This window comes from Mesorhizobium sp. LSJC280B00 (genome assembly GCF_000502835.1).
In the GTDB taxonomy this organism is placed as follows: Bacteria; Pseudomonadota; Alphaproteobacteria; order Rhizobiales; family Rhizobiaceae; genus Mesorhizobium.
The window spans coordinates 57,672-114,405 of record NZ_AYVL01000001.1 but is presented as its reverse complement, the minus strand read 5'-3'; the positions used below and the strand labels follow the sequence as shown (position 1 = coordinate 114,405).

Here is a 56,734-nt window from a genome sequence, read left to right as displayed (position 1 = left end):
CGCGATCAATTCGTCCCGCTTCAACTGGCCGATGCCGTGCTCGGCCGAGATCGAGCCATGAAACGCGCGCACGACGTCGTGCACGGCCTTGTTCATGACGTGGTAAAGGCCGAGAAACGCCTCGTCATCGCCGTCGACCGGCCGGGAGATGTTATAGTGCAGATTGCCGTCGCCCATGTGGCCGAAGCAGACGACGCGCGCGCCGGGACTGACCGATTGCACGGCGCCGGCAGCCTTTTCAATGAAGGGCGGGATTGACGCCACCGGCACCGAGATGTCGTGCTTGATCGAGGCACCTTCCGGCTTCTGCGCCTCGGGCAGCACCTCGCGGAAATTCCAGAACGCATCGCCCTGGGCCATGCTTGCCGCGATCACCGCATCGCCGACGATCCCTTGCTCGAGGCCTGCCTCCAGCACCTCCTCGATCAGGGCCCTGGCATCCTCGGCCGAACGGCCCGACGAGATCTGCATCAGCACATACCACGGCCAATCGCCGGCCAGCGGCCGCACCACGCCTTGCGCGTGGGCAAGCGTGAAGTCGTAGGGCCTCTGGCCAATCAGCTCGAAGGCGGTGAGCGCTGCCCCTGCACGGTCCATCGCGAGGCTGAACAGCGACAGTGCCGCCTCCGGCGATGACAGGCCGGCAAACGCCACCTCGCGCCCCTTGGGCTTGGGGAACAGCTTGAGCACGGCGGCGGTGATGATGCCGAGCGTACCCTCGGCGCCGACGAACAGGTTCTTCAAATCGTAGCCGGTATTGTCCTTTTTCAGCTTGCGCAGATCGTCGAACACTTCACCGGTCGGCAGCACCACTTCGACGCCGAGGCAGAGCTCGCGCGCATTGCCGTAGGCAAGCACGCCGGTGCCGCCGGCGTTGGACGAGAGATTGCCGCCGATCTGGCAGGAGCCTTGCGCGGCAAGCGACAGCGGAAACAGCCGGTCGGCGGCATCGGCCGCTTCCTGCAGCGTCTGCAGGATGACGCCGGTTTCGACCGTGACCGTGTTGGACAGCGTATCGATTTCGCGGATGCGGTTCAGCCGCGACAGCGACAGCACGATCTCGCGGCCGGATGCGTCCGGCACCTGGGCGCCGACCAGCCCGGTGTTGCCGCTTTGCGGCACGATGGGCGTGCCGGTTTCGGTCGCCAGCCGCATGATGCTGCTGACCTCCTCGACGTTTCCCGGCCTCAGCACCAAAGCCGTCCTGCCGTGCCAAAGTCCGCGCCGCTCGGTGAGGTAAGGCGCGATGTCCTGCTGGTCGCGCAGCGCATATTTGTCGCCGACGATTGCCGCAAAGCGCGCGAGGACGGCGGGGTCGAGATCGGGGGAAATGTCGTTCATGGGTCGAAACTATGGTGCTCAATCCATCTTGTCACGCGGGGCGATCTTGTCACGCGGGGCGGCGGCGCGCGAAAGCCGGTCGTTGATCGCCTCGCCCAGCCCTTCGAACGGGATCGGCTCGACGGCGATGGTTTTGGCGCCGCTGCCATCGAGATCCTGCAGATGGGCGAAGAGATTGCTTGCCGCCTCGCGCAGGTCGCCGGTCTCCGACAAGTTGCGCAGGGCGGCTGCATCGCGCCAGCCTTCGGCACGGCGGCGGCCGAAGGCCAGCAAGGCTTCGCCCGGTGCGACCTCCGCAGCATTGAGCCGCACCGCCGCACCCGGCGCATAGTGCGAGGCGAGCATGCCGGGCGCCTCGATGCCCGAAGCGCCGCGCAGCAACTTTGTCCCGGCCACTGCTTCGATCTCTTCGGCGGCAATGCCGCCCGGCCGCAGCAGCCGCAGCTTTCCAGCTTCGACTTTGACAATGGTCGATTCCAGCCCGACCGGCGTCGCGCCGCCGTCGACCACAAGCTTGATCCGGGGACCGAGATCGGCGGCCACGGCCTCGGCCGTCGTGGCGCTGATCCTGCCCGAGGAATTGGCGCTGGGCGCCGCCAGCGCACGGCCGAACCTGGCGATCAGCTCGCCGCCAAAGCCTTTCGGCATGCGCAGCGCGATCGTTTCCAGGCCGGCGGTGACCAGCGGATGAATGCCGTTGCCGGGCCGTTGCGGCAGCACCAACGTCAGCGGCCCCGGCCAGAATGCCTGCGCCAATCTTTCCGACAGCGGGTCGAACAGCGCGATGCGCTCGGCCATCGCCGGATCGGCTATATGGGCGATCAGCGGGTTGAAGCGAGGGCGGCCCTTGGCTTCGAAGATACGAGCCACGGCAACGCCATTGGTCGCGTCGCCGGCCAGCCCATAAACGGTCTCGGTCGGGATGGCGACGACATCGCCGCTCTCGAGCAGCGCCAACGCCCTTTCCATCGCCTCGCCGACGGCACGAATTTCAGCCACTGTCGTCACCTCACGGATGCGGGTGCCTAATACGCTGACGCCGGGCGAGCAAGCCCAGGCATTGGCGAATCGCAAATCGCTAAAATGCTATGTTTCCCCGCAAGCCGGCATCAACTGCCCTCGGCTAGGGTGCCGTCTTGTTGGGCAAGGGGAATTATCATGCTTTCGATGCGTATCCTTGGAGCGCTTGGTTTGGCGTTTATGGCCGGCACGGCACAGGCCTCGTCGCTGGTTTTTCTCGGGCAAACGACGGCGACGCCTTCGGTGGTCGGTACGGTGGCCAGTCCAGGCTCGCTCGAGCGGACGAAAACACCGTCGATCGTCGCGCTCGGCGAGAAGTTGCCCAACGTCAATGAAAACGTCACCGAGGAAAAGGTCGCGGCAATCCCGAGCCAGCCGAGTCATGGCTTCGCCGGAAGCCCGATGATCATTCGCGGCGGTATCGTCGGCGATGCCTTTGCTACGCCCGCGCCCAAAGCCGCGCCGGCCACCGCTGCCGCGCCCGCCGCCGACGGCAAAGCCGACCCAAAGGTCGCCAGCAACCCCCCTGAGCCGGCAGCGCCGCAGCCTGCGCCGCTAGCAGCTCCCGACCAGCCCAAATAGCGCCTGAAGCATAAGCGAAGATTTCTTCGCGAATGTCAGCCGGCTATCTTGGAGAAATCCGCGACCCGGTCGGTCGCCGCGCGGATGCGGGCGAGCAATGCCAGGCGATTGGCGCGCACCGCCTGGTCCTCATCGTTTACGAGGACTTTGTCAAAGAATGAATCAACCGGCTCGCGCAACACGCTAAGCGCCAGCATGGCGGCGGAAAAGTCTTCGTTTTGAATTGCTTCGCCGGCTTGCCTCTCGGCCTGATTGACCGCCGCAAACAAGGTTTTTTCGGCGTCCTCCCGGAACAGAGCCGGCTCAACGCTGCTTGCGATCGCCGTCGCCTTCTTCTCCTCGGCAGCCACGATGTTGGCCGCGCGCTTGGTGCCGGCAAGCAGGTTCTTGCCGTCCTCGGTGTCAAGGAAGGAGCCGAGTGCTTCGACGCGGCGGACGATCTGCAGGAGATCGTCGTTCTGGCCAATCTCCCCCCTTGAGGGGGAGATGCCCGGCAGGGCAGAGGGGGGCGCGACAGAATGAGAGGCCGGCGGGACAGCGCCCCCCTCTGTCGGCTGCGCCGACATCTCCCCCACAAGGGGGGAGATTGGGCGCGAACCGGCCGCCAGCACCGCGTCAATCAGGTCGTGCCGCGCACCCTGATCGCGGAGATAGACTTTGAGGCGATCGTGGAAAAAGGACAGGAGGTCGGCTTCTGCAGCATTAAATCTGTTCGCCCATTCTATCAGGAATGCCTTGTCTTCAGCTAAGATGGCTGCGACCTGATCAAACTTCCAATCTCCTGCGGAGGACATCGGAAGCATGCGACCGAGTTCCATAAATTTCTCAAATATTGGCCGGTACTTCTGATCAACGATCTGCCAGAAAACTCGAAGCCATGCTTTGTGCCAATCCTGCTCAAGGCGCAATCGAACCCCGTTCTCGACCAACATCCTGACCACCCCCAGCGCCGCTCTTCTGAGCGCATAGGGATCCTTCGATCCGGTCGGCTTTTCATCAATAGCCCAGAACCCGACCAGCGTGTCGAGCTTGTCGGCAAGCGCCACGGCCACCGAAACCGGATCGGTCGGCACGCGATCGGACGGGCCCTGCGGCTTGTAGTGCTCCTCGATCGCGGCGGCGACGGAGGGGTGCTCGCCCTGCAGCAGCGCGTATTTGCGGCCCATGGCGCCTTGCAGTTCCGGGAACTCGCCGACCACCTCGGTGGTGAGGTCGGCCTTGGCGAGGACGGCGGCGCGGCGCGCGAGCGCGATAATCTCCCCCCTCGAGGGGGAGATGTCGCCGAAGGCGACAGAGGGNGGAACTGCTGATCTCCCCCCTCGAGGGGGAGATGTCGCCGAAGGCGACAGAGGGGGTCGGCACGTCCTGACGCGGCTTCCTATCGCGGACAGAGGATGCCGGCGATTCACGCTCGGCGACCCCCTCTGGCCTGCCGGCCATCTCCCCCTCAAGGGGGGAGATTGCGCGCGCCACGATTGGTGCTAGTTCTTCGGCCAACCTGGCAATCCGCTCCACCCGCTCGCCTTGCGTGCCGAGCTTGGCATGAAACGTTACATTGAGGTGGTCGAGGCGGGCCATGCGCTGGTCGAGCGGCTTGTTCAGATCGAGCCCGAATTTTTCCGCCGATGCCTGCAACTGGTCGAGATCCGGCAGGTCGCCGTGGTCGGTCTTCCAGAAATAGAGCGCGTCGGACAGGCGGGCACGCACCACCTTGCCGTTGCCGTGGGCGATCTCCTTGCCGCCATCCTTGGCCTCGATGTTGGCGGTCAGGATAAAGCGGTTGGAGAGCGGCGATTGGCTGATCTCCCCCCTTGAGGGGGAGATGGCCGGTAGGCCAGAGGGGGTCGGCACGACCTGACGCGACTCCCTATCGCGGACAGGGGATGCCGCCGATCCACGCGAGGCGACCCCCTCTGTCGCCTTCGGCGACATCTCCCCCTCGAGGGGGGAGATTTGGCGCGTCGTCACGAAACACTTCTGGTTGGCGCGGATGGTGAGCCTGATCACCTCGGCCGGAATGGCCAGAAAATCCTGCTCGAATTCGCCCATCAGCACGACCGGCCATTCGACGAGGCCCGACACTTCTTCCAGCAGCCCCTCGTCCTCGACAAGGTCGAGCCCGCTGGCGAAGGCGAGGTTCCTGGCATCGGCAAGAATGATCTCCTTGCGTCTGTCGGCATCGAGCACGACCTTGGCCGCCTCAAGCTTGGCGACATAATCGTCGAAGCGGCGCACCGTGATGGTGCCCGGCGCATGAAAACGGTGACCGTAAGTGACGTTGCCGGAGCGGATGCCGTCGATCTCGAAATCGACGACCACCGGCTCCTCGGTTTCGGGGCCGAAGGTGCACAGGATCGATTGCAGCGGCCGCACCCAGCGCAGCGAGCCGGGCTTGGCCGAAGCCGGCCCCCAGCGCATCGATTTCGGCCAGGGGAAGTTGCGGATGATGCCCGGCACCAGCTCGGCGATGATCTGCTCCGCCGGCCTGCCCGGCCTGGAAATATGGGCGACGTAGAAGTCGCCCTTCTTCGGATCGGAATGAACATGCGCCTCGGCAATCGAGGCAAGGCCGGCCTTGCGCAGAAAACCTTGCACCGCCGGCTCGGGCGCCTTGGTCGAGGGCCCCTTGATCTCCTCGCTGATGTCCTTCGAGCGCGCGGTCAGGCCGCGAATGTCGAGCGTCAACCGGCGCGGCGTCCAATATTCGCGCCCCGCCTCATAGATCAGCCCGGCGTCGACCAGACCGTCGGTCAAAAGCTTTTTCAGGTCGCCGGCCGCCTTGCGCTGCATGCGAGCGGGGATTTCCTCGGAACGAAGTTCTAGAAGCAGGTCAGGCATTGAAAGAGCTCACGCGACAAGAAACAGCCGCCGCTTCGCGGCGTCCTCCCCCATCGAGGCGAAGGTAAGCGGGGCATAGCAACTCGGTCGGCTGCTGTCACCCTTCCCAGCAAGATCGGGCCAGCACGATCAAGGCGTCCAACAGCGAATTCCGAAAAAATTCAGCCGCCTGTCGGACACGCGCCGGTCCGCCCGTCCTTGGATCAAAGATTTCCCTGAACCGAACGCAGCGCTGAAGCGACCAACGCTCAGGCAGAGAGCTATTGGCTGAACGAGCATGAAAACGGCATCGACATTCCTGCAGATCCTCGCGCTCAGCGCCTGTTTTACAGCGCAGGTGCATGGCACGTTCTCGATGCCCGGCGTCAGACAAGCGTTGCGGACAATAGCCGGTGCAAGCGGCCAAGGCACGTTGCCAATCAGCGCCCCTGTCGAAATCGCCTGGAGCTAAGCCGCCATTCCACCCGCCTGCGTCAGCAGAAACGCCTCGCCGCAGGCCTTGGCCAGATTGCGCACCCGCAAGATGTAACTCTGGCGCTCGGTGACCGAAATCACGCCGCGTGCGTCGAGCAGATTGAAGACGTGGCTGGCCTTGATGCACTGGTCGTAGGCTGGGAAGACCATGCGGTGATATCCCTCCCCCTTGAGGGGACCAGACAAGGTCTGGCCGGGAGGGGTCGCTCGTGCAGTGCTCGACGCCTGACCTGCAGTGCCTTCTGAGGCGACCCCCTCTGCCCGCTTCGCGGGCGTCTCCCCCTCAAGGGGGAAGATGGGCGCGCCGGCTTGTAGCAACGCCTTGCACTCGGCTTCGGCGTCTTCGAAATGGCGCAGCAACATCGCGGTGTTGGCAAATTCGAAATTATGGCGCGAATATTCCTGCTCGGCCTGCAGGAAGACGTCGCCATAGGTCACCTTGTCGGCGCCTTCACGACCGTTGAAGTTGAGGTCGTAGACATTGTCGACGCCCTGCACATACATGGCCAGCCGTTCCAGCCCGTAAGTGAGCTCGCCCGCCACCGGTGCGCATTCGATGCCGCAGACCTGCTGGAAATAGGTGAACTGCGACACCTCCATGCCGTCGCACCAGCACTCCCAGCCCAGCCCCCAGGCGCCCAGCGTCGGGCTTTCCCAGTCGTCCTCGACGAAGCGGATGTCGTGCAGCAGCGGATCGATGCCGATCGCGGCCAGCGAGCCGAGGTAAAGCTCCTGCAGATTGGGCGGATTGGGCTTCAGGATCACCTGGTATTGGTAATAGTGCTGCAGCCGGTTCGGGTTCTCGCCATAGCGGCCGTCCTTGGGGCGGCGCGAGGGCTGGACATAAGCCGCGTTCCAGCGTTTTGGGCCGAGCGCGCGCAATGTCGTTGCCGGATGGAAGGTGCCGGCGCCGACTTCCATGTCGTAAGGCTGGAGGACGACGCAGCCATAGTCCGCCCAATAATTATGCAACGTCAGGATCAGCCCCTGGAACGAGCGGCTGGGGTGCATGTGGGCAGGGATATCAACGGTCACGGCGGCCTCCGGCGGGAAAGGCGGGATGCCGGCACGTCCTAGATGCCTGGCCAGCAAGCGTCAAGGCAGAGGGGGTCAGGCCTTTGAAGGTGTTCCCTTCTCCCCTTGTGGGAGAAGGTGGCCGAGCGAAGCTCGGTCGGATGAGGGGTGTTCTAGATTGGCACCGACGGCACTCCGTCCAACACCCCTCAACCGTCTCGGCGCTGCGCGCCGATCCACCTTCTCCCACAAGGGGAGAAGGAAAGAAGGGTCACCCCTTGGGCGCGGGCGCCGGCACGGGCTTTACGTTCGGGGTTTCCTGCGCTGTGTTGGATTCGATCGGCGGCAGGCCTTTCATCAGCTTTTGCTGCAAGGCGGCAAGCACGTCCGGGTCCGGCTTCAGGTCGCGGGCCTGGTTCCACTGGAAGGTGGCTTCCAGCTTGCGGCCGACGCGCCAGTAAACGTCGCCGAGGTGATCGTTGAGCACCGGATCCTCCGGCTTCAACGAAACGGCGCGTTCCATTTCGCGCACCGCATCGTCGAACTGGCCAAGGCGGTAATAGGCCCAGCCCAGCGAATCGACGATGTAGCCGTCGCTCGGCCTCAGGTCGACGGCCTTCTGGATCATCGCGAGGCCTTCCTTGAGGTTCATGTTCTTGTCGACCCAGGAATAGCCCAGATAGTTCAGAACCTGCGGCTGGTCGGGGTAGAGCTCCAGCGCCTTGCGGAAATTCGGCTCAGCCTTCGGCCATTCCTTCAGCCGCTCATAGGCGATGCCGCGCTGGTAGAAAATGTTCCAGTTGGCGGCGGTCGGCGTCTTCAGCACCTCGACTGCCTTGTCGTAAAGATTGGCGGCGGAGCGGAAATCCTCCTTCGAGGAATAGACGCCGCCGAGCGCCAGATAGGCGCGCATGTCGTCGGGATGCGCATCGACGATGGCCTTGAGGTGAGCGATCGCCTCATCGTTGCGGTCGAGATCGGCAAGGTTGAGGCCAAGCTGCAGGTCCGAAAGCTCCTTCAGCGGCGAGCCGGCGGGAATGCGGCGATAGAGCGCGATGGCGCCCTCGCCATCTTTCAACTGCTCGGCAACGGCGGCAAGCTGAACGAGCGCCGCGTCGTTGTCGGGCCGCAGCGCCAGGGCATATTGCAGATAAAGCCGCACGAATGGCTCGCCGCCGCCGCGGTTGAGCGCGGTGGCGAGATCGAGCAGGATTTCCGAGGCGCCGTCCGACGGACCGGCAACGAAGGGCTCGATCTTTTCGCCCTTGTTGATCTTGTCGCGAAGGGCCGCAATCTCGACCTTGCCGGGGGCGAACGCCTCGGCCTTGTCGAGCACCGACAGCGCCTTGGCCTTGTCGCCTTTGCGGGCGAGGAAAGAGGCGTAGGCCTGCGCGTTGCGCATCCATGTTTCGGGGGCCGCACCGCCTGCCGCCGTGTCCTGCACGGTGGCGGTGTAGAGCGCATCCGCCCTGTCGGGCAGGCCGGAGGCGTCGGCAATCAAGGCGCGGTGGAAGGACTTGAACAGGCTGAACCAGTCGGGGCCCTGCAGCTTGTCGATGGAAGCCATGGCCTCGCCGGCGTCACCCGCACCCTGCTTGGCCCAGCCGGTCATGACGCCGGAGATCAGCCGGTCGAGATCGGATTCGAGCGACAGCTTGAGCCAGTATTCGGCCTTGGAGAAATCCTTCTTGTGGAAGGAATCGATGGCCAGCGCCAGGCGCGAGAAGCGCTCGACGTCGGGAACCGCCTTGAGCTTGTCAGCATAGACCAGGGATTCGTCGAAGCGCCCCTGCGCGATCAGCGACAGCATCAGACTCTGCTGCAGTCCCGTATCGTTCGGATCGAACGCAAGCGCCTGCTTGTAATAGGAGATGGCACTGTCGAGGTCGTTGTCGCCGTCGGCGATCCTGGCGGCAAGATAGGCCCCCGAGAAGGATGTGATCCTGACCGGCTCGGCGGTCTGTTTGGCATGCGCCGGCAAAGCCGAGATCGCCATGCCCGTCGCGATTGCCAGCCCCGTCAGCCAGCGCGCATATCCTTGCCGCATCATATCCCTTTCAGCCAAACGCCATCTCCGCGTCAGCGGGATCGCCGTAGACTCGATCTTTACAGGTAAAGCATGGCCTTTTTGGGGTCGGGCTTCAACCCGGCCCGAATTCACAATCGGGTCAAGCAATTAATAAACCATGCCGAAAGAGGTCGCACGACCGCATTGCGGCAATCCGGCAATGGGAAACCGGCGTCACGGCCCGGAACTCAGGACGTTTGCGAAAGGCTTGCGTCGAGCGCCTGCATGGCGACGGTGACAAGATCGTGCAGCCGCTTTTTCGGCACGCCGTCGCGTGCCTGGACCGAAAGGCCGTGCATCAGCGTGGCGTAATAGTCACCCAGCGTCTCGGCATCGGTATCCGGCTTCAATTCGCCATCGCGCACGGCCTTTTTCAATCGCTCGACGATCGACGCGGTACGCGCCAGCCGATGCTCCGCCAGCCATTGCAGCACGGCGTCGTTTTCGACGGCGCAATTGGTCGCGGCCGTCACCACCATGCAGCCCTGCGGCCGCCCGGGCCGCGTATAGATTTCGACGGCGTCGCGAAGCATGCGCTCGATGACGCGCCGGACATTTGGTTCTTCCTGCAGCGCGCGCGTGGCGAAGCCGCCCTCATTGGCCTCGTAAAGCGCCACTGCTTCGCGAAACAGATCCTCCTTCGAGCCGAAGGCGGCATAGATGCGCGCCGATGCGAGGCCAAGCGCCGATACGAGATCGGCCATCGAAGTGCCCTCGTAGCCGCGCCTCCAGAAAGCGTCGCGGGCTTTCTCCAGCGCCTGGTCGCGGTCGAATTGCCTTGGCCTGCCTGCCATGTCGGTCTCCAATTTTTGTCGATCAACAAATAATCCGCTTGACTTCGGATTGCAAATCTCAATTCTTTGTCGATCATTAAATAATTGTCGACAAGGAGTCCGACATGAGTTCACTCGATCAAGGCGCGCCGCTCGGGGCGATAACGCAAGGAGCAAGCACGGCGAAACATGGCGCAACGCTGGCGCTCCTCGCCTTCGCGCAGCTCATCATCTCGCTCGACCTCAACATCGTCTTCGTGGCGTTGCCGGAGATCGGCGCCGGCCTCGGATTTTCAGGCCAGACCCTGCAGTGGGTGGTCAGCGCCTACACCGTGTTCACCGGTGGCTTCCTGCTGTTCGGCGGCCGGGCGGCCGACCTGATCGGCCAGCGCCGCGTCTTCATCTTCGCGCTCTGGCTCTACGCGCTCTCATCTCTGATCGGCGGCCTCGCCTGGTCGCCGGAAATCATCATCGCGGACCGCGCCGTACAAGGCATCGGCGCCGCGTTCCTGTTTCCGGCGACGCTGTCGCTGATCAACCGCCTGTTCGCCGAGGGACCGGAACGCAACCGGGCGCTCGCCGTCTGGGGCGGCGCAGGCGCCAGCGGTCTGACGCTCGGTTCGCTTGCCGGCGGGTTTCTGACCAGCGCCTTCGGCTGGCCGTCGGTCTTCTATGTCAACGTGCTGCTGGCCGGGATCGCCATCATCGCGGCTTTCGCCATCATCCCGCGCGATCGCAAGTGGCACGAGCAGCGCAGCTTCGATCTGCCGGGCGCCCTGACCGTCACCGCCGGCGCGACGCTGCTTGTCTTCACCCTGGTTCAAGGGCCCGGATATGGCTGGGGCTCTGGCGCAATCATCGCCAGCGCGCTGCTGGCGGCATTGTTTCTGATTGCCTTCACCGTGATCGAGGCCAACAGCGCCGACCCGCTGATGCCGCTGCGCCTGTTCCACAACCGCAGCCTTGTCGCCGGCATGACGATAACCTTCCTCTACATGGCCACTTTCGGAGCGCTGCCCTACTTCCTCACCGTGCTGCTGCAGAACGTGCACGGCTTCACTGCCTTGCAGACGGGCCTCGCCTTTCTCGTGCCGTCGGTCGCCATCGCCACCGGTACGCAAGCCGGCGAGCGTCTGGCAACGCGCTTTTCGACGCGCAGCACCCTGGTCGGCGGCATGATGGTCGGCGCGGTCGGGACAGCATTGATGGTATCAGGCGCGACCGCGGAGAGCAGCTATCTGGCCCTCGTACCTGGCCTGATCGTCTCCGGCGTCGGACAAGGCATCGTCTGGACCGCAATGTGGATTGCCGCCGCTTCCGGCGTTGCCCATGACCAGCAAGGCGTCGCCTCGGGGATGGCTTCGACGACGCTCAATGTCGGCAACGCCATCGGCATGGCCGTGCTGATTGCGATTGCGAACAGCCAAATCGGCGAATTGTCCGGCAATGCGTTGAAAATTGCCGTCGCCGACGGCATCCAGGTCGCCTTCTGGCTCGCGGCGGCGGGCATCGTCGTTAGCCTGCTGGCAGCAATGGTTCTTCCGGCAAAGGCTCGATGAGAACAAGCGCGGGGCGCCGATGCCTTTCAATTCACCCGGCTGATGCAGAAATCGATGACGTCGATCAGCGCCGATTTCTGCGGCGTCGCCTCGAGCGGCGCCAGCGCGTCGCGGGCGATCTCGCCGAAATGGCGGGCGCGCCCGATGGTGTCGGCAATTGCGCCGTGGCGGAGCATCAGGCCGATTGCCTTTTCCAGCCCGGCATCGTCGGCGGCATTGTCCTCGATGGCGCGTTTCCAGAAGCTGCGCTCGGCCTTGGTGCCGCGCCGATAGGCGAGGATCACCGGCAGCGTGACCTTGCCCTCGCGGAAATCGTCGCCGACATTCTTGCCGAGGTCCTTGCTGGTGCCGCCGTAATCCAGCGCGTCATCGATCAGCTGGAAGGCAAGGCCGAGATTGATGCCGTAGGAGCGGAGTGCTGCGCGATCATTGCGCGTCGCCTGAGCGATGACCGGGCCGACCTCGGCGGCGGCCGAAAACAGCGCCGCGGTCTTGGCCTTGATCACCGCGAAATGCTCGTCCTCGGTGGTCTCGAGGTTCTTGGCGGCGGCAAGCTGCATCACCTCGCCTTCGGCAATCACCGAGGCCGCACTCGACAGGATGTCGAGCGCTTCAAGCGAGGCGACATCGACCATCATGCGAAAGGCCTGGCCGAGCAGGAAATCGCCGACCAGAACACTGGCCTGATTGCCCCAGATCATACGCGCCGTCTTTTTGCCGCGCCGCATGCCGCTTTCGTCGACGACGTCGTCGTGGAGAAGTGTCGCGGTATGCATGAATTCGACCGATGTGGCGAGCTTGACATGGCCGTCGCCGGAATAGCCGAACATCTGGGCGGCGGCGAGCGTCAGCATCGGCCGCAGCCGTTTGCCGCCCGACGAGATCAGATGGTTGGCTATCTCCGGAATCATCTCGACATCGGAGCCGGCCTTCGACAGGATCAATTTGTTGACGCGCCCCATGTCGGCCGCGGTCAGGTCGATGAGGTCCTTTATCGAGGCGGCTTCGCGCTTCCCGTTTTCAATGTTGAGAACGACACCCACGGCAAAACTCCCAACCTCGATATGCACGACGGCAACATGGTCCCTGGACAGACTCTAGGGTGTCACCCACCGGCGCGGCAAGAGGCGAATTGGCGCGCCGGCTCTGGTACATGATCACGCCTACGTTTACATCAACGCCGCAAACTGCGAGTTTAGGGCCATGATCTATCGATATGATCGAAATGGTGTGAGGCCATCTGTCCGGATACGCGGAGCGAAGGCGCAGGAAGCCATTCGGCTTTCAAGTCCTTCGCGACAAAGTAGCCGGGCAGATGGACCACATCCTCCGGACGCCGAAACGGCTGCAAGCTGCGTCGTCGAACCGCTCGGCCGGGGGAAAGACCCCGACCTTCGCGCTTCTCCTCGCATCTTCTTGCCGTTTCAGGCGCCATTTCGACCATATCGATAGATCATGGCCCTAATCCGATGATAGAGCTCATCCGCACCAACGACGCCGTCATCATTTCGTTTGTCGAATCGCTGATGCGCGATGCCGGCATCGGCTGTTTCGTCGCCGACCAGAATATGAGCGTTCTCGACGGCTCGATCGGCATCCTGCCCCGCCGTGTCATGGTGGACGCCGACAAGGCCGATGCGGCGCGGCGCATCCTGACGGATGCTGGCATCGCCAACGAGATCCGCCAAAAATAATGTCCGCGTCGCCCGCTGCCCTTGTCCCGGACATGCCGGCTCATACGGTCGACGCCTTCCATCGCGGTCGCTTCTGGCTGGTGCAGCCGAGAAAGGCGGGCCACCGCGCCGGCATGGATGCGATGATGCTGGCGGCTGCCGTGCCGTCCTCCTTCGCCGGGCGGCTTGCCGACTTTGGCGCGGGTGCCGGTGCCGCCGGCCTGGCGGTCCTGTCGCGCTGCCCCGGTGCCGCGGCAGTGCTCGTCGAGCGTTCTCCGGAAATGGCGGCCTTCGCCACCACCACCCTTGCCCATCCCGGCAATGCACATCTCAGTGATCGCGCCTCGGTGCTCGTCGCCGATGTCGCGCTGTCGGGCCGGGCGCGAGCGGCCGCCGGCCTCGAGAACAACAGCTTCGNGCGCGAGGGGCCGCCGGCCTCGAGAACAACAGCTTCGATTTCGTCATCATGAACCCGCCGTTCAATGCCGCCGTGGATCGCGCGACGCCCGATCCGCTGAGAAAGGCCGCGCATGTCTCGGAGGACGGGCTGTTCGACAGCTGGATCCGCAGCGCGGCCGCGGTGGTCAGACCGGGCGGCGGGCTGGCCGTCATCGCCCGGCCGCAGCAGCTCGGCGCCATCCTCGATGCCATTGCCGGCCGCTTCGGCGACGCCGAGATGCTGGCCGTCCACCCTCGCCCCGAAGCGGCGGCGATCCGCATCGTCGTCCGGGCAGCACTCGGCGCACGCGGCAAACTGTCGATCCGGCCGCCGCTGATGCTGCATGCCTATTCAGGCAATGGCCCCTCGGAACGGGCAGAGCTGATCAATAACGGGCTGGCGTCGCTGTTCGGAGACTGATCCATTTTGATTGCCGGCGTGACGGCATTGCCGTTGGCCGGCGAATTCCTACATGCCTCAAGCAAATCGACCGGAGACCGCCCCCTCGTGAAACGCCTTTTCAACCGCCTGCTGCCGAAATCCTGGCGCTCCGCCGTCGTCACCATTCCGGTCATCCGCCTGCACGGCACCATCATGCCCGGCGGCGGCCAGTTCCGGCCGAGCCTGTCGCTCGCTTCCACCGCCGGCCTTCTCGAAAAGCTGTTTTCCTTCGACGCGCCGGCGGTCGCCATCTCGATCAATTCGCCAGGTGGCTCACCGGTGCAGTCGCGGCTGATCTTCAGGCGCATCCGCGACCTGGCGAGCGAGAAGAACAAGAAAGTCCTGGTTTTCGTCGAGGACGTGGCGGCCTCGGGCGGCTACATGATCGCGGTCGCCGGCGACGAGATCTTTGCCGACCCGTCCTCCATCGTCGGCTCGATCGGCGTGGTGTCGGCCTCGTTCGGCTTTCCAGAGCTGTTGAAGAAGATCGGCGTCGAGCGCCGCGTCCACACCGCCGGCCAGAACAAGGCGGTGCTCGACCCGTTCAAGCCGGAAAAGAAGGAAGACGTCGAGCGCCTGAAGGCGCTGCAGCTCGAGGTCCACGAGACCTTCATCGATCTCGTCAAGGACAGGCGCGGCAGCAAGCTCAAGGATGATCCCGACCTGTTCACCGGCCTGTTCTGGACGGCCAAAAAGGGGCTGGAGCTCGGGCTGGTCGATGCGCTCGGCGACATGCGCAGCGTGCTGAAGAGCCGTTTCGGGCCGAAAACCCAGCTCAAGCTGATCACCGCACCGCGCGGCCTGTTCGGCCGCTTCGGCCTGTTCGGCTCGAGCTTTTCGGCGCCCGATATCGCCGCCGCCGCGGCAAGCGGCGTCATCGATGCGGCGGAAGAGCGCGCGCTGTGGGCGCGCTTCGGGCTTTGAAAAGCTGGTGAAAGCGTCTAGCATAAATCATCAACCGACCCGACCGGCCGCCTTGCCGGCCTTGCGAGGGAGGAGTTTGACATGCCGCAGATCATTTTCTTCGCCGTCGTCGGCATTGCCGCCTATTTCGGCTACCGCTCCTTCGTCAGGGAAGCCGAGCGTGTGACCGCCAAGGTGCGGCGTACCGAAAAGCAAGCCGCCAACGGTACAATGGGAACATTGGTCAAGGACCCGAAGACCGGCGAATACCGTCTGGCCAAGGATTGACCGTCGTCCCCCTCGCGGCCGAGCCAGTGAACTCCGAGGCCAGCATCCGGGCGTCACATGCGCACGCCAAGATAAATCTCGCGCTGCACGTCACCGGCCGGCGCGCCGACGGCTATCACACGATCGAAAGCCTGGCTGTGTTCACGCGCTTCGGCGATCGCATCGAGACGGAACTTGCCGACAGCGATGGGTTTTCCGTGTCCGGCAAATACGCCTCCGCGGTTCCGGTCGACGACAATAATCTGGTGGTGAGAGCGCGCGATGCACTGCGGCGCGAGGCCGGTCCCCAGCACGCACCGGCTGTCGCCATCAGGCTCGAAAAGAACCTGCCGGTTGCGTCCGGCGTCGGCGGCGGGTCGAGCGATGCGGCGGCTGTGCTGCGCGCCCTGGTCCAGACCTGGGGACTTGATGTCGGCGATGCCGAACTGGCGCGGATCGGCCTGTCGCTCGGCGCCGACGTGCCGATGTGCCTCGCAGCCAGACCGCTGATAGCCCGCGGCGTCGGCGACGAGCTGACGCTCGTGCCGGGTTTCCCGGCGCTGGGTCTGGTGCTCGTCAATCCCGGCACTGCCGTCTCGACGGCCGACGTGTTCGAGGCGCTTGGCCGCCGCGACAATGCGGGGCTGCCGCCGCTGCCGCACAGCCTCGACTTCCACAGCATCCGCAACTGGCTGGAGAGCACCCGCAACGATCTCGAGCCTGCGGCGCGTGCAATCCAGCCCGCCATCGGCAAGGCGCTTTCCGTTCTCAACAAGGCCGGAGCCGGTTTTGCCAGGATGTCCGGTTCCGGCGCCACCTGTTTCGGGCTGTTCGAGACCGGCAATGTGGCCAAGCGCGCGGCCGTCGATATTCGCAGCCGCCATCCCGACTGGTTTGTCGCGGCGACGCGAAGCGTGACATCGGAAGTTGATGCCCATGGCCAGGATTGACGAGAGCCGCCCCTTCGTTCCCGTGCGTATCGCGGTGCTGACCGTTTCCGATACGCGCAGCCTCGCCGACGACAAATCCGGGCAGACGCTGGCCGACCGCATTGCCAAGGCCGGCCATGTCCTGGCCGCCCGCGACATCGTCACCGACGACCGCGATAAGATTCGCGACAAGGTCCTGGGCTGGTCGAAGGACGATGCGATCGATGTCGTCATCACCACCGGCGGCACCGGCTTCACCGGCCGCGACGTGACGCCGGAAGCGCTGGAGCCGATCTTCGAAAAGCGCATGGACGGCTTTTCCGAAGTGTTCCACCGCATCTCCTACGACAAGATCGGCACTTCGACGGTCCAGAGCCGGGCAACCGGCGGCGTCGTCAATGCCACCTTCGTCTTCGTGCTGCCGGGCTCGCCCGGCGCCTGCAAGGACGCCTGGGACGGCATCTTGAAGCCGCAGCTCGACTACCGGCACATGCCCTGCAACTTCGTCGAGATCATGCCGCGGCTGGACGAGCATTTGCGGCGCGGCTGAGACGAACCGAGGTATCAGCCAAGCGACCTCGGTTTAGCGAATGACCGGCTCGCCGTGAAAACGCCGGCGCGACGGCGGCGAGACGCCGAAGCCAACCTCCATCATCAGCCGCGGCGTGCGCGTCGGCACGGTGCCCATATGGAAGCCGAACGGATCCTCGACAAAGCCGAGGCCGGCCGGCCCGGTCAGCGTGACCGGGCTCTGCTCGCCGTAGACGCCCAGCACCTCTTCCGCCGAATGGCCGACCAGCAGCGTCAGCTGATGCTTCAGGATGCGGCGGTTGTGGGAGCCGCGGACATAGACATGCGGCCCAGTGTCGGCGTCGACCGGCACCAGGTAGAAAAAGAATTTCAGCATGCGCCAGTCGTCGAGGTCGAAATGGTATTTGCCGAGCGAGGCCATGTTCTTGTCGGCGTCCGAGACGCCACCGGTCGGAAAGCTCCACCAGACGCGGGTGGTGATCAGCTTGGCCTGACTGCCGAGATAGTGTGCCGCGACGTCGAGAAGCAGCGGATCACGTTGCACGGCGACCGCAGCGCTGCAGTCGAGGACCCGCTCGAAATAGTGACCGCTGAGCAGCGGGCGGCCGAAATGCTTTTCGGCATCGGCGTGTTTTTCGGGCAGGAATTCCAGCCGGCGGTCGAAATTGCCGAAGCATGGCGTGCGCTCGGCGAAGCGGGCAATCTCCTCATGGATGGCGGCCGGCAGCATCAGGCCCGAATAGAGCCCCTCGGTGCGCAGCGCGCCGACGACGGCATCGCGGTCGACGCCGGCGAACATCGTTTCACCGACATTGCGCGCCGGCCGAACGGGCTTTGCACCGCGCCAGTGCAGCCGCCGCGCCGGCATGGTGCGGGCCAGCATGAACATCGGCAGCCATGCCGGATTCTCGCGAAGGTCGGAAAGATAGGTCGGGATGCGGGCGGCGATGCGGCGCAGCGTACCGCCGTTGCGTGCGATCGCCTCGAGGCTTGCAGCGCCGGACTTGTCAGGGCTTGAAAGGGTCATCGGGGTCCTCACAATATCGAGGGAACAGCATCGACGTTAGTCGTCGCCGCTCCGGCACACCCCAAAACCCTATTCGCCCATATCGCCGGGAATGGTAACCCCCAGCCAGATTTTGTGCAATGCACAATAAACGACGACCCGCCAGAAAATTTGTTTGGGCGGGGTTCCCTGAACCGGCACGGTAAGCCGTCACTTCCGCGGCGCGACCCAGATCTCGGCGTGGAGCCTCCTGGTCGCCAGGCCGCGGGCGATCGCTTCGGCGCTGCGGGCATTCTTCGACAGCGCGGCGGCCTGACGCTTGCTGATCACCAAGCCTTCGGCGAGAGCGCGATTTCCGGCAAAGACCCGTGACAGGAACGGCGCGCGGCTGCCGCGTGCCCGCGAAAATCGCGCCGCCATGGTTTGCCTCGCCGTATGGGCGACGACCTCGTCGATCCAGCCCTCTCCCAGCCGCGCTCCCGGTTCCAGCAAAAGCAGCCAGTCGCCCTTGGCCTGCCTGATGCCGGCGGCGATGCCGCCGCTGACATAGTGGCAGCCGGCATGTTCGGCGACGCGGTGCGTCTGATCGGTCGAGCCGGTATCGCAGACGAGAACGTCGCGCACCACGCCTTCGACCGCGCCGCTGATCAGCGAGGCGAGCGTGCGGGCAAGGCCCTCCTCGTCATTCAGGGTTTCGATCAGGACGCTGAGCATGTCTAGCCGAATAGCGGAAAGCGGTGGGCAGCGCCAGTTTTTGCGGCGCGCCGCGAATAAGTTCTTGCTTTGTTCTCATCAAAGCGATAGGAATACATTCATGAGCAGAGCGATTCGACAGCGGGCGGACAGTCCCTGGGAAAGGGCCAAAATGGAACAGATCGTGCGTGCCGATATTGCAGCCTTCGGCGCTGGCAGGGCCGAGATGGCGAATGCGATGATCGAGCAGAGCGGCATGCGCGTCCGCCCGGACCGCAATCGCGGCAGGTCGGCGGGCATCAATCCGTCCGGCCGTTTCGAGCCGGTCAGCCGGCATGTGTTCGACGACGGCTGGAATTCGCTGGAGGAGCTGCCGCCGTTCAAGACCGAGGTACAGGTCGAGAAGCCGCGCACCATCATCACCCGCAACGAATCGCCCGACATCTCCTTCGACCGCTCGATCAACCCCTATCGTGGCTGCGAACATGGCTGCGTCTATTGTTTCGCGCGGCCGACGCACAGCTTCATGGGGCTGTCGCCGGGGCTGGATTTCGAATCGAAGCTGTTTGCCAAGCCGGATGCGGCGCGGCTGCTCGACAAGGAATTGTCCAGGGATAATTACCAGCCGCGCACCATCGCCATCGGCACCAATACCGATCCCTACCAGCCGATCGAGAAGCAATACCGGATCATGCGCGAGATCCTCGAAGTGCTGGAGGCGCGCGGCCATCCGGTCGGCATCGTCACCAAATCGGCGCTGGTGACACGTGACATCGACATTCTGTCGCGCATGGCCGAGCGCGGGTTGGCCAAGGTGGCGCTGTCGGTGACGACATTGGACAGGATGCTGGCCAGAACGATGGAGCCGCGCGCGTCGACGCCGACCAAGCGGCTGGAGGCGATCAGGCAGCTTTCGGATGCCGGCATACCGGCCTCGGTGATGGTCGCGCCGATCATCCCCGGACTGACCGACCCGGAGATGGAGCGCATCCTCGATTCGGCACGGGCAGCGGGTGCGCGCGAGGCCGGTTATGTGCTGCTGCGCCTGCCGCTGGAGGTCGCGCCAATCTTCAAGGACTGGCTGCTGCGCCATTATCCCGATCGCTATCGCCACGTCATGTCGCTGATCCGTTCGATGCGCGACGGCAAGGACTACGATTCGGAATGGGGCAAGCGCATGAAAGGCTCCGGTCCCTATGCCTGGCAGATCGGCCGGCGTTTCGAGATCGCTGCCAAACGGCTCGGCCTCAACGCCGAGCGGCGCTCGCTCAGGACCGACCGGTTCGTCCCCGCTGCCAAGGCAACCGAGCAGCTGATGCTGCTGTGACAAAGCGTCTCGCGCCAGCCGGTTGAAACGGCCGGCAACAGGCAAAAATCCCGTCCGGCCTGTCCTGTCCCCGGGCTTGCAGACGGTAGCCCCTCCTGGTCCGGTGCCCCGCCCGACCCGGAGGGACTTGCGGAGAATCGGAGCCGATGCGAACCTCGCCGCACCATGGCTCGCCCGCGTTCCGATTCTCCGCTTCTCTTCGAAATTGTCGAGAAACCCGACTTCTCGTTCGAGACGAAGGCGATGGCCGAAGGCCTGTGGCCGGTGGCGGGGATGGACGAGGCCGGCCGCGGCCCGCTCGCCGGGCCGGTGGTGGCGGCAGCGGTGGTGCTCGATCCCGCCAACATCCCCGACGGCCTCGACGATTCCAAGCGGCTGACGCATTTGCAGCGTGAGGCGCTGTTCCTGAAAATCCTCGGCTCCGCACTCGCCGTATCGATGGCCTCGGTCAGTGCCGAAGGCATCGATGCCTCCAACATTCTCAAGGCCAGCCTGGAGGCGATGCGCCGTGCCGTGGCCGGCCTGTCAATCCGGCCGAAGCTGGCACTGGCCGACGGCCGCGACGTGCCGCCCGGCCTGCCCTGCGAGGGCAAAGCACTGATCAAGGGCGACCAGCGCTCGCAGTCGATCGCCGCAGCCTCGATCGTCGCCAAGGTGATGCGCGACCGTATGATGTGCGGCTGCGGCAGCCATCATGCGCATTACGGCTTCGAGCTGCATATGGGCTACGCCACTGTCCGCCATCGCACGGCGATCGATCTGCACGGGCCAGTGGCACGGCTGCACCGCGCCTCCTTCGCGCCGTTCCGGTTCGGCGGCACCGAGGTGCTGGAGGAAGAGGGTTTTTCGGGTTTGGATTGAGCGACCCTGTCGGCTAGGCGTAATCTCCCCCCTTGAGGGGGAGATGTCGCCAAAGGCGACAGAGGGGGTCGGTACGTCCTGGCGCGACGCCATGCGGGACGAAAGAGAAGGGCTGGCGCCTCACGCGCGGCTACCCCCTCTGGCCTGCCGGCCATCTCCCCCTCGAGGGGGGAGATTACGCGCTTGGCCGCTTTCGCTAACAAAAAAGCCGCCAGGTTTCCCGGGCGGCTTTCGATGAATTTCTCGATGAAGTCGCTTAATTCAGCTTCGACTTCAAATCCTGCAGCGAGGCGTTGAACAGGTCGGCGCCGGCCTTGGCGTCGATCTTGCCGGCCAGCAGCGCGCGCGCGGCCTCTACCGCGATATCGACGGCGCTGGCACGCACTTCGCCGATTGCTTCGCGCTCGGCCTGGCCGATCTTCTGCTCGGCCAAAGCGGTACGCCGGGCGACATAGTCCTCGGTCTTCTTGTGCGCCTCGGCGGCAAGCATGTCGGCTTCACGCTTGGCGGCGGCAACGATGGCCGCGGCCTCCTGCTCGGCTTCCTTGCGCTTGCGCTGGTATTGGCCAAGCAGCTGCTGGGCTTCTTCGCGCAACCGGCGCGCCTCCTCGAGCTCGCTGCTGATCTTGTCGGCACGCGCATCGAGCGCCTTGGCGATCATGCCCGGCACCTTGATGTAGATGGCGATGCCGAGGAAGATTACGAGAGCAACCGTTGCCCAAAGCGTCGCGAGAGATGTGGCGTCCATGATGCGCTCCTCACCCGGCCACGGATTTGACCGCGGCCGCGATTTCGGCCTTGCTGGCCTTGCCGCCGACAAGCGCCTCGACGATGGCCGAAGCGGTGTCCTCGGCGATCGTGCCGACTTCCTTCATGGCATTGGCCTTGATGGAAGATATGCGCGCCTCGGCCTCGCCAAGCTTCTGGTCAAGCGCTGCCTCGATCGTCTTGCGGGCAGCTTCGGCTTCCGCCTTGGCCGCATCGTTGGCCTGCTGACCGATCGCATTGGCCTTGCCCTTGGCTTCCGCCAATTCCTGCTCATAGGCGGCAACGGCGGCATCGGCCTCGCCTTTCAGCCGGGCAGCATGATCGAGATCCTGCGTGATGCGGTCGTTGCGCACGTCGATGATGCCGCCAACGCGCGGCATCACCACCCGTTTCAAGAAGAGATAGAACAGCCCGAAAGTGATTGCCAGCCACACCAGCTGTGACGGGTACGTCGCCGGATTGAATGGCGGAAACGTGCCGTGCGCCTCGGCGGGCACGCCGGTGGCGGCGTGCGTGTCGCCTTCCGTTGCGGCGGGCGCGGACTCTTGCGCAAAGGCAGATGTCACGAACATGGACTATCCCCGAAATTCAGGCCCGCCGCAGGATCGCGGCCGGCCTGTTCAATTCTTCCCAACGTTCAGCCGAACAAGTATTCAGCCGAACAGGGCGAGAAGCGCGATGAGAAGCGAGAAAATACCCAGCGCTTCGGTCACGGCGAAGCCGAAAATCAGACGGCCGAACTGGCCGTCGGCGGCCGACGGGTTGCGCAGCGCGCCCGCCAGATAGCTGCCGAAGATGTTGCCGAGGCCAATGCCCGCGCCGCCCATGCCGAGGCATGCGATGCCGGCGCCGATGTACTTTGCTGCTTCTGCGTCCATTTATTCAACTCCTTTGGATCTAAAATTCCGTTGCGATTCCATCCGGCGGCAATGCCGGAAACTCTAAATCAGTGCGAAGGGTGCAGGGCGTCGTTCAGATACATGCAGGTCAGCACGGCGAAGACGTAGGCCTGCAAAAGCGCCACGAGCAACTCCAGAGCCGTCAAAGCCACGGCCATCGCCAGCGGCAGGACCGAACCCGCAATGCCAAGCGTGCCGAGAGCGCTGAGGCTGACGACAAAGCCCGAGAACACCTTCAGCGTGATGTGGCCGGCCAACATATTGGCGAACAGACGAACCGAGAGGCTGACCGGGCGCGAGACGAAGGAAATCACTTCGATCGGAACGACAAGCAACATCATCACGATGGGCACGCCTTTCGGCACGAACAGCTTCAGGAAGCCGAGACCGTGCTTCATGAAGCCGTAGACGATCACGGTTCCGATCACCAGCGCAGCGAGGCCGAAAGTGACGATGATGTGGCTGGTGACGGTGAAGAAATACGGGAACAGGCCAAGCAGGTTGGCGACAAGCACGAACATGAACAGCGAAAACACCAAGGGGAAGAACTTCATGCCTTGCGTGCCCGCGGCGTCCCTCAGCATATTGCCGACAAATTCATAGGCCATTTCCGAGACCGACTGAAGGCGGCCGGGAATGAGGCTGCGGCCCGACGTGCTGAGGTAGAGAAACGCCGATGCGACAGCAACCGTCGCAAGCATGAACAGAGCCGAATTGGTGAAAGACAGGTCGTAGCCGCCGATGTGAATCGGAATGATCGGATGGATCTGGAATTGGTGGATCGGATCGACCTTGTCAGCAGCCACTTTAAATCCCCATCAAAGCCGCAGACGGCTTCAGTATCCTGTTCAATGCGCCGGCATGCGACGCCTCAATTCATTCTTTCGGATCGCGCGGCTTGTCGCCCGTTCCGAATTCCGACACAAGCCCGGCTGAACGCAGGACATTGAGCACGCCGGCGCCAAAACCCAGCAGCAGCCCGACTATCAGACCCCATGGCGATGTCCCCGCCACGCGATCGATAAACCAGCCGAGAGCCGCACCGACCACTATCCCGGCGATGAACTCGCTGGACAGCTTGAGCGCCTGGCCGTACCCGGCCGCACTACCCGCTTTCGCGTCGTCTTTCCCCTCGAGCCGGTCCGGCCGCCTTGTCGCAAGCGATGCTTCAAGGTCGCGCCGGCGGCGCTCAAGATCCTCGTCGCGGATATCGGCTTCATGCTGCTTGCCGCGGCCGGTTTTTCCGGTTCCGTCTGGCCCATTCTTGTCGGCCACGCAACCCCCCTGCCCGGTCAGACCGTCACCGTCCGTCCGCTTCTTAAAGTCGCCGGCAACATAGTTAGAGGGTCCGCGCCCGTCAAGCCACGGGCGGACGTTCAAGCTCAAGTATTTTTTTGTTATAAATCAGCTACTTGCTCGGGTGCGACATCGTGCCCGACGCGGCCTCTGGCGGGCTGCGGCCGAATCCCTACGGCGACGGGCCTTCGATCGGCCGCTCTCGCGCGAAAGATGCAAGGGCTGCCCGAGCACTCAGCTCCAGCCGCCGCCATAGGTGCGGTAGAAGATGTGCAGGCCGATCCTGGTCATTTTCTGCATCGTCCGCGCCCAGCCCGGATGGACGTAGTTGGCGTAATAATGGGTCGACGAGCCGACTTCCGGAATGAAGATCTTGCCGGCTGTGACGGCCATGGCGACATCCTGGGCGGTCTTGTAGGCGGCGGCGTTGTCGATGCGCTTCTTCCTGCCGTCGCAGGCAAAGGAAAATTGGCAGCGGTTGAACCAGTTGTCGTTCTGGTAGACGACGCCGCAGATCGAGTTCGGATAGGTCGGGTTGCGGACGCGGTTGAGGATGACCTGAGCGACGGCGGCCTGGCCACGCACGGATTCGCCGCGCGCCTCGAAATAGATGCCGTTGGCGAGACAGGCCTGCTCCGGTTTGGAAAAGACGCTCGCCGGCAGCGGCGTCTGCATCCACGAATGATCGCCCTTGCTCAGCGGCGGAATGAAGCGGCCATCGTTCGGGTCCTCGTCCTGCAGCAAGGCCTCGAAGGGCGACGCCTGTGCATAATCGGGAGCGGACGAGGCGTAGGCGGTCGCCAGCACGTCAGGATGATCATTGTTGACCAGCGCGGCAAGCATCGCCGGTACGCCGGGATCCGGCTTCTTGTCGATGCGCGTGTGGAAGGCGGCGGCGATCTGGATTTCCTTGCCTTTGATCTCGGGCTTGCCGAAAGCCATCCTCAGGCCGCTGTCCATGCTTGGGCGGAGCAGCGAAGAGGTGCGCTCGAAGATCGAGCCGGCATTGAAGTTTTTCGGCGGCGAGACGGGCGAGACCTGGATGATGCGGCCCTTCTTGTCGGCACGCGTGATGCGGTTCTCGTCCGGCGTCGTGCCGGCGATGCTGCCCTTGCCGCGAAACGAAACGGCGCCGATGCCGGGCAGTTGGACACCGGAGCCGGAGAGCGAGCCGGTGCTGCTGGAATCGAGGAATGGCATTTCGGCGGCGTGAACGGAGCCGGCGACGGATTTCTCGACATAGGCGTTCCAGCGGACGCTCGGCGCCTCAAGACCGGAGACCAGGCTTGTCATGTCCTGATAGGCAGCGACCGTCGGAAAGCCGATCCAGATGCCAAGGCCAATAACGAGGGGAGACAGGAAGGAACGCTTTTTCTCACCGGCGGCGGCGACAAGCCGCGTCAAAACACGTCGATGCACGGAACTCTCCAGAAACGCGACGGACCCCACTGGAGAGCTACAATGATGCATTAACCTTGATGGGGCGTTAACAGCTTAGAACGTTGTTTTCCCATCTCGTGTCGAAGTCAGGCGCTTTTGCGGCCATCGCTTGACGGAAGAAAGATCGGCCAGGCGATCAGCGCGCAAATAGCCGCACCCAGCCAGACGCCTGCCCACGAGCAGAGCACGAGAAGCCCGGGAATGGCGATCGGCACCAGGAAGAAGGCAATGAAGACCAGACTGTTGGCGAGGCCGAGCGCCGTTCCAGCCTGGCTGGCGCCGGCCAGCGTCGCAAGCTCGGTGTAGGCAACGCCGTGCCAGGAGGAGACGCAGATACCGGCCACGACCAGCACCGCAACGATCGCCGGCGACAGCATCGGCGCTTGGCCTGACAAGAATTGGGCCGAAAACAAGACGAGCGCCGCAAGCACGGTGAAGGCGGCCACGCTCAGCATGCTGCACAGACGCAGGAACGACCGGCGGTTGCCGTGACGGTCGGTGTAGCGGCCGCTCCAGACGCGCATGACCATGGCGCCGACCTGCACGGCAGCCAGGCTGGCGCTGATCACGGCTGTTCCCATGCCGGCGAAATCATGCAGGAACACGGAAGCAAATGTAAGCACCGCCACCTGCGGAAAGCAAAGCAGGCCGGTGGCTGTTGCGATGCGCCAGACGGCCGGGTTGCGCAGCGGCGCCGGGCCGGACGACAATGCCATGCTGCCCGAATTGGCATCGTCATGCGCCGGCGGCTGATGCAGCCAGCGCCAGGCGAGCGAGGTCGAGACCGCGGATGCAGCCGCCAGCAGTCCGAAGACTGCCGTGAAGCCATGGGCTGAAGCGAGCGCTGGCAGCACGAGCGCGCCAAGCCCGCCGCCAAGCGGCACCGCCGTCTGCCTGATGCTCATGGCAAAGCCGCGCTCGCCTTCGCCGAACCAGGCCATGATGGCGCGGCCGCTGGAGCCGTTGACGCTGCCGCCGAGCAATCCGGTGACCAGCAGGGCAGCGGCGAGAAGCGCGATGCCGGGAATATGGGCCGCTGACGGCACGACCAGCGCGGCCATGACAAGCAGCCAAACCGCGGTTGCGCCGAGCCCCGTCAGCAGCACGCGGCGGTCGCCCCAGCGATCGGTCAGCAGCCCCCACGGCAATTCGCTCAGCGCCACGCCCAGGCCGAGAAGGCCAAGCGCCAGGCCGAGCTCGCCATTGGAGAGATGGTAGCCCGAGCGCAGGAACACCGCCGTCGCCGGAATGCCGGAGAAGGTCGCGGAAAAGCAGGCATTGGCGGCGACGCCGATGCCCAGCACCTTCCAGCGATGATTGGCTCGAAGTGCCGCCGCCTCTGACGGGGCGGCAACGGCGGCCGGGCGAAGCGGTTTGCAATCTGCTCGTGTGGCGACAGCGGACATGGTTCAGCTCCTGCATGGGTCGGCTGCATTCGGTCTTGACGCGCTCTCTCTACCGCCATAGCTTCGTACTGAATATCAGGAAGTTTTTGACGTAATGTCCCGAATATCAGGATTATTGGCATGCGACGCGTGACATTCGATCTCGACGTCCTGCGCAGCTTCGTCACCGGCATGGAGCTGGGCAGCTTCGCCAAGGCCGCCGACCGGCTCGGCCGCTCGACCTCGGCAATCAGTGCCCAATTGAAGAAGCTGGAGGACCAGGCGGCGACGCCGATCTTCCGCAAATCTGGGCGTGGCCTGGCGCTGACGGACGCGGGCGAGACCATGCTCGGCTACGCGCGGCGGCTGATCGAGCTCAATGACGAGGCCGCCTCCGCGATCCACGATATCGAGCTGGAGGGTTGGGTGCGGCTTGGGCTACAGGAGGATTTCGGCGAGGCGGTGCTGCCGGAGGTGCTCGGGCGCTTCGCCCGCGCCCATCCCAAGGTCAAGATCGAGGCCAGGATCGCACGCAGCCATGAGCTTGCCGAACGGATCATTTCGGGCAGCCTCGATATCGCGCTTGCCTGGCACAATGGCGCGACGCTGCCCTACAGCCGGCATGTCGCCGACGTCCAGATGCGCTGGATCGGCCCGGCAAAACAGATCGAGACCAGCCTGCGCGATGGCGAGGCGTTGCCGCTGGTGGCGCTCGAAGCGCCGTGCCTGCTGCGCAGCGTGGCGACCGAAACGCTCGACCGCGCCGGCCTGGCATGGCGGATGGCCTTCTCCAGCCCGAGCCTTGGCGGCATCTGGGCAGCCGTCGCCGCCGGGCTCGGACTGACGATCCGCACCGATATCGGCCTGCCGGCCACCGTCAGGGCGATGACGCCGGAGATCGCCGGGCTGCCCGCCTTGCCCAAGATGGCGCTGTTCCTGCATCGCAAGGAGGCCGAGCCCGACCCCGTGGCAGCGCGGCTTGGCGACATCCTGCTGCAGGCAGCGCTGGAAGCCTTGCCCGGAAGCGGCGATGCGAATGGTCTGAGGAAGGTGGCTTAAGGCCGATGAGCCGAAATGACCGCAAGCCTCGTAGCTTCGTCAGTTGAAGAATCCAGAAACGCAGAACGAGCGCCGCGATCCTTCGCGCCCCCCTCTGTCCTGCCGGACATCTCCCCCACGAGGGGGGAGATNGCGCCGCGATCCTTCGCGCCCCCCTCTGTCCTGCCGGACATCTCCCCCACGAGGGGGGAGATTGGCAGGTTCGCCGTCCCGCCCCTCTTTCAATGTTGGAGATTGGCGAAAGCGGAGAGGACGGCCAATCTCCCCCCAAGTGGGGGAGATGCCCGGCAGGGCAGAGGGGGGCGCTGTCCCGCCGACGTCTCGCAAGGTTCCGCCAATGATGATCTAGTGGCGCTTCTTTGCCTTGCCGGCGAAAGGATTGTCCGAGGTGCGCAAGGCGATGCGGATCGGCACGCCGGGCATGTCGAAAGCCTCGCGCAGGCTGTTCGAGAGATAGCGGACGTAGGATTGCGGCATCGCATCCGGCCGTGAGCAGGAGACGACGAAGCCCGGCGGCCGCGTCTTGGCCTGCGTGACATATTTGATCTTCAGCCGACGCCCGGCGACAGCGGGCGGCGGATGATGCGCCAGGATGCCTTCCAGCCAGCGGTTGAGCCTGCCGGTCGACACACGGCTGTTCCAAACTCGATGCGTCCTGATGACAGCATCCATCAGCTTGTCGAGGCCACGCCCGGTCTCGGCCGACACCGGCACCGCCTGCATGCCGCGCGCCTGCGGCAGCAGCCGCTCGGTTTTTTCGCGCAGCTCGGCCAGCAACTCCTGGGGATGATCGACGAGGTCCCATTTGTTGAAGGCGATCACCGGGGCACGGCCCTCGCGGATGATCAGGTCGGCGATCTGCAGATCCTGCTTCTCGAAGGGAATGGTGGCGTCGAGCACGATGATGACGATTTCGGCAAAGCGGATGGCGCGCAAGCCGTCCTGCACCGACATCACTTCGAGCTTTTCGTGGATCCTGGCCTTGCGGCGCATGCCGGCGGTGTCGAACAATTTTAAGCGGCGGCCATGCCAGTCCCAGTCGACCGAGATGGAATCGCGAGTGATGCCGGCCTCAGGGCCGGTCAACAGCCGCTCCTCGCCGATTAGTGCGTTGATCAGCGTCGACTTGCCGGCGTTGGGGCGGCCGACGACGGCGATGCGCATCGGCTTGGTGTCGTCATAGCTCGGCTCGGCGTCCGGGTCGGTGATGTCCTCGCCGATCAGCACCTCGCTGGCGGCGACCTCATCCTCGCCGGCCTCTTCGTCCTCGCCGAAGGCGCGCGCCTCGCCAAGTGCTGCGATCACCGCGTCGCGCAAATCGGGCAGCCCCTGGCCGTGTTCGGCCGAGACCGGGATCGGTTCGCCAAGGCCGAGCTCCCAGGCCTCCAGCATGCCGCCCTGGGCGCCGCGCGCCTCAGCCTTGTTGGCAACGACGACAACCGGCTTGCCGGACTTGCGCACGATCTCGGCGAACGTCTTGTCGTCAGGCATCAGCCCGGACTTGGCATCGATCGTAAAAAAGATCAGGTCGGCCTCGCGGATGGCGATCTCGGTCTGGGCGCGCATGCGGCCGGGCAGCGTCGAGGCAGCCGCATCCTCGAAGCCGGCGGTGTCGATGACGTCGAAATGCAGGTCGTAGAGCTTTGCGGCATGGACGCGGCGATCGCGAGTGACGCCGGGCGTATCATCGACAAGCGCCAGCTTCCTTCCCACCAGCCGATTGAAAAGGGTCGATTTGCCGACGTTAGGCCGGCCGATGATGGCGACTTTGAAGGTCATGGACTATCACGACACGCCGCCCGAGCCGCGGATCAGCTCGGACATCAAAGTCGCCCGCTCGCGCGTGTTGCGCGGGGCGCCATCATCCGCGGCGATCTGGTCGAACAGCTTCAATGCATCCGCCGCCTTGCCTTCCTTCCAGGCGGCAAGGCCAAGCGCCTCGCGCGCCGTATGGCGCAGCGTGTTGGTGTCGGCGGTGAGCGCCTCGACGCGGCTGGAGACATCGGCGAAAGAGCCGTGGTCGACCAGAAGCAGCGCTGCCCTGAGACGAGCCATGTCGCGAATGCCAGAGGGGATCTTGGTGTCGGCGGCGACCTCGTCGAAATCCTTGACGGCGGCGTCGACGTCGCCCTTGTCCGCCTTGACGGTTGCCGCGCGCATGCGGGCGAGCAGCGGATAGGCGCCGTAGCCGTCCTTCTCCAACGCCTCCAGAGCGGCAAGCGCCTCGTCGTTCTTCCCGTCATTAGCAAGCTTGAGCGCCTGCGAAAAAGCATCGCCCGAGCGGTTGGCGCGAGTTTCGTCCCAATAGCGGTAGCCGACGACAGCAGCAGTGCCGAGCACCACCAGCACGGCCAGCACGAGCAAGGCGGGACCGAAACGGTCCCACAGCGCATGCGCCTGGTCGCGACGAATCTCTTCGTTGACTTCGCGGATAAAACTGTCGTCCGACATGGATCAAAACCATTTCCTGCCCCGGGCGGGGCGGTTGATGAGCCCGCGTTTTAGCGAAATTTTGCCGGCATGGAAGGGGTTCGGCAGGAAAATCGCCTATTCACGAGGCAGTCGCCGCCAACGGCGGCCGTACAGGTCGATCCTACCCGTGCCATATTTCACCGGTAGGCGTCGCTTCTACATTCCTTGATCCGGTCAGATGCCTTTGCCCCGTTTGTCCCGCGTTGTTGCGTTTTCGATTGCCGCGCTTGCTACCGGCGCGGCTTTTGCCGACCCGCCGGCGCCGCCGGCAAAACCGAAGCAGATCGTCATCATCTCATTCGACAGCGCCCGCGACATTTCGCAGTGGCAGCGCAGCCGGGCGCTGGCCCGGCGCACAGGCGCGCATTTCACCTATTTCGTCTCCTGCGTGTTCCTGTTGTCGCCGCAGACACGCAAGGAATACACCGCGCCCGGCAAAACAGAAGGCAAATCGAATATCGGCTTTGCCGCCTCCAGGCAGGAAGTCGCCGACCGGCTCGAGCAGATCAACCTTGCGGCCTCAGAAGGCCACGACATCGGCAGCCACGGCTGTGGGCACTTCGACGGCAAGGACTGGAGCAAGGCCGACTGGCTGGGCGAGTTCGGCTCGTTCAAGCATATTCTCGAGAACGCCTATTCGATCAACGGCATTGCACCCGAACCAAAGGGCTGGCGCGATTTCGCCCGCAAGTCGGTGGTCGGGTTCCGCGCGCCTTATTTGTCGGCAAACAAGGCGCTCTACGAGGCGCTGCCCGCGGCCGGTTTCCTGCTCGACGCAAGCGGCGTCTCGCGTGGGCCGGTCGAGCCGCCGACCGTCAACGGCATCACGCGCTTTTCGCTGCCGCAGATCCCGGAAGGGCCGAGCTCAAGGCGCGTGATCGCCATGGATTACAATCTCTATGTCAGACATTCCGGCGGCTTCGAGCGGCCGAGCATGGCAGAAGAGTTCGCTGACCGGACCTATAACGCGTTCCGCGCCGCCTTCGATGCGCAATACCAGGGCAAGCGCATTCCGCTTGAGCTCGGCTTCCACTTCACGCTGATGAATGACGGCGCCTACTGGAACGCGCTGGAACGCTTTGCCGGCGAGCTCTGCGTGATGAAACAAGTCGAGTGCATCAGTTTTCACGATTATGTTTCGCGGCGAGGCGAAAGGCACGCGGCGGTGGGCGGCTGAGCGGAAGCGCTCGCCGCCCGCCAGTCTTAGCTTGCCGGCTGGTCCTCAGGGCGCAACCCGGCTTGCTCACGTTCGAGATAACGCTGGTCGATTTCCGGCAGCGGCTCGCCTTCGAGCGTGGCCTCGAAGGCGCGCAAGCGTTTGTAGATCGAGATCAGTTCCACGACCGTCGGCCAGGCATTGACCAGATACTGAAATGAAGATCGGACCTGCTCAAAGGAGTTGAGAATCTGGTTCAGAGCGCCGAGCTTGATCTTTCCCGCGACCATCGTAGGGACAAGAACAATATATGGAAATATATTGTCGATCTGTAGATAGAATATTCTAGCGACGTTAAAATATAAGTAGTGGAAGTATTTACGAAAATAGATGCTTCTTACACTTCTAAAAAGGTCAGCGACAGTTGGCGGTTGGGCGCGATCTGCATCGTCCTCACCATAGACCAATTCTTTGCGGTAGGCTGCCTCGACACGTTGGGTGCGGAATTCGAGACCCGGCAGTTTGATTCCTACCGCAGCTAAGAAAGTAGTTCCGAAGGCCGACCAAAGGATTGCTACAACGACCAGGGAGTAAGGCACCGTGCCGACAATCGGCAGTTCCGTGACGTTTTCAGAGAGATGCAGCAGCACGGGAAGGAACGCTATCAGTGTCATGATGGACCCGACTAAGCTTACGCCCAGATCCTCCATCGTGCTGGAGAAGCGCATCGTGTCTTCTTGAACACGCTGGGACGCACCTTCGATGCGCCTCAATCTTTCCCAGTTGGTCATGTAGTATTCGTTCATTGCGGTGCGCCAACGAAATATCCAATGACTTACAAAAAACCGGTTGAGGGCGCCAACGGTCACAGCCAGAAGCGCAATCCACATGATTGTCAGCAGTTGGATATAGAAGTCCCACGGCGTCGTAGAGTACGGTGTGCCTAAAGCCTTCTGAATAAGATCGTAGAAAGGGCCATACCAGTCATTGAAGGCGACATTTACCTGCACCTGGTAATAGATCACAAAGAGAATCAGTGAGGTGCCAAGGATCGACCAATTCCGCCATGGATGAGGTCGGTACCAGGCCCAAAAGCCGTAGAAGATGAGGACGACAGCCGCAAAATATATATAGAACCAGAGAAATGGCTTCGACCAAAAGAGCGACACGCCAATGATCTTGTCGACGCCGGCGGCCATCGGGGGCAGTCCAAACACTGCTCCAAGTTGCTCTCCTCCAAAAAACCAAAACAGAACGGCCGCGAGGCTCCAGACGGCGACCGAACTGAAGAACAGCTTCGGCTGCGGAAAAAACGATACGAACACTGTGGCGAAATCCTCGGTCGATGCGCAAATCAGCGGGTTCAGCGGGCATAAAGTCACACATTAGCGGGAAAGAAAATGCCCGTGCCCAACGCCCGGCGCCGAGCAAGACCATAATCATGGCGATTTTGGCGCAGCCGACCAGGCGATCGCACCCGAGGCGAGCAGGACGGCGGCGGCCACGATCGAGGCAAGGAAAAAGTTACCCGAGGCCTGCGCAAGCAGACCGGCGACGATCGGGCCAATGATCTGGCCGAGGCCGAAGGCGGCCGTCATCACCGCCAGCATCCGGCGTGGTGCTTGCGGGGCAAGCTGCCGTCCGGCCTGGAGGCCAAGCGCGGTTATGGCGATGAAGGTGCCGCCGACAAGAAGGCCGCCGAGCAGCGGCCCGGTGCGCCCGCCCATGACGACACTGGCGCTGACGCCGACCACCTCGACCAGGCACCCCAGGGCGTAGGTGGCATAGAGCCCGATTTTAGCCGTAAGCTTCTGCCACAGCCAGACCGATGGGAAACCGGCAAGTCCGGTGACCATCCAGACCACGGCCTCGAAGACGCGGCCGCCGCCGCCCTGGCGGACGATGGCGACCAGGAACGTTGCCGTGACGATGTAGCCGAAGCCGAACAGGCCGTAGGCGACGATGATCTTCACCAGCGACCGGTCTTTCGGCAGTGCCGGCTCGCTCCCGGTGGTGCTGTTCGCGGCCGAGGTGCCGCCGGCCAGCAAGGCGACGACGGCAAAGCCGCAGGCCGAAATCACCGCGGACCACAGCCAGCCCGCCGCCCAGCCGGCATGTTCGGTGACGAGGACTGCCAACAGCGCCGAGGACGCCGCGATGCCGAGGCCGACACCGCCGAAATACAGCGCCTGCAGGTCGTTTCGCCCGGCCGCGGCGAGATGACCGAAAACGATGCTGGTCATGAAGACCAGCACGAAGGCGCTGGCGAGGCCGGCAAGAAAGCGGATGAGGAGAAAGCCGGGCATGGTGCCGCTCAGGCCCATCAGGCCGGCGAGGATCGCGGTGGCGGCAAGGCCGGCCAGCATCAGCTGGCGCTCGCGGCCTTGCGCCCAGCCGCCGGTGGCGGCAAGCGCGCCGACGAGATAGCCGAGATAATTGGCCGATGCGATCCAGCCGGCATCAGCCGGCGACAGGCCGAGCTCTTCCATCATGCCAGGCAGGATCGGCGTATAGACGAAGCGGCCGATTCCCATGGCGACGGCCAGGGCAATCATGCCGGCGATTGCCAGGCGCAAGGGCGAAGCGGCTTTCATCGCGATGCACAATAGGTGCGCCTGCCGGTCAGACAATCCGCCTTTTGTTGGGCCAGAAGGGTTGCGCAGCCGCGTCGGCGGCCGGCTCACCTGAAGTGCCAGCAAGTCCTTGTTCAGCCGCAGCAGGTCCTTGGCGCCGTCTCGAAGCGGGTACGACACGCGGTCAGCCTGAATGGCATGTCGGCGAGTTCGCGCTCCGACATGGTGTCGAGCACCGGATGCGACAGCGGATCGGTCACCCAGCTGGTGGCCTGGCTGTCATCCCGGTGCGGCTGCGCCCCGATCGGGGAAAAGGCGCCAAGCCATGACAAAATCTTCATCGGATTTGCCTCCTCACTCTGAGTAGCCCACTTAGAATCCGCCGTTCCTTAGCGTCTGGCAATTGAGATTTCAGCCGCTCCAGTTTAGAAAAACTGTATGGCTACTCTGAACCGCGTCCATCTCAACGGCTTGCGCGCCGTGGAAACTGTTGCCCGCCTGGGCTCGCTCGCGGCGGCGGCCGGCGAGCTCAACGTCTCGGTCAGCGCCGTCAGCCAGCAGATCAACCGAACAGAAAAGCAGCTCGGCCGGGCGCTATTCGAACGAACGCCAGCTGGCCTGGTGGCGACGGAATTCGGCACCGTCTTTACCGCGCGGCTCAGCGCAGGCTTCCGCGAACTCGCACAGGCGGTGGCGCTTGCCGATGAAAGCTCGGAGTGCACGCTGGTGGTTTCGGTGGCGCCGGCTTTCGCCTCGAAATGGCTGCTGCCGCGGCTGTCGCGGCATTTCGCCCGGCATCCGAACGTGCTTCTGCGCATCGATGCCTCGGTGCGGCTTGCCGATCTCGATCGTTCGGACATCGACGTCGCCATTCGGCTCGGCGACGGCAAATGGCCGGGCGGGCGGGCCGAATTGCTGCTGGCGCAGGAGGTGTTTCCGGTCTGTGCACCGGTGATCGCCAGCAAGCTGAAATCGATCGAGGACCTTGCTTTGACCTGTGCGATCACGGACGAAAGATCGATGATCAGTTGGGAGAGCTGGTTCGAAGCGGCCGGAGTGGAGCCTGTCACCTTCATGAAGGGCGCGCGCTTCACCGATCCGATGCTGTGCCTGGAATCGGCGATTGCCGGCCACGGCGTCATGCTCGGCTGGCAGTTGCTGGCCGCCGACGCGCTGGCCGACGGCCGTCTCGTCGCGCCGTTCGGCATACGCGCCCAGAGCGGCCTCGGCTATTGGCTGGTGACTTCGGCCAGCAAGAACGAAAGCCGTAAGGTCAGGGATTTCAAGATCTGGATCCGCGAAGAGATCGAGGCGACGATGGCGCAGTTCAGGTCGCTCGAGAGCGCCAGCTGAGCCTGCCAGCACATCACGGTGGAAAGGTCGGTAGCGCCGGTCTATGTAAGAAACAGTCCCCAATCACGGCAGGCAGGATCATGACCACACATTCGCGCGGCGTTTCCGCAAGCATCGACCCGGTGAAGCTCGACAGGCTGGCGGAGGTCGCCGTCAAGGTCGGGCTGCAATTGCAGCCGGGGCAGGATCTGGTGCTGACCTCGTCTATTGCCGCGCTGCCTTTGGCGCGGCGGATCGTCGAGCACGCCTACAAGGCAGGCGCGGGCCTGGTGACGCCGATCTTCAACGACGATGAGATCACTCTCGCACGCTTCCGCTACGGCGCCGACGGCGGCTTCGACCGCGCCGCCGGCTGGCTCTATGAAGGCATGGCGAAAGCCTTCGCCAACAATGCGGCGAGACTTGCCGTGCGCGGCGAGGATCCCTCGCTGCTTTCGGCGCAGGACCCGACAAAGGTAGCGCGTGCCAACAAGGCGAATTCGATGGCCTACCAGCCGGCGCTGGAGAAGATCACCGGCTTCGATATCAACTGGAACATCGTCGCTTATCCCGATCAGGCCTGGGCCAAGCAGGTTTTCCCGGACGATGCCGAAGACGTCGCCGTGGCCAAGCTCGCCGACGCCATCTTTGCCGGCTCGCGCGTGGATGTCGAAGACCCGATCGGCAATTGGACGGCGCACAATGCGGCGTTGAAGAGCCGCACCGAATGGCTGAACGGCCACAATTTCCACGCACTGCATTTCACCGGCCCCGGCACCGACCTGACCGTCGGGCTGGCCGACGGCCACGAGTGGATGGGCGGCGCCTCGACCGCCAAGAACGGCATCACCTGCAACCCCAACATCCCGACCGAAGAGGTTTTCACCACGCCGCATGCAAGGCGCGTCGAAGGCCATGTCACCAGCACCAAGCCGCTGTCCTACCAGGGTACCCTGATCGACGGCATTGCGGTGCGTTTCGAGGCGGGCCGCATTGTCGAGGCCAAGGCCACGAAGGGCGAGGATGTGCTGCAAAAGGTGCTCGATACCGACGAAGGCTCGCGCCGTCTCGGCGAGGTGGCGCTGGTGCCGCATTCCTCGCCGATCGCCAAGAGCGGGCTGCTGTTTTTCAACACGCTGTTCGACGAGAACGCCGCCTGCCACATCGCGCTCGGCCAGTGCTATTCGAAGTGCTTCGTCGACGGCGCCTCGCTCGGCCAGGACGAGATCGCGGCGCGCGGCGGCAACAAGAGTTTCATCCACATCGACTGGATGATTGGCTCGGACAAGATCGACATAGACGGCGTCCATAAGGACGGCAGCCGCGTGCCGGTGATGCGCAAGGGCGAGTGGGTTTAGGCCCGGGATCTCTAAACGAAGGCCAGCAAGCAGCGGCGCCTGCTGGCCCATGCGGAGTTGGCAATGGGGCTCGCGGTCAAGCGCATCTATGAGCCGCCGGCGCCCGATGACGGGCAGCGGGTGCTCGTCGACCGCATATGGCCTCGCGGCGTCCGCAAAGAGGACGCGGCGCTGACGGTCTGGCTGAAGGACATCGCGCCGAGCAATGCGTTGCGCAAATGGTTCGGTCATGAGTCGGCGCGCTGGGCGGAATTCCAGCGGCGATACCGCGATGAGCTCGACCGGAACAGCGAGGCGGTGGCGGAACTACGTGCCTTGCTCCGTGAAGGCAAGGTGACGCTGCTCTACGGCGCCCATGACGAGGCGCACAACAATGCGGTGGCACTGGCGAGCTATTTGCGTGAGATCAATTAGTCACACCGGCGGGACAGCGCCACCCTCTGGCCTGCCGGCCATCTCCCCCTCAAGGGGGGAGATTGGCAGCTTCGCCGAAAGCGCCCTTCTTTGGAGACTAGCGAAAGCCGAAGCGACATCCAATCTCCCCACCAGAGGGGGAGCTGTCCGGCAGGACAGAGGGGGGCGCGACGGATCGCGGCGGGTCGGTTCTACTTCCCACTCACCGCCTCTTGATAAACATCAGGCTTGAAGCCAACGAGAACCCTGTCGCCAAGTTCCAGCACCGGACGCTTGATCATCGTCGGTTTGGCCAGCATCAGCGCCTTGGCCTTCTTCTCGTCCAGGCCCAGTCTGTCCTCGTCCGACAGTTCACGGAACGTTGTGCTCGCCTTGTTGAGCAGAATTTCCCAGCCGACCTTGCCTGACCAGCCGTTCAGCCGATCCGCGTCAAGGCCGTCTGCCCTGTAGTCGTGAAAGCGATAGGCAACATCGTGGCTCGCCAGCCAGGAACGCGCCTTCTTGACCGTATCGCAATTGGTGATGCCGTACATGGTGATCGTCAAAACGCGTCCTCGGACCAGTCGAATCTGACGGCACCCTAAAACCGCGCCTCTCGGTTTTCCAGCGGCCTCGCCGGCCGTCTGCGATTTTCGCGCTTGCCAATAGTAAGGAATCTTCCTAACTATTTCCCGAGCTAATTTGAGGCAAGGAAACGACCATGACGGGCCTGCAGACCGAAAGCCCCCCGCCCATTGACGGCATTTTCCGGGCGCTCGCCGATCCGACCCGGCGACGCGTGGTCGAGCGACTGAACCGAAGCCCCGCCTCGGTCAGCGAGCTTGCCCGGCCGTTCGAGATGGCCCTGCCATCCTTCATCGAGCACCTCAGGGTTCTGGAAGGCTGCGGGCTGGTGCATTCGGAAAAGGCCGGCCGCGTCAGGACCTACCGGCTCGCGCCGGAGCCGTTGAAGCTCGCGGAAAACTGGCTGGCCGAGCAGCGTGCGCTGTGGGAGCGCCGTCTCGACCAGTTCGACGATTACGTGCTGAAACTCAAGGAGAAAGACAGATGAATACGGTGCCGTTGTTCCAACCCGATCCGAAGCTCGACCTCGTGCTCGAACGGACGATCGAGGCGCCGCGAAAACTGCTGTGGATGGCCTTGACGGAGCCCGAACATGTCCGCCAATGGTTCACGCCGAAGCCGTGGATCATCACCGATTGCGAGATCGACCTGCGGCCCGGCGGCCTGTTCCGCACCCGCATGCAGTCGCCCGACGGCAAGGAGGTCAACGATAGGCGTTGCTGCTACCTCGAGATCGTCCAGGACGAGCGGCTGGTGTGGACCGATGCGCTGCTGCCCGGCTACCGGCCGTCAGGCGACCCATTCATCACAGCCGTCATAGCGCTGCAATCGCATGGCGAGACGACGCGCTACACCGCCACCGCCATCCACCGCGACGAAGCCACGCGCAACAGCCACGAGGAGATGGGCTTCTACGACGGCTGGGGCACGGTGGCGGATCAGTTGGCCGGCTATCTCAAGACGATCTGAGGCGACCCTGCTTCGCACTCACATTGCGGCCACGGAGCCGTCGTGGCCGTTCAACCGAACGCCGGTGCCGAGGCACCAACGCTCGCAACAAATTTCGACGGTTGGCGTAATGCCAATGTTGAACGCTCAGGCGCCGTAGCCGATGATGCCCTTGATCTCGAGGAAGTCGTGGATGGCCCAGTCGGCGTATTCGCGGCCGTTGCCGGACTGCTTGTAGCCGCCGAAGGGCGCGAACGTGTCCCATTCCGGATAGTTGATCGAGACCTGGCCGGCACGCAGGCGGCTGGCAATCTTGCGGGCGTGGTCGATATCCCCGGACTGCACATAGGCAGCCAGGCCATAGACGGTGTCGTTGGCGATCTTCACCGCATCATCATCGTCATCGTAGGAGATGACCGACAGGACCGGCCCGAAAATCTCCTCCTTCTCGATGGTCATGCCAGGCCTGACGTGGCCGAAAACGGTCGGTCGCACATAATAGCCACGGTTGAGGTGTTCCGGCCGGCCGGGGCCGCCGGTGACCAGCGTCGCACCCTCGGCGATACCTGCCTCGATCAACCGCTGGATCTTGTCGAACTGGACGATGCTGACCACCGGCCCGAGCTTGGTCTCCTCCGAGCGCGGGTCGCCAACCTTGTGCCGTTCGGCGGCCTTCCTGGCGATCGTCAGCGCCTCGTCGTGACGGGCGGCCGGCACCAGCATGCGGGTCGGCGCATCGCAAGACTGGCCGCTATTGCCGAAGCAGGCGTTGACACCCTTGCGCACCGCCGTCTCGAAGTCAGCGTCGGGCAGCACGATGTTGGCCGATTTGCCGCCGAGCTCCTGCGCGACGCGCTTTACCGTCTCGGCCGCCGTCTTGGCGACGATGATGCCGGCCCGGGTCGATCCGGTGAACGAGACCATGTCGACATCGGGATGGCCAGCCATGACCTGGCCGACATCCGGACCAGTGCCATTCACCATATTGTAGACGCCCTTCGGCGTGCCGGCGGCGTCCATCACCTCGGAAAAGATGATGCCGCTGATCGGCGCGATTTCGGAAGGCTTTAAAATGACGGTGCAGCCGGCGGCGATGGCCGGCGCCACCTTGCAGACTATCTGGTTGAGCGGCCAGTTCCACGGTGTAATCAGCGCGCAGACGCCGATCGGCTCCTTGACCACCATGGTGGTGCCGCGCTTCTCGCTGAATTCGTAATCCTCCAGCGCCTTGATAGTGGCTTCCATATGCGCCCTGCCCGCCCAGGCCTGCGCCTCGCGCGCCCACCTGATCGGCGCGCCCATTTCCTGGCTGACCGCCTGGGCGATGTCCTCGTAGCGCTCATTGTAGACTTCGAGGATACGCTTCAGCAGCTTCAGGCGCTCGGCCTTGGTCGTTTGCGAAAAGGCCGGGAATGCCGCCTTGGCTGCAGCCACGGCCTTGTCGACATCGGCTTTCGAGCCGACCGAGATTTTGGTGTAGGCCTCTTCAGTGGACGGATCGATCACATCCAGCGTTGCCGGAACCACGGGGCCGACCCATTTGCCGCCGATGAAAAAATTGAGATGATTGCTCATGGGCCGTGCTCCGGTTTTCTGGAAATGAGTGAGACTAGCTAGGCAGCATAGGGCAGTTGGCACCACGGCGCAGGCTGATATGCGCCACGTCGCCGACGCTGAATTGAAAACCCTCTGTCCGGCGCGGCGCGTCGATCACCACCTGTGTCCCCTGCCCCAACTCTGCATGAAGGCGCAAGGTGCGGCCGTGAAAGACGATGCTGTTCACCCGCACCGGTGCAGTACCGGCCGCCGCCTCGGTCGTGGCCAAAAGGTCCTCCGGACGCACGCCGATGGTGCGCACCGTGCCCTCGCCAGGCAGTTCGCCCGTCTCCGAAACCGCTTCCAGCGGCAGGGCGCCGGCGGCGAACCGTAAGCGCTCGCCATCGCGGCCGACAAAGCGCGACTGCAGAAGGTTCATCGTGCCGATGAAGCTGGCGACGAATTTAGTGGCGGGCCGGTCGTAAAGGGTCGCCGGCGGCGCAATCTGCTCTATGCGGCCCTTGTTCATGACGACGATGCGGTCTGAGATCGACAGCGCCTCGGTCTGGTCGTGCGTGACCATGACGAAAGTGGTGCCAAGCCGCGACTGCAGCCGCTTCAGTTCGACCTGCATCTGCTCGCGCAGATGCGCGTCGAGCGCTGACAGCGGCTCGTCGAGCAGCAGCACACGCGGCTCGCAGACGATCGCGCGGGCAAGCGCGACGCGCTGGCGCTGGCCACCCGACAATTCGGACACGCGGGCGCCGAGCTTCTCGGCAAGGCCGACCATGTCGAGCGCTGCGCCGACGCGCTTTGCCTGTTCGGCACCGGAGAGCTTGCGCAGCGACAGGCCGAAGCCGACATTTTCGGCAACGTTCATGTGTGGGAACAGCGCGTAGTCCTGGAACACGGTATTGACGGGACGGCCGAAGGGCCTGAGCGCTGTGATGTCGCGGCCTTCGAGCAGGACCCTGCCGTTCGACGGGCTCTCGAAGCCGGCGATGACCCGCAGGCTGGTGGTCTTGCCGCAGCCTGACGGTCCGAGCAGAGTCAGGAACTCGCCGCGCGAAATATCGAGATCGACGGCGTCGAGCCCGATGATGCCGCCGGGGAATATCTTGGAGACCTTGTCCAGCCGGACGAGAGGATCAGGCGCCATCGCGAACCTCGGACGGCTTGGTGGTGTTGACCCACAGGATCTGGCAGCGCTCGCTGCCCGGATTGCGGAAGGCGTGCAGCAAGGTGCTCTTGAAGGCGAAGCTGTCTCCGGCCTTCAGCCCGTATCTGGTCGAATCGACCACCAGCTCGACCTCGCCCGACAGGACGAAGCCGAATTCATGGCCGGCATGGGCGTAAGCTTCGGCGGTGCCGCCACCGGCCTCAACGGTCACCAGCATGCCGGTTAGCGTGGCGGCCGGCGGCGACAGCAGTGCCTTGGCGATGCCTTCCGATTTTACCGGGATCTGCCGCCGGCTGTTGGCGCGCACGCAATAGAGGTCGTTGCCGACATCATTGCCGTCGGCGATCAGCGCCGACGGCTCGATGTCGAGTGCGGCGGCGAGCGGCCAAATCACGCGGACCCGCAATGACGACATGCCGCGCTCGATCTGGCTGAGCGCTCCGATCGAGACACCGGCTTTGGCGGCAAGTTCGGCCAGCGAGAGATTGCGCTCCAGCCTGAGCGCCCGCACGCGCCGGCCGACCCTGACGTCGGCGTCGTCTTTCGGCTTCTCAGCCGCTTCGTCCAGCATGTCCATTCGTTCGTCCTTGTTTGGTAAGGTTTTCCCTTCTCCCCTTGTGGGAGAAGGTGGATCGGCGCGAAGCGCCGAGACGGATGAGGGGTGTTGGTCGGAGTGCTGTCGGTGCCATCTGGAACACCCCTCATCCGTCGCCTTCGGCGACACCTTCTCCCACAAGGGGAGAAGGAAGAGCGAACTCAGCCGCCTGCCTTGACCTTCTCGAACATCTTGGCGAGTTCGTCATTCTGTTTCATCGGCCCGGTGAAGATGGTGGTCTTCAGCATCACCTCGGGATCGGAAGGCAGCTGCAGTTTCTCCAACTCCTCCTTCGGCACGGCGGCGAAAGCCGAGCTGGTCGAGCTGCCATAGCCGTAGGCCTGGATCAGATACTTTCCGGAATCCGTCTCCAGCCGGCTGTTGATGAAGTCATAAGCAAGATCGACGTTCTTGGCGTCCTTGAGCATGACGAAGCCGCAAGCCCAGGTCAGCATGCCTTCCTTCGGCTTCATGAACTCTACAGGCACGCCCTGCTTCTTCAGCGAGGTGGCCGAGGCGTTCCAGGTCATGGCCGCGACCAGCTGGCCGCTCGCCAGTGCCTGTTCGACCGAGGTCATGTCGGTGGTGTAGTTCGAGAGCAGCGGGCGCTGCTCGCGCAGTTTCTCCGCCACCTTGTCCATCTGTTCCGCCGTCATGTCGAATGGATTGACGCCGGCCAGAAGGGCCGCCACCACCGGTGTGTCGTGGACGGCATCGATGGTCGCCATGCGCCCGGCATATTGCTTGTCCCAGAGCAGGTTCCAGCTGGCTTCCGGGTTCTTCACCAGATCGGTGCGGTAGAGGATCGAGGTATTGCCCCAGTCCCACGGCACCATCCAGACCTTGCCGTCGCCGGCCTGCAAGTCGGGCAGGTTCTTGAAGACCGGGAAGATTGAATCCCAGTTCTTGATGCGCTTGGTGTCGATCGGCTGCAGCAGGCCTTCCTTGTTCCAGCGCGCCACCTTGTCATAGCAAGGGTGCGCGACATCGGGGCGGAAGCCGGCCTTGACCTTGGTGAAGGCGTCATCGTCGTCGCCGAACATCGCGGCTTCGACGCCATCAGGGTGCGCGGCGAGGAAGCTCTTGTTGAAGTCGGGCAGCTCGTAACCCGACCAGGTGAAATATTGCAGCTTGTCGCCGGCAAAGGCGACAGTCGATGCAAGCGCCAGCGCCAAGGCGGCCAGTCCGGTTTTCGCTGTCTTTGTCGTTATCGATTTCAAGTCGAATGCCATTGCAGTTCTCCTCTTTCGGTTTCTTCTGGTTTTGACAGGCTGGCGGGCGCTGGCCGCCGGGTGGCGGCAAGCCCGCGATGGCGCAGGATTTCGGCGAGTGCGGCGATGACGAACGACACGGCCAGGATCGCCGTGCCGAGCGCCATGACGGTCGGCAGCGATTTCGGGAAGCGCAGCTGGCTCCAGATATAAAGCGGCAGCGTCGGCTCGGTGCCGGCAAGGAAGAAGGCGACGATGAACTCGTCGAACGAGGTCAGGAAGGCCAGCATGAACGCCGAAATAATGGCTGGCAGGCTGAGCGGCAGCATCACCCGTCTGAAGGTCGTCCAGTCCGAGGCGCCGAGGTCGAGCGCTGCCTCGCGGATGGTCTTCGGGATGGCGGCGAAGCGGCTGCGCATGACCACCACCGTCGTCGGCAGCGCCACCAATACATGGCCGAGCACAATGGCAATGCGCGACGGCCCGAAACCGGCGAGATTGACCAGGATCAACAGCGAGATGCCGACGATGACGCCGGGGATCAGGATCGGCAGCCGCGCAATGGCACTGATCGTGGCGGCCAGCGGCGAGCGGCCGTAGAGGTCCATATAGGACACGGTGATGCCGCAGAGTGTTGCGCCGGTGGCGGCAATGGCGCCGATGACGAGGCTGGTGGCAAGCGCACCGGACAGCGCCGAATTGCCGACCAGCGTGCCGTACCATTCCAGCGTGAAGCCTTGCAGCGGAAACGCCGCCTGGATCGAATTGTTGAATGAAAACAGTGGGATCAGCAGTATCGGCAGATACAGGAACACCAGATAGGCAAGGACGTAGGCTCCGAGCCAGCCGCCGCCTTGCTTTGCGTCCAGGCGCGCCGTGTTCATGTGCGGCTGCCGTATCGCCGGTCGGCGAAGCGCACCACCAGCACCACGGCGAGAATGACCAGCATGACGGCGACGGCGAGTGCGGCGCCGAACGGCCAGTCATTGGCCTTGCCGAACTCGGCCTGGATCAGTGTGCCGATCATTGTACTGGCAGGGCCGCCGACCAGCGCCGGCGTCACATAATCGCCGACGGTCGGCACGAAGACGACGAGAGCAGCCGCCAGCACGCCCGGCATCGAATTGGGCAGCACGATGCGACGGAAGCTGGTGAACGGTTTTGCGCCGAGATCGGAAGCAGCTTCGAGCAGCGATTTCGGGATCGTGTCCAGCGCCACATAGATGGGCAGGATGGCGAACGGCGAATAAGCGTGGGCAAGCGTGACGACGACCGCTGCCGGCGTATTCAGGAAGGCCAATGTCGGCTCCGACCAGATGCCGCTTTCGATCAGCGCCGAGTTCAGCACGCCATTATAGGCAAGCACGATCTTCCAGGCGAAGACGCGCAGCAGATAGCTGGTCCAGAACGGCAGGGTCAGCAGGAACAGCAGCAGCCCACGCCGCCGCCCGGCATGGAAAGCCAGATAGTAGGCAACGGGATAGGCGGTGACGACGGTTGCCAGCGTCACCAGGCCGGCGATGCCCAGCGAGCGCAGCGTCACCGTCCAGTACAGCGGATCGGTGGCCACAGTGACGAAATTCGCAAGGGTGAAACCAGCCCCCAGCAGCGAGCCGTCATTGCCGCGAAAGGCGAGAAAGAACACCAGGCCAAGGGCGAAAAGGATCAGCAAGAAGGTGACCAGCCCGCCGGGCAGCAGCATGGCGAAGCGGAAGGCCGGCGAAGACCGGGTTTCCGGCAGCGACTGCGTTACGACGATGGTCGACATCGGCTGTCCATCGAAATTTGAAATCGATTAAGCTTTTTTCATATTTGTGAAACTGTCAAGCTGTTTCATGCTTGGGCATGAACGTCAGCGTTCGAAGGCGTCCAGCATCCGGTACCAGCCGATGGTCGCGGCAACGCCGATCTGCCGAAAGGCGTGAAACGGGATCGGCCGGATCGGCGATATCGGGAACGGCAATTGCCTAATATCGCCGCTCGACAGGTAGGAGGCGATGCGCTCGCCAAGCGCGGTCATCAGGCCGATGCCGCGGCCCTGGCAACCGACGACCGCCAGCAGACCCTTCTCTGGCTCGTGGATATGCGGGAGATGGTCCGGCGTCATTGCCACCCGGCCGAACCACCGCTTTTCAATGGCAATGTCTGACAGCGCCGGGTAGAGCCGCAGCAGCGCGCGTTCCAGATGCGCCCAGTCGGCCGGGCCGTTCGGCAAGGCCATGCGGCCGCGTCCGCCGAACACCAGCCGGCCATCGGCACTCTTGCGGTAATAGACGAGGATGCGGCGCGAATCCGACACTGCCTGCCCTTCCGGCAGGATCGCCGCCGCGAGATTGGACGATAGCGGTGCTGTCGCGATCTGGAAGGAATGCAGCGGGACGATCGTCTCGGCGAGGCCGGGAAGCAGGCCGCCGGTATAGGCGTTGGTCGCCAGGACGATCGCCTTGGTCTTGAGTTCGGCGCCGCTTTCCGTAGAAACGTGCCAAATGCCGGCATTCTTGCTGATCTGCATCACGTTCTGGCGCTCGGCGATCTTTACGCCCGCCGCTGCAGCGACGCGCGCCAGTTCCGACGTGTAGGCGAGCGGATCGATGACACCGGCGCGGCGATCGAGCCAGCCGCCGAGATAGCCTTGCGCGCCGGTCATCGTCGCGATCTCCGTCCGGCTCAGCAGCCGGACATCGGCGCCGCGGGCGCGCCACTGCCGATCCCGGTTCGCCGCCGCTTTCAGCGCGGTCTCGGTATGCGCGGCCTGGATCCAGCCATTGCGGACGAACGGCACCGCCAGTCTTTCGTCGCGAATCAATTCGAAGACGGTGTCAGCGGTCGAGGCGGCAAAGTTGACGAGCGCTTCGCCGCGTTCGAGACCAAAATGCTCCAGCAGCCAGTCCGGATCGTATTTCAGGCCGGGAATGACCTGACCGCCGTTCAGGCCGGATGCGCCATTGCCAATTTCGCCGGCCTCCAGCACCTGGACGGCAAGGCCGAGCCGGGCAGCGTGCAAGGCCGTTGACAGACCCAGAATGCCGCCGCCGACGATAACGACATCGACGCATTGGCCGGCGGGAAAAAGCGACTGGAACGCGGTGGCTGTCCGCGGCCTCTGCCAGATTGGATCGGAAAACCGTAAGAGCAAGCGTCACCTGGAGATTTCAGTAGGTGAAAACCCTAGCGACGGTTTCATTATTTTGAAAGAGCGTTTTCCGTCGCCATTGGCGCACGTCAGGCTCGATCAAGGTCCAGCGATGCGAAGACCGCTTGAAAGAATTGACAAAGCTCGCCCTGCAAGCGGGATAGACCTTTGGCGGGAATTTGTTGAAAGTGCCGCGGCCGAAGGACAAGACAACAGGAAATGTAAGCCATGACGAACGCCACACATTTGCCCGCCGAAGGCCTCTTCGTGGGCCGCGCCCGGGCGAGCGATGCTTCCCATCCGCTGGTGGTCACGGTGCGTGACGGCACGGTCTTCGACATCACGTCAAATGTGGCGCCGACCGTGCGCGACGTTTGCGAATTGCCGGATCCGGCGGGGCACGTCCGCTCGGCCAAGGGGCGGCCGATCGGCCCGCTCGATGCCATTGCCGCCAACAGTTTCGAGACAGCGCGCGATCCGGGGAAACCGTACCTGCTATCCCCCGTCGACCTGCAGGCGATCAAAGCGTCTGGCGTCACCTTTGTCGTCAGCCTGCTCGAACGGGTGATCGAGGAGCAGGCGCGCGGTTCGGCGGAAAAGGCCGACGCCATTCGCGCCGACATCGCCGGGCTGATCGGCCACGATCTGTCGAAGCTCAAGCCCGGCTCGCCGGAAGCGATGGAGATCAAGGCCAAGCTGATTGCGCGCGGCGCCTGGTCGCAATATCTGGAAGTCGGCATCGGCCCCGATGCCGAGATCTTCACCAAGTGCCAGCCGATGGCCTCGGTCGGCTTCGGCGCCGATGTCGGCCTGCATCCGGTTTCGACATGGAACAATCCGGAGCCGGAGATCGCCATGATTGCCGCCAGCAGCGGCAGGATTGTCGGGGCGACGATCGGCAACGACGTCAATCTGCGCGACGTCGAGGGGCGCTCGGCGCTGCTGCTCGGCAAAGCCAAGGACAACAACGCCTCGGCAGCACTTGGCCCCTTTATCCGGCTGTTCGACGAGACATTTTCCATCGGCGACGTGAAGCAGGCGATCGTACGGTTGAAAGTCGAAGGCGAGGATGGGTTCTCGCTGGAGGGCGCCAGTTCGATGGCCGAGATCAGCCGCTCGCCGGAAGAGTTGCTCGCCGCCGCCATGGGGCCACATCACCAATACCCGGATGGGCTGGCGCTCTATCTCGGCACGATGTTCGTGCCGTCGAAGGATCGCGGCGAAACAGGCAAGGGCTTTACCCACAAGGTCGGCGACATCGTCACCATATCGTCGGAGAAATTCGGCGCCTTGGTCAACCGCGTGCGGCTGTCGCCCGACTGCCCACACTGGACCTACGGCGCCAGCCATCTGATGCGCGACCTCGCCAGGGCCGACCTCATCTAGTCCCCCACCCTACATCCGATAGATTCTAGAATTCTCTGATTGGAAATTACCTGCTCGTCGGCATTCGGGAGAGTCCATTGATCGTCGCTCTTGAGGGCAAGACCCTTGTCGTTACCGGCGGAACGCAAGGACTTGGCGAGACCATCGTCCGGCTGGCCTCAGCCGACGGCGGCGAAGGGATCGCCATTGTCGGCCGCAATGCCGAGCGTGGCAGACGCATCGCCGAAGAGTTTTCACGACCAAGCCGGCCCGTCGTCTTCATCCAGGCCGACCTTGGAGATCCGGCCGCGCCTGCAGCTGTCATGGCGGAAGCGATCAAAAGACTCGGCCGCATCGATTGTCTGGTGAACGCCGCGGCCCTCACCGACCGGGCCTCTCTGGAAACTGGCACAATCGACGACTGGGACAGGTTGTTTTCCGTCAATGCGCGCGCGCCGTTCTTCCTCATGCAGGGGGCCGTAGCCGACATGAAGACACGGCGGGCGGCGGGCGCCATCGTCAACATACTGTCGGTGAATGCGCATTGCGGTGCGCCGGACCTTGCTATCTATTCCGCAACCAAGGGCGCGCTTTCGACGCTGACCAGAAACATTGCCAACGCGCATCTTTCCGATCGCATCCGCGTCAACGGCATCAACATGGGCTGGGTAGCGACGCCGGCCGAACAAGAGATGCAGGCGAGCACGCTGGGCAAGGGCGAAAACTGGGCAAAGATCGCCGCCGCCGGCCTGCCGCTTGGTCGATTGCTGACCATGGACGAAGTCGCCCAGCTAACGCTGTTCCTGCTCAGCGACGCCTCCGGGCTGATGACCGGGACGCTTATCGACCTAGAGCAATCCGTGCTCGGCGCGCCGCCGCGCAGCATTGCATGACGGTCGCAAGGCCGATCGTCGGCCGCCTGGAAAATATCAGCCAAACTGATGCAATCTGATGGGATTGCTGATGGCGCGGTGCCTTGCGCCAACGTCCATTGGCAATCGAGGCTTGCCATCGATCGAAAAAGGGAATGCTCTAATGCGCCCAGGTCGACGCTGGCAAAATGCGACCACCGTTTTGGCCGCGCACGGCTTTTCGCGGTGATCGTCGTCGGAGGAGGAGTTCGGTTCAAATGGGAGGAAATCAAATGCTGACGAGGCTAAGACTGCTTGTACTTGGCTTGATGGTGGCGCTGGCCATTCCGGCCGCGGCACAGGCCAAGACGTTCTACTGGATTTCGCATGGCGGCCCGGCCGATCCGGTCTGGACATACTTCCTTGCCGGCGCCAAGCAATGGGCGGCGGACACCGGCAACACCGTCAACACGTCGTTCCACAATGGCGACGTGGCGTCGCAGCAGGAGGCTGTCCGCGCCGCAATCGCCGCCAAGGCCGACGGCATCACCACGACCAGCCCTGATCCGGGCAGCCTTGTCGAGATCGCCAAGGAAGCGCGGGCGGCGAACATCCCGATCATCAACTTCAACACGCCCGACCCGAAGGCGGACTTCAACGCCTATGTCGGCGGCGACAACGTCACCTTCGGCAAACATTGGGCGCAGTATCTGGTCGACAAGGGCCTTGTGAAGAAGGGCGACTTCGTCTGGATGCCGGTCGAGATTCCCGGCGCCACCTATGGCGTCCAGGAAGAGGAAGGCATCAAGAGCGTGTTCGAGCCGCTCGGCATCACCTATGAAATCACCGAAGCGACGCTCGACCAGGCCGAAGTGATCAACCGCATGGTCGATTACCTCACCGCCAACAGGGCCAAGGTCAAGGCGGTCATCGGCCTCGGCGACCTTGTCACCGGTTCGGTCAAGCGGGTGTTCGACCAGGTCGGCGTCAAGCCGGGCGAAATCCCGGTCGTCGGCTGGGGCAACTCGCTCGACACCACCCAGGAAGTGCTGAACGGCTACGTCAATGCCGCGCAGTGGCAGGATCCGCAGGCGACCAGCTACGTCGCGCTCTCGCTCGCCAACATGGCGGCGAGCGGTATTCCGCCCGGCTTCGACGTGATCACCGGCGCGCTCTACGAGAAGGACACCGCGGCAGTCTACGACAAGATCCTGTCCGGCAAATAAATCCGCGATCGAGTTGGTCACGGCCGCTTCGGCGGCCGTGACTGTCTCATCATTCCGCCGAAGCCGGTTGCGGTCGCGGCCAAATCCAATCCTATCGCGGGTCCAAGGTGGAAAATCGTTCTCTTATCCAACGATCGATCGCGCGGCCCGAGTTCGGGCCGTTTGTGCTGCTCGTCGTCGAGATCGCCGTGTTCTGGGGCATCAACCACGACTTCCTGTCGCCGCAAAACATCTCGAACACGCTGGCCTTCACGGTCGAGCTCGGGCTGATCGCGCTGGCGATGACGCTGTTGATGACATCAGGCGAATTCGACCTCTCGGTCGGCTCGGTGTTCGGCTTCTCACCGGTCCTGATGTGGACGTTGTTTAACAGCGGCGTCGCCTCGCTCGAAGCCGCCTTCGTCATTGCGCTGGTGGTCGCTGCGTTCATTGGACTGGTCAATGGCTGGTTCGTGACGCAGCTGAAGATCCCGTCTTTCCTGGTGACACTGGGCATGCTGCTGGTGGTGCGCGGCACCGCTTTGTTCGTCACCAACGGGTTTCCGCAGCGGACCTGGAGCGCCGAGGGCAGCTGGCTGGCGGAAGCCTTGGTCGGCGATTTCTTCATCGGGCCGTTCCGTATCTACATGTCGCTGTTCTGGTTCATCGCCGCCGCAATCGCGCTCGGTTACGTGCTGACGCAGAGCCGGACAGGCAACTGGATCCAGGCAGCCGGCGGCAACCCGAGTGCTGCAAGGGCGCGCGGCGTCAATGTCAGCGGCGTCAAGATCGGCCTGTTCATCCTGTCGTCGATCCTGGCCTCGCTTGCCGGCGTCATCTCCTCGTTGCGCACCTCGGCGGCCAACCCCAACAGCGGCACCGGCTACGAGCTCGAAGTCATCGCCATGGTGGTGATCGGCGGCACGGCGCTGACCGGCGGGCGCGGCACAATCATCGGCACGGTGCTCGGTATCCTGATCCTGCGCGTGATGCGCAACGGCATCGTGCTGATCGGTGTGCCGGGCCTTGCCTATAATATTTTCATCGGCGCCATCATCCTCGGCATGATGGCGCTCCATTCATGGCTGGAACGCCGGCATCAGGCAGGGACTTGAACCATGGCCGAACCGCTTGTCCGCATGGAAAATATCCGCAAGTCCTATGGCCGCGTGCAGGCGCTGGTTGATGCCAATTTCCATGTCAACGAAAGGGAGATCGTCGGCCTGCTCGGCGACAACGGCGCCGGCAAGTCGACGCTGATCAAAGTGCTGTCGGGCGCGGTCCCGCTGACCAGCGGCGACATCTTCATCCGCGGCAAGAAGGTGAATTTGCGCAGTACCAGCGACGCCATCGCGCATGGCATCGAGACGATCTACCAGGACTCGGCGCTGGTGACGCAGCTGTCGATCGCCCGCAACCTGTTTCTCGGGCGCGAGCCGATCAAGCCGCCGCGCTTCCTCAATCGGATGGACCAGGAGGCAATGAACGTGGTTGCCCGCGACCTGCTCAAGCAGGTCGGCATCTCGAAGAACATCCCGCCGACGACGCCGATCGGCTCGCTCTCCGGCGGCGAGCGGCAGGCGGTGGCGATTGCACGCGCCATGCATTTCGACAGCGACCTCATCATCCTCGACGAGCCGACCAACAATCTCGGCGTCGCCGAAACGCAAGGCGTGCTGAGCTTCGTGCGCAGTGCCCGCGATTCCGGCCATTCCTGCATCTTCATCGCCCACAACATCCATCATGTCTTCCAGGTGGTCGACCGCATCGTCGTCATGCGCCGCGGTAAGGTGGTCGCCGACGATATCGACCCGAAGAAGACCAGCGTCGCCGAAGTCGAACGCGTCATCACCGGCATGTCGGACAAGGAGATCCATGACGCGCTGGTCGAGGGCACGCAACGGCCCGGCTGAGCAGCCGGGGGTCGGCCTGATCGTCGAGGCACTGGATCGCATCGCCATATGGTTGCGACATGAAAGCCACCGTTTCGGATATTGCGAGAAGCTGCGGCCTGTCGACCGCGACGGTCGACCGCGTGCTCAACAATCGGGCGGGGGCGAGTGCCGCCAACCGGCAGCGCGTAATGGAGGCGGCCAAGCAGCTCGGCTATCTGCCGGTCGTCGACCAGGTCGCGTTGCCGTCGCGGCCGGCGCATCTCGAATTCTTCCTGCCGATCGGCAGCAATGCCTTCATGGCCGATCTGGCCAGACACATCGAGGATTATGCGGCGCGCCTGCCGCTGGTCGCCTCCTGCCGCATCCACAAGCTCGCCGGCATCTCGCCGAGCGCCTTGCAGGCGGCCGTCGAAAACCTCTCGCTCAAGGCGAACGGCGTCGGCGTCATCGCCATCGATCATCCGAGAACGCGCAACATCTTGCGCGAGATCGTCGAGGCCGGCATCCGCCTGGTCACGCTGGTGTCCGACGTTCCGGGCGCACCCCGCTCGGCCTACGTCGGCATCGACAACCGTGTGGCCGGACGAACGGCGGCGCTGCTGATGGGACGGTTCCTCGGCGGCCGCCAGGGCCATCTGGCGATGGTCGTCGGCTCACGCTCCTACCGCGGCCATGAGGAACGCGAGATGGGCTTTCGCTCCGTGCTCGGCGAGGAGTTCCCCAATCTGACCGTCACCAGCGCCGTCGAGATCAACGATGAGCCGGAGGTCAGTTATACCGCGACCATGAAGGCGCTGCACAACGAGCCGGAGCTGCTCGGCATCTATTGTATCGGCGCCGGGCGCTCGGGCGTGGCAAAAGCATTGCTCGAAGTCAGGCCGCAGACGAAGCCGGTGTTCATCTGCCATGATCTGACGCGCGAGACGCGCGGCTATCTCGTCGACGATCTGCTCGACGTCGTCATCGACCAGAATGCGCGGCTGATCGCCGAACAGTCGGTCATTCGCCTGCTCGGCTCGATCGCCTCGTCGGCGCCCTATCTGACGCGGAAATTCATCGAGCCGCGCCTGATCTTCAAGGAAAATGTCCCGGTGCAGTGATGTCGCGCGAGGCGATGGTCGCTCGGGCCTCGATCGTTAAAATTCGGTTGATACCGCAAATCTGCACATCACCTATGCAACTTTTGTGGTTGCCGAATCATTGGGCAATCGATAGTTTCGCAGGTGTCGGCCATCTACTCCTCCCAGATGCGATGCCGACGCTGAGTGCGGTACACCTCCTCCCGTGCCGTATTCGAAATCGAGCCCGCTGCCACCTCCTCCCGGCAGCGGGCTTTTTTTGTTCCGGCTCCGGGATAGCGGCCAATGCTTGCGGTCGGGACAGCACCGGACACGTTTGCTGATCCGCGGATCGATGAGCTTCGCTGCGACCGCCGCGGCTTGTCGGGCAGAATCCTGTCACACTTGTCACTCTCACCGGTTCGCCGGCGGCCCTATCCTGCCTCACGACCAGCAATCAATGCCGCGCCGGCCATGGTGCGGAGGATCGGCACAGGAGACGCGAGATGGCACATCGCGATGGGACGAGACATCACCCGGCGGCGCGGCCCGCAATCGAAACGCCACGTATCGTTTCGCCGCTTGCGAGACTATCTGGCCCTGAAAGACGTGATCAGGCCTTCCGCCATGCGGACGAACTGCGCGCTCGGGCCCTCGGCGCCGACGCTTTGCAGGCTGACGCGGGCGCCCTCGAGCAGAAGCGACAGCGTATCGGCGAGAAGCTCGGCCTGTCCGATACCCGCATCGCGACACAGCGAGACCAGACGCTCGCGCTGCGCTTCCTTGAGTTCCTTGATCACTTGCCTTGCCGGATGATCGGCCTCGCTCAGCTCGATGGCGGCGTTGGCCATGTCGCAACCGCGACGATCCGACATCAGGCAATCGGCCGCCATCCGGACCCAGGCATGCAGCTGCGCCAGCTTGTCGCCCGGATTCTCGGCCTCGAACTTTTCCCACATCGCGTTGGCGCTGCAAGCGGTCGCCCGCAGACATTCGATGATCAGGTCGTCCTTGGACTCGAAATGCCGGTAGAGCGTCATCTTGTTGGTGCCGGCCGCCTCAGTGATGGCGTCGATGCCGACGCCGCGAATGCCATGCTTGTGAAACATGTCCCGTGCCGTCTCCAGGATCCTGTCCCGGGGGCGAACACGCTCCACAACACCGTCTGTCATCAAAACCTCCGTGATTGCGTTTCCCGAAATTCCCTCGGCGCACCTCTTGACTAGGGTGTTACCGGTCTGTAACGTTAGAGATGTTACTTACCTGTAACACCCGCATTGCATCATGTCAAACTCGCAAGTGCCGGCCATCAACCCCGCCCCGATCGGCAAGGGGACGAACCGCACCTTACGGCCCCGGCCGGCGAGCAAGAAAACACCCGATCCGCGGCTTGCCGCGGATCAGCAAAAACCAGGAGCCGCTTCGATGTCGCAGCGCAATGATCTGACGATCGATGAAGTCGTGAGGGATCCGATGATCCGCATGCTGATGAAGGCCGACCGCGTCGACCCGCGGTCCTTCGAGGCGATGCTGCGTGCGCTGGCGGACGAACAGGCCGAGCGCCGCAATGCGCCGCGCCGCCTTGAAGATTTCGGCTTTCTCGAAGATTCCGGCTCAACACGCAGCCGGCGGCTTTCCAGGGTAGCCAGGGCGTTTGGCCGGGCCAGAGCATCGGGCGAGGCGTGCATATCATGGTAAACTTCTTCATTCATCGTCCGATCTTTGCGTCGGCGATCGCCATCATCATGGTGCTCGCCGGAGGGATCTGTTATTTCCTCCTGCCCGTCTCGCAGTTTCCCGACATCACGCCGCCCCAGGTCGTGGTCAGCGCCCATTACCCGGGCGCCAGCGCGCAGGTCGTCGCCGACACGGTGACGACGCCGCTCGAACAGCAGATCAACGGCGTCCAGGGGATGACCTATATGTCGTCGTCGAGCTCCAATGACGGCTCCTCGACGATCACCATCACCTTCGACGTCGGCTACGATCTGAGCACGGCGGCCGTCGACGTCCAGAACCGCGTTTCGCAGGCGGCTTCCTCGTTGCCGGCCATCGTCAATCAGGGCGGCGTGACGATCAAGAAGCAGAACCCGAACTTCGTCCTGATCGTCGACCTCACCTCGCCGGACGGTTCCGTCAACCCGGTCGCGCTGAGCAACCTCGCCTACTTGCAGGTGGTCGATCCGCTGAAGCGCCTGCCCGGCGTCGGCGACGTGCAGATCTTCGGTGAGCGGCGCTATTCGATGCGCATTTGGCTCGACCCCGACAAGCTCGCCAATCTCGGCATTACTGCCGTCGACGTGCAGAACGCCGTCGCCGAGCAGAACGTCCAGGTGGCGGCCGGCAAGATCGGGCAATCACCGGCTCCGGCCGGCACCGCCTTCGAGATGCAGGTCAACGCCGTCGGCAGGCTGAGCGATCCCAAGGAGTTCGGCGACATCGTCGTGCGGGCCAATACCGCCAACGGCTCGCTGGTCAGGCTGCGCGACGTTGCGCGCATCGAGCTCGGCGCGCTGCAATATTCGTCGTCGGCCTTCTTCGGCAAGGACCCGACGGTGGTGCTCGCGGTCTACCAGATGCCGGGGTCCAACGCGCTCGATCTGCAGCAGCGCGTCAAGGACAAGATGCAGGAGCTGTCGGCCCGTTTCCCGAAGGGCGTCAGCTACGCCATGCATTACGATACGACACGTTTCGTTTCGGCCTCGATGCACGACGTGCTGATCACGCTCGGCGAAGCGCTGGTCCTGGTCGTCGCCGTGGTGTTCATCTTCCTGCAAAGCTGGCGCACCACGATCATCCCGACGATCGCAATTCCGGTGTCGCTGGTGGCGACGCTGGCCGTCATGCATATGCTTGGCTTCTCGCTGAACATGCTCAGCCTGCTCGGCATGGTGCTGGCGATCGGCCTCGTCGTCGACGACGCCATCGTCGTCGTCGAGAATGTCGAACGCCAACTTGAGGCCGGCCTCAAACCGCTGGCTGCCACGCGTACCGCGATGGCGGAGGTTACCGGCCCGATCATCGCCACGACCGCCGTGCTGATGGCTGTGTTCGTGCCGGTTGCCTTCATTCCCGGCGTGTCCGGCCGGCTCTACAACCAGTTCGCCCTGACTGTGGCGATCTCGTTCGGCATCTCGGCCTTCGTCTCGCTGACGCTTACCCCGTCGCTCAGCGCCGCCTTCCTGCGCCACCGGCCGGAAACGCAGTTCGTGCTGTTCCGCTGGTTCAACATGGGCTTCGAACGGCTGGCGCATGCCTATGCGAATGGTGTGCGCATTCTCATCCGCCTGCGCTGGATCATGCTTGGCGTGTTCGCGGCCGGACTTGTCGCGACCTATTTCGTCTGGCAGCGCCTGCCGTCGACCTTCCTTCCGGTCGAGGACCAGGGCTATTTCTTCGTCGTCATCCAGCTCCCCGACGGGGCCTCGCTGGAACGCACCGACGCGGTGGCGCAAAAGGCACGCGACATCCTGCAGAACACGCCCGGCGTCGACATCGTCGGCTCGATCAGCGGCTTGAACTTCCTGACCAGCGCCGCGCAGTCGAACTCGGCGGTCGAATTCGCGATCCTGAAGCCATGGGACGAACGCGGCCCCGACCAGAGCGCCTCTAAGCTCGTCGCCGACGTGCGCAACAAGCTGCTGCAAATTCCGGAGGCTTTTGCGCTGAGCTTCGATCCGCCGTCGATCCCGGGCATCGGCACCACTGGTGGCTTCGAGTTCCAGGTCGAGGACCTGACCGGCCGCGGCAGCGTGGCGCTCAACGATGCGACGCAAGCGGTGATTGCCGAGGCGCGCAAGCAGCCGGAGCTCAACCCGCAGCAATTGTTCTCGTCCTTCTCGACCTCGACGCCGCAGTTCAACTACGATCTCGATCGCGCCAAGGCGAAGCTGCTCGGGCTCAACCTGCCGGACGTCTTCAACACGCTGCAGATCTATCTCGGTTCGCTCTATGTGAACGATTTCAACCTGTTCGGCCGCACCTTCCGGGTGACGATACAGGCCGACAAGGACTCTCGCGCCGGTCCGGCCGACATTTCGCGGCTCTATGTCCGCAATGCGTCGGGTGGCATGGTGCCGCTGAGCACGCTGGGCAAGCTTGTGCCCGTCGTCGGCCCCGAGACCGTGCCGCACTACAACAACAATGCGTCGGCCCTGATCAATGGCGGCGCCGCCCCCGGCTTTTCGTCCGGCCAGGCGGTGGCGGCAATGGAACGTGCCGCTGCCACGGCATTGCCGAGAGATTTCGGCTACGAATGGACCGGCATCACCTATCAGGAGCTCAAGGCAGGATCGATCGCAT

At 63.7% G+C, this 56,734-nt stretch carries 53 protein-coding genes and 3 pseudogenes (2 of these 56 only partly in view); 25 read left to right on the top strand and 31 right to left on the bottom strand.

The annotated features are described in order from the left end of the window. Positions 1-1,341: the 5' portion of an FAD-binding oxidoreductase gene (locus X773_RS41240; RefSeq protein ID WP_023674093.1), read on the bottom strand. Its footprint begins 90 nt before the window's first position; 1,341 of the gene's 1,431 nt are visible here — the first part of the coding sequence; its start codon is at positions 1,339-1,341; the stop codon falls past the left edge of the window. A gap of 18 nt (positions 1,342-1,359) precedes the next feature. Continuing rightward, positions 1,360-2,340 carry an L-threonylcarbamoyladenylate synthase gene (locus X773_RS41235; protein ID WP_036237975.1) on the bottom strand — a complete coding sequence of 327 codons (981 nt, stop codon included), beginning with the start codon at positions 2,338-2,340 and terminating at the stop codon, positions 1,360-1,362. Positions 2,341-2,499: 159 nt separating this feature from the next. On the opposite strand from X773_RS41235, the gene X773_RS41230 reads away from it, so the two are divergent. Beyond that, on the top strand, positions 2,500-2,943 hold the full coding sequence (locus X773_RS41230; protein WP_023674091.1) for a hypothetical protein: 444 nt from the start codon (positions 2,500-2,502) through the stop codon (positions 2,941-2,943). 35 nt (positions 2,944-2,978) lie between these two features. On the opposite strand, the pseudogene X773_RS41225 reads toward X773_RS41230, so the two are convergent. The 5 genes and pseudogenes from X773_RS41225 to X773_RS41205 all read right to left on the bottom strand — a co-directional run. Continuing rightward, positions 2,979-4,181: pseudogene (locus tag X773_RS41225) on the bottom strand (glycine--tRNA ligase subunit beta); the annotation flags it as partial. A gap of 235 nt (positions 4,182-4,416) precedes the next feature. Further along, a pseudogene (locus tag X773_RS41220) lies at positions 4,417-5,781 on the bottom strand (glycine--tRNA ligase subunit beta); the annotation flags it as partial. A 447-nt stretch (positions 5,782-6,228) separates the two neighbouring features. Further along, entirely contained in the window at positions 6,229-7,290 is a 1,062-nt protein-coding gene (locus X773_RS41215) for a glycine--tRNA ligase subunit alpha (RefSeq protein ID WP_031211040.1), read from the bottom strand. A 250-nt stretch (positions 7,291-7,540) separates the two neighbouring features. After that, positions 7,541-9,316: a tetratricopeptide repeat protein gene (locus tag X773_RS41210; protein ID WP_031211039.1), complete on the bottom strand. Its 1,776-nt coding sequence runs from the start codon at positions 9,314-9,316 to the stop codon at positions 7,541-7,543. Between the two features lie 209 nt (positions 9,317-9,525). Further along, positions 9,526-10,131 carry a TetR/AcrR family transcriptional regulator gene (locus X773_RS41205; protein WP_023674085.1) on the bottom strand — a complete coding sequence of 202 codons (606 nt, stop codon included), beginning with the start codon at positions 10,129-10,131 and terminating at the stop codon, positions 9,526-9,528. Positions 10,132-10,235: 104 nt separating this feature from the next. Here X773_RS41205 and X773_RS41200 point away from each other — a divergent pair, with 104 nt between their 5' ends. Then, a complete protein-coding gene (locus tag X773_RS41200; RefSeq protein ID WP_023674084.1) occupies positions 10,236-11,669 on the top strand; it encodes an MFS transporter in 1,434 nt (477 codons plus the stop codon). A gap of 26 nt (positions 11,670-11,695) precedes the next feature. Here X773_RS41200 and X773_RS41195 read toward each other — a convergent pair whose 3' ends face one another. Then, positions 11,696-12,712, bottom strand: coding sequence for a polyprenyl synthetase family protein (locus X773_RS41195; protein ID WP_023674083.1), 1,017 nt, complete (start codon positions 12,710-12,712; stop codon positions 11,696-11,698). A gap of 426 nt (positions 12,713-13,138) precedes the next feature. Between X773_RS41195 and X773_RS41190 the strand changes: the two genes are divergently transcribed. The 6 genes and pseudogenes from X773_RS41190 to moaB all read left to right on the top strand — a co-directional run bounded on the left by X773_RS41190 (position 13,139) and on the right by moaB (position 16,871). After that, complete coding sequence (locus X773_RS41190) at positions 13,139-13,363, top strand: DUF2007 domain-containing protein (RefSeq protein ID WP_023674082.1); 225 nt, start codon at positions 13,139-13,141, stop codon at positions 13,361-13,363. After that, positions 13,363-14,201: pseudogene (locus X773_RS41185) on the top strand (methyltransferase). The gene X773_RS41190 and the pseudogene X773_RS41185 overlap by 1 nt, the downstream one beginning before the upstream one ends. Positions 14,202-14,288: 87 nt before the next feature. Continuing rightward, on the top strand, positions 14,289-15,146 hold the full coding sequence (locus tag X773_RS41180) for a S49 family peptidase (protein WP_031211037.1): 858 nt from the start codon (positions 14,289-14,291) through the stop codon (positions 15,144-15,146). 81 nt (positions 15,147-15,227) lie between these two features. Beyond that, complete coding sequence (locus X773_RS41175; protein ID WP_023674078.1) at positions 15,228-15,413, top strand: membrane protein; 186 nt, start codon at positions 15,228-15,230, stop codon at positions 15,411-15,413. 26 nt (positions 15,414-15,439) lie between these two features. Next, a complete protein-coding gene (locus tag X773_RS41170) occupies positions 15,440-16,342 on the top strand; it encodes a 4-(cytidine 5'-diphospho)-2-C-methyl-D-erythritol kinase (RefSeq protein ID WP_023674077.1) in 903 nt (300 codons plus the stop codon). Continuing rightward, the gene (gene moaB / locus X773_RS41165; protein ID WP_023674076.1) at positions 16,329-16,871 is read left to right on the top strand and encodes a molybdenum cofactor biosynthesis protein B; all 543 of its coding nucleotides are present in this window, start codon (positions 16,329-16,331) and stop codon (positions 16,869-16,871) included. The genes X773_RS41170 and moaB overlap by 14 nt, the downstream gene beginning before the upstream one ends. A 33-nt stretch (positions 16,872-16,904) precedes the next feature. Here moaB and X773_RS41160 read toward each other — a convergent pair whose 3' ends face one another. Next, positions 16,905-17,879: a hypothetical protein gene (locus X773_RS41160; RefSeq protein ID WP_023674075.1), complete on the bottom strand. Its 975-nt coding sequence runs from the start codon at positions 17,877-17,879 to the stop codon at positions 16,905-16,907. A 189-nt stretch (positions 17,880-18,068) separates the two neighbouring features. Beyond that, entirely contained in the window at positions 18,069-18,572 is a 504-nt protein-coding gene (locus X773_RS41155) for a glycosyltransferase (RefSeq protein WP_023674074.1), read from the bottom strand. A 151-nt stretch (positions 18,573-18,723) separates the two neighbouring features. Here X773_RS41155 and X773_RS41150 point away from each other — a divergent pair, with 151 nt between their 5' ends. Both X773_RS41150 and X773_RS41145 read left to right on the top strand, forming a co-directional pair. After that, complete coding sequence (locus X773_RS41150) at positions 18,724-19,878, top strand: PA0069 family radical SAM protein (protein ID WP_023674073.1); 1,155 nt, start codon at positions 18,724-18,726, stop codon at positions 19,876-19,878. Positions 19,879-20,043: 165 nt separating this feature from the next. Beyond that, positions 20,044-20,739: a ribonuclease HII gene (locus tag X773_RS41145; protein WP_023674072.1), complete on the top strand. Its 696-nt coding sequence runs from the start codon at positions 20,044-20,046 to the stop codon at positions 20,737-20,739. 256 nt (positions 20,740-20,995) lie between these two features. Here X773_RS41145 and X773_RS41140 read toward each other — a convergent pair whose 3' ends face one another. The 7 genes from X773_RS41140 to X773_RS41110 form a co-directional block, all read right to left on the bottom strand. Further along, positions 20,996-21,487, bottom strand: coding sequence for a F0F1 ATP synthase subunit B (locus X773_RS41140; protein ID WP_023674071.1), 492 nt, complete (start codon positions 21,485-21,487; stop codon positions 20,996-20,998). A gap of 10 nt (positions 21,488-21,497) precedes the next feature. Continuing rightward, complete coding sequence (locus X773_RS41135) at positions 21,498-22,079, bottom strand: F0F1 ATP synthase subunit B (RefSeq protein WP_023674070.1); 582 nt, start codon at positions 22,077-22,079, stop codon at positions 21,498-21,500. Positions 22,080-22,160: 81 nt separating this feature from the next. Continuing rightward, the gene (locus X773_RS41130; RefSeq protein ID WP_006206606.1) at positions 22,161-22,385 is read right to left on the bottom strand and encodes a F0F1 ATP synthase subunit C; all 225 of its coding nucleotides are present in this window, start codon (positions 22,383-22,385) and stop codon (positions 22,161-22,163) included. Between the two features lie 68 nt (positions 22,386-22,453). After that, positions 22,454-23,212: a F0F1 ATP synthase subunit A gene (locus X773_RS41125; protein ID WP_023674069.1), complete on the bottom strand. Its 759-nt coding sequence runs from the start codon at positions 23,210-23,212 to the stop codon at positions 22,454-22,456. Positions 23,213-23,282: 70 nt separating this feature from the next. Beyond that, on the bottom strand, positions 23,283-23,681 hold the full coding sequence (locus X773_RS41120; protein ID WP_023674068.1) for an AtpZ/AtpI family protein: 399 nt from the start codon (positions 23,679-23,681) through the stop codon (positions 23,283-23,285). A 255-nt stretch (positions 23,682-23,936) separates the two neighbouring features. Next, a complete protein-coding gene (locus tag X773_RS41115; RefSeq protein ID WP_031211036.1) occupies positions 23,937-25,121 on the bottom strand; it encodes a cell wall hydrolase in 1,185 nt (394 codons plus the stop codon). A 107-nt stretch (positions 25,122-25,228) separates the two neighbouring features. Continuing rightward, entirely contained in the window at positions 25,229-26,548 is a 1,320-nt protein-coding gene (locus X773_RS41110) for an MFS transporter (RefSeq protein WP_023674066.1), read from the bottom strand. 120 nt (positions 26,549-26,668) lie between these two features. On the opposite strand from X773_RS41110, the gene X773_RS41105 reads away from it, so the two are divergent. Further along, positions 26,669-27,586, top strand: a complete 918-nt coding sequence (locus X773_RS41105; protein WP_023674065.1) for a LysR substrate-binding domain-containing protein — start codon at positions 26,669-26,671, stop codon at positions 27,584-27,586. Positions 27,587-27,931: 345 nt separating this feature from the next. Here the strand turns inward: X773_RS41105 and der are convergent, their stop codons facing one another. Both der and X773_RS41095 read right to left on the bottom strand, forming a co-directional pair. Further along, positions 27,932-29,365, bottom strand: coding sequence for a ribosome biogenesis GTPase Der (gene der / locus X773_RS41100; protein WP_023674064.1), 1,434 nt, complete (start codon positions 29,363-29,365; stop codon positions 27,932-27,934). Between the two features lie 6 nt (positions 29,366-29,371). Further along, entirely contained in the window at positions 29,372-30,037 is a 666-nt protein-coding gene (locus X773_RS41095; RefSeq protein WP_023674063.1) for a tetratricopeptide repeat protein, read from the bottom strand. A 205-nt stretch (positions 30,038-30,242) separates the two neighbouring features. Between X773_RS41095 and X773_RS41090 the strand changes: the two genes are divergently transcribed. After that, a complete protein-coding gene (locus X773_RS41090; RefSeq protein WP_031211035.1) occupies positions 30,243-31,235 on the top strand; it encodes a polysaccharide deacetylase family protein in 993 nt (330 codons plus the stop codon). 26 nt (positions 31,236-31,261) lie between these two features. Here X773_RS41090 and sbmA read toward each other — a convergent pair whose 3' ends face one another. The 3 genes from sbmA to X773_RS41075 form a co-directional block, all read right to left on the bottom strand. Then, a complete protein-coding gene (gene sbmA / locus X773_RS41085; protein ID WP_031211034.1) occupies positions 31,262-32,539 on the bottom strand; it encodes a peptide antibiotic transporter SbmA in 1,278 nt (425 codons plus the stop codon). A gap of 114 nt (positions 32,540-32,653) precedes the next feature. Further along, positions 32,654-33,769, bottom strand: coding sequence for a YbfB/YjiJ family MFS transporter (locus X773_RS41080; protein WP_036237967.1), 1,116 nt, complete (start codon positions 33,767-33,769; stop codon positions 32,654-32,656). Positions 33,770-33,921: 152 nt separating this feature from the next. Next, a complete protein-coding gene (locus X773_RS41075; protein ID WP_023674059.1) occupies positions 33,922-34,128 on the bottom strand; it encodes a hypothetical protein in 207 nt (68 codons plus the stop codon). A 97-nt stretch (positions 34,129-34,225) separates the two neighbouring features. Between X773_RS41075 and X773_RS41070 the strand changes: the two genes are divergently transcribed. From X773_RS41070 to X773_RS41060, 3 genes are all read left to right on the top strand, one after another. Beyond that, a complete protein-coding gene (locus X773_RS41070; protein WP_023674058.1) occupies positions 34,226-35,140 on the top strand; it encodes a LysR substrate-binding domain-containing protein in 915 nt (304 codons plus the stop codon). An 80-nt stretch (positions 35,141-35,220) separates the two neighbouring features. Continuing rightward, positions 35,221-36,477 carry an aminopeptidase gene (locus X773_RS41065; protein ID WP_023674057.1) on the top strand — a complete coding sequence of 419 codons (1,257 nt, stop codon included), beginning with the start codon at positions 35,221-35,223 and terminating at the stop codon, positions 36,475-36,477. Positions 36,478-36,534: 57 nt separating this feature from the next. Beyond that, a complete protein-coding gene (locus tag X773_RS41060) occupies positions 36,535-36,891 on the top strand; it encodes a DUF488 domain-containing protein (RefSeq protein ID WP_031211033.1) in 357 nt (118 codons plus the stop codon). Between the two features lie 191 nt (positions 36,892-37,082). On the opposite strand, the gene X773_RS41055 is transcribed toward X773_RS41060, so the two are convergent. Continuing rightward, positions 37,083-37,436 carry an ArsC family reductase gene (locus X773_RS41055; protein ID WP_031211032.1) on the bottom strand — a complete coding sequence of 118 codons (354 nt, stop codon included), beginning with the start codon at positions 37,434-37,436 and terminating at the stop codon, positions 37,083-37,085. 155 nt (positions 37,437-37,591) lie between these two features. On the opposite strand from X773_RS41055, the gene X773_RS41050 reads away from it, so the two are divergent. Together X773_RS41050 and X773_RS41045 are read left to right on the top strand one after the other, a co-directional pair. Then, positions 37,592-37,942 (top strand): metalloregulator ArsR/SmtB family transcription factor, encoded by a 351-nt coding sequence (locus X773_RS41050; RefSeq protein WP_023674054.1) that lies wholly within the window; start codon positions 37,592-37,594, stop codon positions 37,940-37,942. Further along, positions 37,939-38,424 (top strand): SRPBCC family protein, encoded by a 486-nt coding sequence (locus X773_RS41045; RefSeq protein WP_023674053.1) that lies wholly within the window; start codon positions 37,939-37,941, stop codon positions 38,422-38,424. The genes X773_RS41050 and X773_RS41045 overlap by 4 nt, the downstream gene beginning before the upstream one ends. 126 nt (positions 38,425-38,550) lie before the next feature. On the opposite strand, the gene X773_RS41040 is transcribed toward X773_RS41045, so the two are convergent. From X773_RS41040 to X773_RS41010, 7 genes are all read right to left on the bottom strand, one after another. Then, complete coding sequence (locus tag X773_RS41040) at positions 38,551-39,978, bottom strand: aldehyde dehydrogenase family protein (protein ID WP_023674052.1); 1,428 nt, start codon at positions 39,976-39,978, stop codon at positions 38,551-38,553. Between the two features lie 34 nt (positions 39,979-40,012). Further along, on the bottom strand, positions 40,013-41,098 hold the full coding sequence (locus tag X773_RS41035) for an ABC transporter ATP-binding protein (RefSeq protein ID WP_023674051.1): 1,086 nt from the start codon (positions 41,096-41,098) through the stop codon (positions 40,013-40,015). Continuing rightward, entirely contained in the window at positions 41,088-41,696 is a 609-nt protein-coding gene (locus tag X773_RS41030) for a cupin domain-containing protein (RefSeq protein ID WP_023674050.1), read from the bottom strand. The genes X773_RS41035 and X773_RS41030 overlap by 11 nt, the downstream gene beginning before the upstream one ends. 179 nt (positions 41,697-41,875) lie before the next feature. Beyond that, positions 41,876-42,946 (bottom strand): ABC transporter substrate-binding protein, encoded by a 1,071-nt coding sequence (locus X773_RS41025; RefSeq protein ID WP_031211030.1) that lies wholly within the window; start codon positions 42,944-42,946, stop codon positions 41,876-41,878. Then, positions 42,931-43,809, bottom strand: a complete 879-nt coding sequence (locus X773_RS41020; protein WP_023674048.1) for an ABC transporter permease — start codon at positions 43,807-43,809, stop codon at positions 42,931-42,933. Before X773_RS41020 ends, X773_RS41025 begins: the two co-directional genes overlap by 16 nt. Further along, positions 43,806-44,693 (bottom strand): ABC transporter permease, encoded by an 888-nt coding sequence (locus X773_RS41015; protein ID WP_023674047.1) that lies wholly within the window; start codon positions 44,691-44,693, stop codon positions 43,806-43,808. The genes X773_RS41020 and X773_RS41015 overlap by 4 nt, the downstream gene beginning before the upstream one ends. Positions 44,694-44,777: 84 nt before the next feature. Further along, positions 44,778-46,061 (bottom strand): FAD-dependent oxidoreductase, encoded by a 1,284-nt coding sequence (locus X773_RS41010; RefSeq protein ID WP_023674046.1) that lies wholly within the window; start codon positions 46,059-46,061, stop codon positions 44,778-44,780. A gap of 225 nt (positions 46,062-46,286) precedes the next feature. Between X773_RS41010 and X773_RS41000 the strand changes: the two genes are divergently transcribed. From X773_RS41000 to X773_RS40975, 6 genes are all read left to right on the top strand, one after another. Continuing rightward, positions 46,287-47,444, top strand: a complete 1,158-nt coding sequence (locus X773_RS41000; RefSeq protein WP_023674044.1) for a fumarylacetoacetate hydrolase family protein — start codon at positions 46,287-46,289, stop codon at positions 47,442-47,444. A gap of 77 nt (positions 47,445-47,521) precedes the next feature. Further along, positions 47,522-48,316, top strand: coding sequence for an SDR family oxidoreductase (locus tag X773_RS40995; RefSeq protein WP_023674043.1), 795 nt, complete (start codon positions 47,522-47,524; stop codon positions 48,314-48,316). Positions 48,317-48,567: 251 nt separating this feature from the next. Then, entirely contained in the window at positions 48,568-49,500 is a 933-nt protein-coding gene (locus tag X773_RS40990; protein ID WP_023674042.1) for a substrate-binding domain-containing protein, read from the top strand. Between the two features lie 107 nt (positions 49,501-49,607). Beyond that, a complete protein-coding gene (locus X773_RS40985) occupies positions 49,608-50,594 on the top strand; it encodes an ABC transporter permease (RefSeq protein ID WP_023674041.1) in 987 nt (328 codons plus the stop codon). A 3-nt stretch (positions 50,595-50,597) separates the two neighbouring features. Beyond that, on the top strand, positions 50,598-51,392 hold the full coding sequence (locus X773_RS40980) for an ATP-binding cassette domain-containing protein (protein ID WP_023674040.1): 795 nt from the start codon (positions 50,598-50,600) through the stop codon (positions 51,390-51,392). 59 nt (positions 51,393-51,451) lie between these two features. Next, a complete protein-coding gene (locus X773_RS40975) occupies positions 51,452-52,474 on the top strand; it encodes a LacI family DNA-binding transcriptional regulator (protein ID WP_023674039.1) in 1,023 nt (340 codons plus the stop codon). A gap of 548 nt (positions 52,475-53,022) precedes the next feature. On the opposite strand, the gene X773_RS40970 is transcribed toward X773_RS40975, so the two are convergent. Then, a complete protein-coding gene (locus tag X773_RS40970; RefSeq protein WP_031211029.1) occupies positions 53,023-53,604 on the bottom strand; it encodes a TetR/AcrR family transcriptional regulator in 582 nt (193 codons plus the stop codon). 253 nt (positions 53,605-53,857) lie between these two features. On the opposite strand from X773_RS40970, the gene X773_RS0136955 reads away from it, so the two are divergent. After that, the gene (locus X773_RS0136955; protein WP_031211028.1) at positions 53,858-54,130 is read left to right on the top strand and encodes a hypothetical protein; all 273 of its coding nucleotides are present in this window, start codon (positions 53,858-53,860) and stop codon (positions 54,128-54,130) included. Continuing rightward, on the top strand, positions 54,124-56,734 hold the 5' portion of the coding sequence (locus X773_RS40965; protein WP_023674036.1) for a multidrug efflux RND transporter permease subunit. Its footprint extends 569 nt past the window's final position; only the first 2,611 of its 3,180 coding nucleotides appear in the window; it begins with the start codon at positions 54,124-54,126; the stop codon falls past the right edge of the window. Before X773_RS0136955 ends, X773_RS40965 begins: the two co-directional genes overlap by 7 nt.

Excerpts from the sequence above, each read along its gene's own strand:
- X773_RS41230 (WP_023674091.1), top strand. The coding sequence starts at position 2,500 with ATGCTTTCGATGCGTATCCTTGGAGCGCTTGGTTTGGCGTTTATGGCC.
- X773_RS41210 (WP_031211039.1), bottom strand. The coding sequence starts at position 9,316 with ATGCGGCAAGGATATGCGCGCTGGCTGACGGGGCTGGCAATCGCGACG.
- X773_RS41205 (WP_023674085.1), bottom strand. The coding sequence starts at position 10,131 with ATGGCAGGCAGGCCAAGGCAATTCGACCGCGACCAGGCGCTGGAGAAA.
- X773_RS41200 (WP_023674084.1), top strand. The coding sequence starts at position 10,236 with ATGAGTTCACTCGATCAAGGCGCGCCGCTCGGGGCGATAACGCAAGGA.
- X773_RS41190 (WP_023674082.1), top strand. The coding sequence starts at position 13,139 with ATGATAGAGCTCATCCGCACCAACGACGCCGTCATCATTTCGTTTGTC.
- X773_RS41175 (WP_023674078.1), top strand. The coding sequence starts at position 15,228 with ATGCCGCAGATCATTTTCTTCGCCGTCGTCGGCATTGCCGCCTATTTC.
- moaB (WP_023674076.1), top strand. The coding sequence starts at position 16,329 with ATGGCCAGGATTGACGAGAGCCGCCCCTTCGTTCCCGTGCGTATCGCG.
- X773_RS41160 (WP_023674075.1), bottom strand. The coding sequence starts at position 17,879 with ATGACCCTTTCAAGCCCTGACAAGTCCGGCGCTGCAAGCCTCGAGGCG.
- X773_RS41155 (WP_023674074.1), bottom strand. The coding sequence starts at position 18,572 with ATGCTCAGCGTCCTGATCGAAACCCTGAATGACGAGGAGGGCCTTGCC.
- X773_RS41150 (WP_023674073.1), top strand. The coding sequence starts at position 18,724 with ATGGAACAGATCGTGCGTGCCGATATTGCAGCCTTCGGCGCTGGCAGG.
- X773_RS41145 (WP_023674072.1), top strand. The coding sequence starts at position 20,044 with ATGGCTCGCCCGCGTTCCGATTCTCCGCTTCTCTTCGAAATTGTCGAG.
- X773_RS41140 (WP_023674071.1), bottom strand. The coding sequence starts at position 21,487 with ATGGACGCCACATCTCTCGCGACGCTTTGGGCAACGGTTGCTCTCGTA.
- X773_RS41135 (WP_023674070.1), bottom strand. The coding sequence starts at position 22,079 with ATGTTCGTGACATCTGCCTTTGCGCAAGAGTCCGCGCCCGCCGCAACG.
- X773_RS41130 (WP_006206606.1), bottom strand. The coding sequence starts at position 22,385 with ATGGACGCAGAAGCAGCAAAGTACATCGGCGCCGGCATCGCATGCCTC.
- X773_RS41110 (WP_023674066.1), bottom strand. The coding sequence starts at position 26,548 with ATGTCCGCTGTCGCCACACGAGCAGATTGCAAACCGCTTCGCCCGGCC.
- X773_RS41105 (WP_023674065.1), top strand. The coding sequence starts at position 26,669 with ATGCGACGCGTGACATTCGATCTCGACGTCCTGCGCAGCTTCGTCACC.
- der (WP_023674064.1), bottom strand. The coding sequence starts at position 29,365 with ATGACCTTCAAAGTCGCCATCATCGGCCGGCCTAACGTCGGCAAATCG.
- X773_RS41095 (WP_023674063.1), bottom strand. The coding sequence starts at position 30,037 with ATGTCGGACGACAGTTTTATCCGCGAAGTCAACGAAGAGATTCGTCGC.
- X773_RS41080 (WP_036237967.1), bottom strand. The coding sequence starts at position 33,769 with ATGATTGCCCTGGCCGTCGCCATGGGAATCGGCCGCTTCGTCTATACG.
- X773_RS41075 (WP_023674059.1), bottom strand. The coding sequence starts at position 34,128 with ATGAAGATTTTGTCATGGCTTGGCGCCTTTTCCCCGATCGGGGCGCAG.
- X773_RS41070 (WP_023674058.1), top strand. The coding sequence starts at position 34,226 with ATGGCTACTCTGAACCGCGTCCATCTCAACGGCTTGCGCGCCGTGGAA.
- X773_RS41065 (WP_023674057.1), top strand. The coding sequence starts at position 35,221 with ATGACCACACATTCGCGCGGCGTTTCCGCAAGCATCGACCCGGTGAAG.
- X773_RS41050 (WP_023674054.1), top strand. The coding sequence starts at position 37,592 with ATGACGGGCCTGCAGACCGAAAGCCCCCCGCCCATTGACGGCATTTTC.
- X773_RS41045 (WP_023674053.1), top strand. The coding sequence starts at position 37,939 with ATGAATACGGTGCCGTTGTTCCAACCCGATCCGAAGCTCGACCTCGTG.
- X773_RS41040 (WP_023674052.1), bottom strand. The coding sequence starts at position 39,978 with ATGAGCAATCATCTCAATTTTTTCATCGGCGGCAAATGGGTCGGCCCC.
- X773_RS41035 (WP_023674051.1), bottom strand. The coding sequence starts at position 41,098 with ATGGCGCCTGATCCTCTCGTCCGGCTGGACAAGGTCTCCAAGATATTC.
- X773_RS41030 (WP_023674050.1), bottom strand. The coding sequence starts at position 41,696 with ATGGACATGCTGGACGAAGCGGCTGAGAAGCCGAAAGACGACGCCGAC.
- X773_RS41025 (WP_031211030.1), bottom strand. The coding sequence starts at position 42,946 with ATGGCATTCGACTTGAAATCGATAACGACAAAGACAGCGAAAACCGGA.
- X773_RS41020 (WP_023674048.1), bottom strand. The coding sequence starts at position 43,809 with ATGAACACGGCGCGCCTGGACGCAAAGCAAGGCGGCGGCTGGCTCGGA.
- X773_RS41015 (WP_023674047.1), bottom strand. The coding sequence starts at position 44,693 with ATGTCGACCATCGTCGTAACGCAGTCGCTGCCGGAAACCCGGTCTTCG.
- X773_RS41000 (WP_023674044.1), top strand. The coding sequence starts at position 46,287 with ATGACGAACGCCACACATTTGCCCGCCGAAGGCCTCTTCGTGGGCCGC.
- X773_RS40990 (WP_023674042.1), top strand. The coding sequence starts at position 48,568 with ATGCTGACGAGGCTAAGACTGCTTGTACTTGGCTTGATGGTGGCGCTG.
- X773_RS40980 (WP_023674040.1), top strand. The coding sequence starts at position 50,598 with ATGGCCGAACCGCTTGTCCGCATGGAAAATATCCGCAAGTCCTATGGC.
- X773_RS40975 (WP_023674039.1), top strand. The coding sequence starts at position 51,452 with ATGAAAGCCACCGTTTCGGATATTGCGAGAAGCTGCGGCCTGTCGACC.
- X773_RS40970 (WP_031211029.1), bottom strand. The coding sequence starts at position 53,604 with ATGACAGACGGTGTTGTGGAGCGTGTTCGCCCCCGGGACAGGATCCTG.
- X773_RS0136955 (WP_031211028.1), top strand. The coding sequence starts at position 53,858 with ATGTCGCAGCGCAATGATCTGACGATCGATGAAGTCGTGAGGGATCCG.